At 39.9% G+C, this 48992-nt stretch carries 26 protein-coding genes, 1 tRNA gene and 1 pseudogene; 23 read left to right on the forward strand and 5 right to left on the reverse strand.

Annotated features, from left to right (window positions below; translation table 11 throughout):
• Together ABF638_RS14835 and trmFO are read left to right on the forward strand one after the other, a co-directional pair.
• Positions 1–320, forward strand: a 320-nt coding sequence (locus ABF638_RS14835; RefSeq protein WP_435023452.1) for a tetratricopeptide repeat protein, incomplete at its 5' end; no start/stop codon positions are given.
• A gap of 300 nt (positions 321–620) precedes the next feature.
• On the forward strand, positions 621–1937 hold the full coding sequence (trmFO, locus tag ABF638_RS14840; RefSeq protein WP_181930810.1) for an FADH(2)-oxidizing methylenetetrahydrofolate--tRNA-(uracil(54)-C(5))-methyltransferase TrmFO: 1317 nt from the start codon (positions 621–623) through the stop codon (positions 1935–1937).
• 101 nt (positions 1938–2038) lie between these two features.
• Here trmFO and ABF638_RS14845 read toward each other — a convergent pair whose 3' ends face one another.
• Complete coding sequence (locus tag ABF638_RS14845; RefSeq protein WP_435023453.1) at positions 2039–2326, reverse strand: hypothetical protein; 288 nt, start codon at positions 2324–2326, stop codon at positions 2039–2041.
• A gap of 362 nt (positions 2327–2688) precedes the next feature.
• Here ABF638_RS14845 and ABF638_RS14850 point away from each other — a divergent pair, with 362 nt between their 5' ends.
• From ABF638_RS14850 to ylqF, 5 genes are all read left to right on the forward strand, one after another.
• Positions 2689–3876 carry a murein hydrolase activator EnvC family protein gene (locus ABF638_RS14850; protein ID WP_435023455.1) on the forward strand — a complete coding sequence of 396 codons (1188 nt, stop codon included), beginning with the start codon at positions 2689–2691 and terminating at the stop codon, positions 3874–3876.
• A gap of 44 nt (positions 3877–3920) precedes the next feature.
• Positions 3921–3993, forward strand: a tRNA-Arg gene (locus ABF638_RS14855).
• Between the two features lie 321 nt (positions 3994–4314).
• Positions 4315–4893, forward strand: coding sequence for a Uma2 family endonuclease (locus tag ABF638_RS14860; protein ID WP_435023457.1), 579 nt, complete (start codon positions 4315–4317; stop codon positions 4891–4893).
• Positions 4894–4901: 8 nt separating this feature from the next.
• On the forward strand, positions 4902–5291 hold the full coding sequence (locus ABF638_RS14865; RefSeq protein WP_435023458.1) for a VOC family protein: 390 nt from the start codon (positions 4902–4904) through the stop codon (positions 5289–5291).
• Positions 5292–5398: 107 nt separating this feature from the next.
• Complete coding sequence (gene ylqF, locus ABF638_RS14870) at positions 5399–6283, forward strand: ribosome biogenesis GTPase YlqF (RefSeq protein ID WP_069067830.1); 885 nt, start codon at positions 5399–5401, stop codon at positions 6281–6283.
• A gap of 1 nt (position 6284) precedes the next feature.
• Here the strand turns inward: ylqF and ABF638_RS14875 are convergent, their stop codons facing one another.
• A complete protein-coding gene (locus ABF638_RS14875; RefSeq protein WP_435023460.1) occupies positions 6285–6551 on the reverse strand; it encodes a hypothetical protein in 267 nt (88 codons plus the stop codon).
• 404 nt (positions 6552–6955) lie between these two features.
• Between ABF638_RS14875 and ABF638_RS14880 the strand changes: the two genes are divergently transcribed.
• The 7 genes from ABF638_RS14880 to ABF638_RS14910 all read left to right on the forward strand — a co-directional run bounded on the left by ABF638_RS14880 (position 6956) and on the right by ABF638_RS14910 (position 27354).
• Positions 6956–7213 carry a helix-turn-helix domain-containing protein gene (locus ABF638_RS14880; RefSeq protein WP_435023462.1) on the forward strand — a complete coding sequence of 86 codons (258 nt, stop codon included), beginning with the start codon at positions 6956–6958 and terminating at the stop codon, positions 7211–7213.
• Positions 7214–7393: 180 nt separating this feature from the next.
• On the forward strand, positions 7394–12880 hold the full coding sequence (locus ABF638_RS14885; protein WP_435023464.1) for an ATP-binding sensor histidine kinase: 5487 nt from the start codon (positions 7394–7396) through the stop codon (positions 12878–12880).
• An 18-nt stretch (positions 12881–12898) separates the two neighbouring features.
• Positions 12899–20584: an amino acid adenylation domain-containing protein gene (locus tag ABF638_RS14890; protein ID WP_435023465.1), complete on the forward strand. Its 7686-nt coding sequence runs from the start codon at positions 12899–12901 to the stop codon at positions 20582–20584.
• A 340-nt stretch (positions 20585–20924) separates the two neighbouring features.
• The gene (locus ABF638_RS14895; RefSeq protein WP_435023467.1) at positions 20925–21779 is read left to right on the forward strand and encodes a phytanoyl-CoA dioxygenase family protein; all 855 of its coding nucleotides are present in this window, start codon (positions 20925–20927) and stop codon (positions 21777–21779) included.
• A 371-nt stretch (positions 21780–22150) separates the two neighbouring features.
• The gene (locus ABF638_RS14900) at positions 22151–23791 is read left to right on the forward strand and encodes an adenylate/guanylate cyclase domain-containing protein (protein WP_435023469.1); all 1641 of its coding nucleotides are present in this window, start codon (positions 22151–22153) and stop codon (positions 23789–23791) included.
• Between the two features lie 441 nt (positions 23792–24232).
• Positions 24233–25600 carry an NAD-dependent succinate-semialdehyde dehydrogenase gene (locus ABF638_RS14905; RefSeq protein WP_435023470.1) on the forward strand — a complete coding sequence of 456 codons (1368 nt, stop codon included), beginning with the start codon at positions 24233–24235 and terminating at the stop codon, positions 25598–25600.
• A gap of 110 nt (positions 25601–25710) precedes the next feature.
• Complete coding sequence (locus ABF638_RS14910) at positions 25711–27354, forward strand: acetolactate synthase large subunit (RefSeq protein WP_435023472.1); 1644 nt, start codon at positions 25711–25713, stop codon at positions 27352–27354.
• A 175-nt stretch (positions 27355–27529) separates the two neighbouring features.
• Here the strand turns inward: ABF638_RS14910 and ABF638_RS14915 are convergent, their stop codons facing one another.
• From ABF638_RS14915 to ABF638_RS14925, 3 genes are read right to left on the reverse strand one after another with little or no spacing between them, the layout of a single operon-like run.
• On the reverse strand, positions 27530–30109 hold the full coding sequence (locus tag ABF638_RS14915) for a CHAT domain-containing protein (protein WP_435023473.1): 2580 nt from the start codon (positions 30107–30109) through the stop codon (positions 27530–27532).
• A 51-nt stretch (positions 30110–30160) separates the two neighbouring features.
• Positions 30161–31318, reverse strand: coding sequence for a DUF1822 family protein (locus ABF638_RS14920; protein WP_435023475.1), 1158 nt, complete (start codon positions 31316–31318; stop codon positions 30161–30163).
• A gap of 19 nt (positions 31319–31337) precedes the next feature.
• Positions 31338–32510 (reverse strand): sigma-70 family RNA polymerase sigma factor, encoded by a 1173-nt coding sequence (locus ABF638_RS14925; protein ID WP_435023476.1) that lies wholly within the window; start codon positions 32508–32510, stop codon positions 31338–31340.
• A 223-nt stretch (positions 32511–32733) separates the two neighbouring features.
• On the opposite strand from ABF638_RS14925, the gene ABF638_RS14930 reads away from it, so the two are divergent.
• The 9 genes and pseudogenes from ABF638_RS14930 to ABF638_RS14970 all read left to right on the forward strand — a co-directional run bounded on the left by ABF638_RS14930 (position 32734) and on the right by ABF638_RS14970 (position 48912).
• Positions 32734–33051 carry a Nif11-like leader peptide family RiPP precursor gene (locus tag ABF638_RS14930; RefSeq protein WP_435023478.1) on the forward strand — a complete coding sequence of 106 codons (318 nt, stop codon included), beginning with the start codon at positions 32734–32736 and terminating at the stop codon, positions 33049–33051.
• A gap of 214 nt (positions 33052–33265) precedes the next feature.
• Positions 33266–36580 (forward strand): type 2 lanthipeptide synthetase LanM family protein, encoded by a 3315-nt coding sequence (locus tag ABF638_RS14935; RefSeq protein ID WP_435023480.1) that lies wholly within the window; start codon positions 33266–33268, stop codon positions 36578–36580.
• 120 nt (positions 36581–36700) lie between these two features.
• Positions 36701–38929: a peptidase domain-containing ABC transporter gene (locus ABF638_RS14940; RefSeq protein WP_435023482.1), complete on the forward strand. Its 2229-nt coding sequence runs from the start codon at positions 36701–36703 to the stop codon at positions 38927–38929.
• A gap of 20 nt (positions 38930–38949) precedes the next feature.
• Positions 38950–40458 (forward strand): HlyD family secretion protein, encoded by a 1509-nt coding sequence (locus ABF638_RS14945; protein ID WP_435023484.1) that lies wholly within the window; start codon positions 38950–38952, stop codon positions 40456–40458.
• A 153-nt stretch (positions 40459–40611) separates the two neighbouring features.
• Positions 40612–41322, forward strand: coding sequence for a hypothetical protein (locus tag ABF638_RS14950; protein WP_435023486.1), 711 nt, complete (start codon positions 40612–40614; stop codon positions 41320–41322).
• A 509-nt stretch (positions 41323–41831) separates the two neighbouring features.
• On the forward strand, positions 41832–44519 hold the full coding sequence (locus ABF638_RS14955; RefSeq protein WP_435023487.1) for a filamentous hemagglutinin N-terminal domain-containing protein: 2688 nt from the start codon (positions 41832–41834) through the stop codon (positions 44517–44519).
• Between the two features lie 18 nt (positions 44520–44537).
• A pseudogene (locus ABF638_RS14960) lies at positions 44538–45386 on the forward strand (Rpn family recombination-promoting nuclease/putative transposase).
• 98 nt (positions 45387–45484) lie between these two features.
• Positions 45485–47881, forward strand: coding sequence for a CHASE2 domain-containing protein (locus ABF638_RS14965; protein ID WP_435023489.1), 2397 nt, complete (start codon positions 45485–45487; stop codon positions 47879–47881).
• Positions 47882–48048: 167 nt separating this feature from the next.
• The gene (locus ABF638_RS14970) at positions 48049–48912 is read left to right on the forward strand and encodes a DUF928 domain-containing protein (protein WP_435023490.1); all 864 of its coding nucleotides are present in this window, start codon (positions 48049–48051) and stop codon (positions 48910–48912) included.
• Positions 48913–48992: the final 80 nt, after the last annotated feature.

A 48992-nucleotide genomic window follows, 5' to 3' on the forward strand; every position in this document is an offset into this window, starting at 1 on the left:
GAGATAAGCAAGCAGCAATTGAAGATTACAACCAAGCCATTAAAATTAATCCCAATTATGCACTAGCTTATTACAACCGGGGTGTAGCTCGTTATGAATTAGGAGATAAGCAAGCAGCAATTGAAGATTACAACCAAGCCATCAAAAATGATCCTAACTATGTAAATGCTTACTACAACCTGGGTTTAGCTTACTCTACTTTAGGAGATAAGCAAGCAGCAATTGAATATTTTCGTAAATCTGCCGATTTGTATAAACAACAAGGAAAAGAAAGTGACTACGAATCTGCTTTAAAACACATTACACAGCTTGAGAAATAATCAGATTACCAACTTGTTAAAAAGTCAGCAATATTATTTGCAAAAGAGAAAAATTATAGTAATTAGAGTTAATCAAGATGATCACTGTATAAATTGACCAGTTACGGGAACAAGACGCTATCAAGAATTGTTAGCTAAACTCAAAGAAAAGGGAATTGACACAGATAATTTATAATTGCTGCTGTTGATGGTGCATTATGCTGTGGCTACTGGCTATGTCTAAAACTCCCTACTTGTTGATGCGTCCTAGCGCTGATGCTGGTAGATACTTATGATGATATGGAAATTAAAAATTTAACTATGGAAACACAACCGATACAAGTAATTGGAGGTGGACTAGCTGGGACAGAAGCAGCTTGGCAAATAGCCCAAGCTGGAGTGCCAGTAATTTTGCATGAAATGCGTCCAAAGCGATTTAGTCCTGCTCATCATACAGAACATTTGGCAGAATTAGTCTGTAGCAATTCTTTTGGGGCAATGGCAAGCGATCGCGCGGCGGGATTATTGCACGAAGAATTACGCCAACTCGGTTCGATTGTCATCTCAAAAGCTGATGAACACGCTGTTCCTGCCGGTGGGGCGCTAGCTGTAGACAGAGGACAATTTGGTCAAGATTTAACTGAAACTTTAGCGAGTCATCCTTTAGTTGAATTTCGGCGGGGTGAAGTGTCTGCAATTCCCGAAGGGATTGTGGTTTTGGCAACAGGGCCATTAACCAGTCCCGATTTAGCAGAAGATTTGCAACGCTTTACAGGGATGGAATACCTGAGCTTTTTTGATGCAGCTAGTCCGATTATCGTGGGAGAATCGATTAATCGTGACATTGCTTTTATGGCATCACGTTATGACAAAGGTGAAGCTGCTTATCTCAACTGCCCAATGAATAAAGAGCAGTACTTGCACTTTCGGGAAGAACTCTGTAAAGCGGAACAAACAGAACTCAAGGGTTTTGAACGGGAAACAGCGAAATTTTTTGAAGCTTGTTTACCCATAGAAGAACTAGCACAGCGCGGGGAAGATACCATGCGCTACGGCCCCCTCAAGCCAGTGGGATTGTCAGATACTCGCACAGGGGAACGTCCTTATGCTGTGGTGCAGTTGCGACAAGAAGATAAAGCTGGTCAACTGTGGAACATGGTAGGATTCCAAACTAACCTGCGCTGGGGTGAACAAAAGCGAATATTTCAGTTAATTCCCAGTTTAGAAAAAGCAGAGTTTGTGCGGCTGGGAGTAATGCACCGCAACACTTTTATTAATGCTCCCCAATTAATGCATCCTACCCTGCAATTTAAAGAGCGTCCCACATTGTTAGCTGCGGGGCAATTGATTGGTACTGAAGGTTATACAGCTGCGGCTGCGGGTGGCTGCTTGGCGGGAATTAATGCAGCAAGATTAGCTTTGGGTAAAGAAGCTTTGGTTTTACCACCAACAACAATGATGGGTGCGTTATTGGAATTTATTAGTTCCGCTTCGCCGAAACATTTCCAACCAATGCCGCCTAACTTTGGGATTTTTCCCGATTTAGGAATGAAAATCAAAAGTAAACCAGAGCGTTATGGACGTTACCGCGATCGCTCTTTAGCTGATTTGGCAACCTGGAAAGCTAATCATAATTAATGGGGATTGGAGCAGAGGGGAAAAACTTACTGCAACTTCTTTGCTGCTTTCCTGCTCCCTCATCTCCCTCATCCCCCTCATCTTCCCCTGCTCCCCACTCCCTATTTTTTAATCGTGACTAATCCATGTATCCCTAGCGCCGTAATTACACCTCCCAGTAATCCCCATGTACCATCGGCAAATACGTTGATGCGATGAATGTAAGTGCGATGATAGGCATACTCTAACTGTCTATCATTTACTTTCCCGACCTCTACCAGGTTTTTCACATTATTTTCAGCTTTGATCAGTGCTGCATAATCGAGATTAAACCAATACAACGATACTCCCACTACCGCCAAACCTGGAAAAACTAAAGTAATTAAGAGAATTGCTATACGTGCGTTCATATACCTCACCCAGTGACCAGAATTAATTAAAAATTAAAGATTAAAAATTAAAAATTGAAAGAAATAATAATTTTTAATTAATTCTGGGTACAAGCCCCTACTGATAGCGCAGTGTTAGCGAGTCCGCGTACTCTTACAGAGAAGCAAGCTACGCGCAGCGTCTCGTAGAGAGCGTCTTGCAATTTTTAATTTTACATTTTTAATTTTTAATTGGTTTGATATACCTGCTCAATGCTGACATAGCTGGAATCCTTGTGTTACAACTTGGCAGACCAATTTAATAATGTGTTGGCGTGGGTGAATTAGATTTTGGGAATAATCCTCATAGTGTTTGAAAGTATCGTTTTGATTAGGTTCACACTATGAGAGGGCGATTTCTAGAAAAAAAGCAGATTTATTGCTCTTTATCTATTGCATTTTGCTGCATTCTGTGGATTTGTTTGGCACTAATTCCAGTCTATGCAACATCTACAGGGTCTATTGATACTCTGCGACAACAGCAGCAACAAATGAACCAGCAGCAGCAGAGTGTGGTTAACGAGCGCGATCGCTTAACTAATCTCCAACAAGAGGCCCAAAAACACCTCACTGGTTTAAAGCAAAATCTGCAAACTACAGATAGCTATCTTCAAGAGAGTGAATCACGATTACAACTCGCCACCCAACGCCTCCAGCAATTGGAAACTGATTTAGCTGTGGCGGAACGTTCCTATCAGGAGCGGCAAATAGCAACAGTAGCACGATTGCGTTATCTCCAGCGATCGCCTGCATCTGTCGGATGGGCGGTTTTATTGCAAAGTCAAAATATCAGCGACTTTATTAGCCGTCGTCATCAGTTGAAGTTAGTGTTTCAGGCAGACCAGAAAATTTTGGTAAAACTCAACACCCAAGCAAACCTGATCAATCAACAAAAAACTGACGTAGAACAGCAAAAAAACGAAATTGCTTTAATTCGTGAGCAACTTTTAGCACAAAAATCCGATTATCAAACCCAGGCGCAATCGCAATCAGAATTGATTCAACGCCTCAATAGCGATCGCCTAGCCTTGGAAGCCGCACAAAACCAGCTAGAGAGGGAATCCAAAAATCTGGAAGTCTTGATTCAACAAAAAGTAGCAGAAGCTCAAGCAAAAACCAACAGCCGGACAAGTGTGATCATTCGCGGAACTGGTGTCATGGCATATCCTAGCAATGCTTCTACGAGCAGTCCCTTTGGCTGGCGGATGCACCCTGTTCTCGGCTATCGTCGTTTTCACGCCGGCTTAGACTTTGCCGCTAGCTATGGCAGTACAATTCGGGCAGCCGATTCGGGAACAGTAATTTTTGCTGGGTGGTATGGTGGTTATGGCAGAGCGGTAATTATCGATCACGGCAATGGCATTACAACACTGTACGGACATAGCAGTGAATTATATGTTGCTGACGGACAAGCAGTTGAACGCGGACAAGCGATCGCAGCTGTTGGTTCCACAGGTTTATCGACTGGCCCCCACCTCCACTTTGAAGTCCGTCGCAATGGTACACCTGTAGACCCGACTAATTATCTTTAAGGCTGAAAATATTATCACAAACGTGCTATAATAGTGAGGATTAAGGGCGCGTAGCTCAGTGGATAGAGCAACAGATTCCGGTTCTGTGGGTCGGGGGTTCAAATCCCTCCGCGCTCGTTACCTTTACAAGACTAAGCACAAAATCGAGAGGTCATTTTCTCTCATAGGATAAACCCAGTTTACCCTATGAAACAGAATGCTAACCGATAATCTGGAATACAAAAAATAGTGTGCGTATGTGGTGAGTGATATAACACTACACATCTTCTTTTCTGATTCAGTCTCTCACCCGTATACCTACCCCACACTTTTCTTGAAAAATAAAACAACGGCGCATTTGTTGGGGAGAATTCCTAAAGTAGAGGTAGAAGCTAAATCTTCCCTATTAGCAGCGCATGGGTTTAATGCAACTAGGATTTTTGTGGAGCGCAATGAATTATGACTGCTTTAACCTTACAATTACCTCCTAATCTGCAATTTACTGATGAGGAATTTGCACAGATTGTAGCTGTGAATAAAGAATTACGACTAGAGTTAACTGCTGAAGGGGAATTAATTATCATGTCACCCACTGGAGGAGAAACGGGAAACCGTAATTTTGAACTGTATCTTGATTTAGGAGTTTGGAACAGACAGAATAAGCTCGGAAAAGCTTTTGATTCTTCTACTGGGTTTAAACTGCCAAATGGGGCAACTCGTTCACCTGATGCTTCTTGGGTAAGGATAGAAAGATGGGATGCTCTTACCCTAGAACAAAGAAAGAAATTTCTCCCTTTGTGTCCTGATTTTGCAGTGGAATTAGTTTCTGAAACTGATGATGTGGAAGATACTAAAGCCAAAATGGAGGAATACTTAGCAAATGGCTTACAACTGGGTTGGTTAATTAATCCTAAAGATAAACAAGTAATAATTTATCGCCCCAATCAAGTACCGGAAGTTTTACAATCTCCCACACGTTTATCGGGTGAAGATGTTCTCCCTGGTTTTGTTTTAAATTTACAGCAGATTTTTGCATAGATGACTATATGGGTTTTCAGTACACTAACGCATTGATCGCCATAGCATCGGTTAATTGCGATAATTTAGTCAATTTCTATACTAAATTACTAGAGCAAAAGCCAGTTCCTTTGATTCCGAATGTCTATGCTGAATTTAATTTGGTTAGTATGCGATTAGGTATTTTTAAACCAAAGAACACAAACGAATCTGAATTTGAAACGATGTCTAATGCCAAAAGTAAGATAAGTTTGTGTTTAGAGGTAAGTAACTTAGAAGATGCGATCGCTCACCTAACTGCTTTGGGCTATCCTCCACCAGGAGACATTTCCATTGCTTCCCACGGCAGAGAAATTTATGCCTATGATCCTGATGGCAATCGCCTGATTTTACATCAAGCTGCTAGAGGGAGTCATTAGTCATTTGTCATTGGTCATTTGCAAAGGACAAAGGACAAATAATATAGACGCTTCTGCGGCTTCCCGCAGGGTAGGACAAATAACAAATAACAAAGGACAAAGGACAAATGGCTATAACTCAAAACTATAGATTAAACCTGATTCAATGGTATCCAGGTCACATTGCTAAAGCTGAAAAGAAACTCAAAGAACAGCTCAAGCGCGTAGATGTAGTGTTTGAGGTACGAGACGCCCGGATTCCCTTAGCGACTCACCATCCCCAAATGGCTGAGTGGGTGGAGGGTAAGACACGGGTGTTGATACTGAACCGAGTAGATATGATTACGCCGCAAATGCGATCGCTGTGGATAGATTGGTTTAAACGTCAGGGGGAAGTCCCTTATTTTACCAACGCTCAACATGGTAAAGGTATAGCAGAAGTAGCGCGGGCAGCGCAAGCCGCTGGGGTAGAACTAAATCAAAGAAGAAGCGATCGCGGAATGTTACCCCGTCCAGTGCGGGCTGTAGTGATTGGTTTTCCCAATGTCGGTAAATCAGCTTTGATTAATCGTCTGTTGGGAAAGCGAGTTGTGGAAAGTGCAGCTCGTCCTGGGGTAACTCGCCAACTCCGCTGGGTGCGAATTTCCGAACATTTGGAATTGCTAGATGCTCCTGGTGTTATCCCTGTAAGATTAGAAAATCAAGATGCAGCATTAAAATTAGCTATTTGTGATGATATCGGTGAAGCATCTTACGATAATCAGCTAGTAGCAGCAGCCCTAGTGGATTTACTAAACTATTTGGAAGCTGTAGCCGCAGATTTATTACCAAAAAAACCATTAGAGTCCCGTTACCAACTCGATTCGGCGATATCAGACACCGGAGATATCTATCTGCACGCCTTAGCAGAGCATCGTTACAAAGGTGATATAGAGCGAGCTGCAAGACAACTTCTAACAGATTTTCGCAAGGGTTTGTTGGGTGAAATTAGTTTGGAATTGCCACCCAATTAGGTTAGGCTACAAGCATTTTCAAGCCGTTTTTGAAGTGTTTTACTAAACCTCTCACGCATAGGGTGAGCGTGAGCGAACCTAGCGTTTTTACAACACCCTGAGCAAAAAATAAAAACAGCGAATTCTGCAAATTTACGGGTGTGGTTGCGTTACAAAAAGTGAGGAATACTTTGGCGCACTCGCCCACGCCGCCAAAGTCAGTACGAAAATCAAAATAGTCTTTACTAAAAGAACCCTCATCTGCTGTTGGCTCAAGAGAAGTTAGCAATTATTGGGGTAATATGATGTTTACAACAGGCTGCACCTACACACTCCAAATAACAGCCCAGTCACAATCAAACAGACAATTCTACTTTGTACGTATTTGCGTAAAATTGTTTTGCTTGTACCCAAGACACCTAGAGCTAATATTCCTAATGTAAAAGAAGGTTAAGGAATAGAGTCAACTCGACAAGACTCAATCAATTGGCGTAGTAAAAAGCAGATTACTATTGGCATTTTTTGAGACAGTAACAGTAGAAACTACCTTAATACCTATTGTAGTAATTACATAGACCTTGTAGATTATCTTTCAAAAAAATAGTATATTAGCGGGTTACAACTAACCCTTAGCACCAGTAGCATATAACAAAACCTATATCACTTGCTACATTAAATGGTGTTTTAAGTTACATGATGATTAAAAACCCTTTGGTAATAATCCAACAACCAGAAGTTGGCAAGCTAATTCTTAAACTTCGCACAATCGTTGGTTTGACACAAGAAGAGTTTGCAACATCATTAGGTGTTACTTATTCCACAGTTAATCGTTGGGAAAATGGACATTCCAAGCCATCACGCCTAGCTATGCACAGAATTGAAGAGATGTTAGCAAAGATAGGTACACAGGGAGAAGAGTTATTAGCAATATATTTACCAAAGAAGTTTTAAAGTAAAAAAATACCCTAAATTTATATGGGTATTATAAAAACTTGTTAATTTAAAAGACTTGTATCTAAAAGAAATGACATTTCTGTTTACATATTTAAACTAAATAGAAAAAGTTTTAGTTTCAATATGTAACATACTAGCAAGATCAATAGTTTTCTAAAAATTAGTTGGAGACAAAAAATGATTGTTAATTCAGAATATAAAATTATAGAAAAAATTTCGGATGGTCTAGATACTGTTGTTTATCGGGCACAGGAGCTTACTAATGAAAGAATGGTTATCCTTAAAATACTTAAAAGTGACTACGCTAATCTTGAATGTGTAACAGCTTTCAAACATGAGTATGAAATTGCTAAATCATTAAATTTACCAGGGGTTATTAAAGCTTATAGGCTAGAAAATTATCAAGATAGTATTGCTTTAGTTCTGGAAGATATTGGAGGACAAAACCTCAAACAATTTGTCAACAATAATAAAATTAATATAATAGATTGCTTAAAACTAGCTATTCAACTTACGGATATTATTATAGATTTGCATGAACAACATATTATTCATAAAGATATTAAACCACAGAATATAATTATTAACCCTAAGTCAATGCAGGTGAAAATTAGTGATTTTAGTATTGCCTCACGCTTGTCAAAAGAAAATGCAATGATCGGCAATCCTAATTTGCTTAAAGGAACACTTGCTTATATGTCTCCAGAGCAAACAGGTCGCATGAATCGGTCGATTGATTACCGCACAGACTTTTACTCTTTAGGCGTAACTTTTTATGAGATACTGACTGGCAATTTGCCATTTAATTACACTGATCCCTTAGAAATAATTCACTCTCATATTGCCAAACAGCCGATCCCTCCTCATGAGATAAATCGAAAAATTCCGGAGGCTGTATCTAATATCGTAATGAAACTATTATTTAAAACTGCTGAAGAAAGATATCAAAGTGGCTTAGGGTTAAAAGCAGATTTAGAGATTTGTTTCACGCAGTTGTTAAATAATGGTAAAATCGAAAACTTTATTCCTGGCAAGTTAGATAAATTTAGCCAATTTACAATTCCTCAAAAGCTCTATGGACGTGAGGCAGAAGTAGCATCTCTCATGTCAGCTTTTGAGCGAGTAAGTGTTGGCAGAAGTGAAATGATCTTAGTTTCGGGTTATGCAGGAATTGGTAAATCTTGCTTAGTTAATGAAATTCATAAACCTATTCTCCAACAACAGGGATATTTTATTTCTGGTAAATTTGATCAGCTTAAGCGAAATATTCCTTATACGGCTCTAATTGAATCATTTCAAGAATTGACCCAACAGTTATTAACAGAAAGCTCTGAAAAAATAATTGTTTTGAAACAGCGACTTTTAGAAGCATTTGGTGAAATTGGTCAAGTTATTATTGATGTTATTCCTGAGATTGAAAAAATTGTAGGTCAACAGCCACCTGTGCCACAATTAGGAGCAATTGAATCCCAAAACCGTTTTAATCGAGCATTTCAAAAGTTTATTCAAGTATTTACTCAAAAAGAACGCCCACTTGTTCTATTTTTCGATGATTTACAATGGGCAGATTTAGCGTCTCTAAAATTGATTCAGATGTTGATGCTTGATGATAGCCAATATTTTTTGATGATTGGGGCTTATCGAGATAACGAAGTCATATCAACTCATCATTTGAATCAAACTTTGAATGAAATCCAAAAATCAGGAGCGATTGTAAATAATATTACACTCAAGCCTTTAAATATTAGTGATGTGCATGAATTAATAGTCGATACACTTCATACTGCAACAGAAAAAACAAAAATACTAGCTGAACTTCTTTTTAATCAAACTCAAGGAAATCCTTTTTTCTTAACTCAGTTGTTCCAAACTATGCACCAAGAAAAGCTATTAAATTTTGACTTTAATAGTGGAACATGGCAGTGGGAAATAAATCAAATTCAGACCATTGGGATTACAGATTATGATGCTTTAGAATTAATTGTCAGAAATATTAAAAAATTGCCCCAAGAGACACAACAGGTATTAAAATTAGCTGCTTGTGTTGGCAATCGGTTTAACATAGATATTCTAGCAATTGTAAATGAAAAATCTCAGTCAGAAACCGCCTCTGAATTATGGGAAGCACTTCAAGCCAGCCTAATTCTGCCCTTGAGCGATAACTATAAAGCTCCACTATTTTTTGACAAAGACATATCTATATCTTTAGAATCTCAAGAATTAAAAGTTTCATATAAGTTTTTCCACGACCGCATCCAGCAAGCAGCTTATTCCCTGATTCCAGAATCGCAAAGAAAACAAACTCACCTCAAAATTGGGCAATTAATACTAGAATCTTGTCAAATAGAGGAAATTGAAGAAAATATTTTTAATATTGTTAACCACTTAAATTTTGGTACTGAATTTATTTGCGATCAATCTCAAAAAGACCAGCTAGCTAAATTAAATCTGATAGCTAGCCAAAAAGCAAAAGCATCATCAGCTTATGAAGCTGCTCTTAGCTATTCAACAGGTGGACTAGAATTACTGACACCATCGAGTTGGGAAAACAACTATGACTTGATGCTAACACTTCATCTAGAAAGCGTAGAATTAGAGTACTTAAATACTAATTTTACACGAGCAGCTATCCTAACTGAAATTATTCTAGAAAAAGCTAATAATCTGCTCGATCAAGTCAAGGCTTATCAATTACAAATCCAGTTTTATATGGCTCAAAATCAGATGCTTAAAGCCATTGATACTGGACTAGAAGCGATCGCAAAGTTGGGTATTTCTCTCTCAGCAACGCCAAATAAGCAAAGCACTATAGCTAACTTACCTCAGCTTCAAGATTTAGAAAATTTTCCAGTTGTCAAAGATCCTTACATACTTGCGGCTTTAAAAATCCTTGTTACTGTTGGTGGTGCTGCTTTTATTACTGACCCAACAGGGAAAACTTTTCCTCAGATCATCTTGACTGTCGTTAATCTCTGTATTGAACACGGTCATTCGCCTTTGGCTGCCGCTGGATATTCTTGTTATGGCATGGTGTTGTGTAGCCATATAGAAAATATTGATGTTGGATATCGCTCTGGTCAAATAGCTTGGCAGATATTAGAACAGTTTCAAGCCAAGGAACTTAAAAGTAAAGTATACGCACCATTTTATGGTTTTACTTTTCATTGGAAAGAGCATGTTAGCAAAAGTATTGCTCCTTTACAGGAAGGAATTCAGAACGCGTTAGAAATTGGAGATTTAGAATACGCTGGTTATTGCTCTATCCACTATTGCGGTCATATATTTTTTAGAGGAGAACAACTCGAATCAGTAGTTCAGCAGCAAGCATCATATATTGGTTTGCTACAAAAGTTTAAACTAGATTTCCCAATAAACTACATTAAAGTCTGGCATCAATTGACATTAAACTTACAGGGGATGTCACAAGATAAATGTCATTTGGTTGGCGATAGTTTTAATGAAGTAGCAATGTTGCCATATCTCCAAGCTACTAATAATGTTACTTCTTTATTTGCTGCTTATGTTGCCAAAATGATTCTTCTTTACTTGTTTAAAGATTATACTAAGGCACTTGATAATGCCAAATTAGCTTCAGAATATATAAGTAGTGTGATGGGGATGATCACAATTAGCATCCATAACTTTTATTATTCTTTAGCCATGATTAAGTTATATTCCAATGTTGAAGCTAACACTCAACAAGAATATATGGCTGCTATCAATGCCAATCAGGAAAAAATGCAGATATGGGCTGGTCACGCTCCTGCTAACTATCAGCATAAATATGATTTAGTAGAGGCAGAAAAAGCGCGAGTTTTAGGACAACCCTTTATAGCTATGGAGTATTATGAGCTAGCTATTCAAGGGGCCAAAGAACAGGGATATCTTCAAGAAGAAGCACTAGCCAGCGAGTTAGCAGCAGAATTTTACTTTTCCCGTGGTAGAGAGCAACAGGCGATCTTCTATCTGAGAGAATCTTATCATGCTTATATCCGTTGGGGAGCGATCGCAAAAGTCAATGATTTAGAGTCAAAATACCCCGATTATTGCCCATTGAGGATAAATCAAGAGTCATCTAGTTTGAAGGCTAGCTTGCGAACCACTTCAAGTAAGATCAATAATTTGGCATCTTTTGATTTATCTACAGTTTTTAAAGCTTCGCAAGCTATTTCTAGCGAAATCATGCTAGATGAATTGCTAGCTAAGTTAATGAAAATTGTTATGGAAAATGCTGGTGCACAAACTAGCTGTTTCCTTTTAGAGAAAAATGGTCAAATGATAATTGAAGCATTTGTAGGAGTTAACAACAATGAGATGTTTTTGGAAACTTCTATGTCTTTAGACAATAGTCTATATGTACCAATATCTATACTCAACTATGTGATGAGAACTAAAGAAAGTGTCGTTATTGGTGATGCTAGCTCTGAAGGAAAATTTACCGGTGATCCTTATATTATTCAGAATAAATGTAAGTCAGTTTTATGCACGCCGATAATTCATCAAAGTAAGCTTATCGGAATTTTGTATCTGCAAAATAACTTAACAACGAATGCATTTACTACTGAACGTTTAGAAGTTTTGAAAATTCTGGCCTCTCAAGCAGCTATTTCTATTGAGAATGCCAAGTTGTATACTAATCTATCTAAACTAAATGATAATCTGCAACAAGCTAACCAAGAATTAGAGAATCATAGCAAAAACCTAGAACTAAAAGTTGAAGAACGAACACAGGAATTAAATGAGAAAAATGTGTGTCTGGAAGAACAAGCACAACAATTAGAACTTACACTAAAACAGCTACAAACGACACAGTTACAGATGATTCAAAAAGAGAAAATGTCTGGATTAGGTCAATTAGTTGCTGGTATAGCTCATGAGATTAATAACCCAATTAATTTTATTTATGGCAATATTTCTCATGCTAGTGAATACATTAAAGATATATTGCATCTAATTAACACTTATCAAAAAATATCACCCAATCTGACTCCTGAAATGCTGGCAGAACAAGAGGATATCGATTTGCCATTTCTGCTTGAAGACTTACCCAAATTGCTGTCTTCAATGAAGATTGGAGCCGATCGGATTCGCCAGATAGTTCTGAGCTTACGTAACTTCTCCCGTTTAGATGAAGCAGAAATGAAGCCAGTAAATATTCATGAAGGTATTGATAGTACCTTACTAATCTTGCAACATCGACTCAAAAATGAGTCAGTCAATTGTAATATTCAAATTATCAAAAATTATGGCTCTTTACCATTAGTAGATTGTTATCCAAGTCAGCTTAACCAAGTATTTCTAAATTTATTAGCTAATGCTATTGATGCCTTGGAAGAGTATAACTCTCACCGTTCATTGGAGAATGATGAACTTAATCCAGGTTATATCAAAATAACTACTGAGTTATTAGAGCCAAATCTGATAGCTATTCGCATTGCTGATAATGCTTCCGGTATGAGTTCAGATATACTTTCTCAGATTTTCAATCCTTTCTTTACTACTAAACCTATTGGCAAAGGTACTGGTTTAGGATTATCTATTAGCTACACAATTATTGTAGAAAAGCATGGTGGCAAAATCAGTTGTCACTCATTCCCAGGAAAAGGAACTGAGTTCATAATTGAACTTTCAGTCAATCGGAAAAGTTCTAAATTAGTCAAGTAAAAAAATCCTGAAACAATTATGATTATTAACAATTATCAATCTCCAAGTGTTGTTAATATTTCAATTGATGAAATATTCATGGCTTTAGTAAAAGGAACTATACTAGATGAGCCTTTTGAATCTAACAGGATTGGAAAAATATCACGATTGACAACGACACAAAGAGATTTATATCTGGATAATATGCTCCATCCAGACAGCATTGTTTTTACTTTAGGAATTACCGTAAATTTACCACATAATCTAGACAGACTTATTTGGGAACAAGCAATAAAAATAGTATGCCAAAAAGATGATGCTACTAAAACTAGGTTTGTTTTTTATAAAGGAGAACCTTTTCAGTTTGTAGATCATAATACTGATGTTAATTTTGAATTTATCGATTTAGCAGTTAGTCATATTTCTTTCACTAGTTTGCAAGAAGTTATCGAAGACAAGATTAAAATAAAGTTAGAATTGCAAAAATGTGAGCTATTTAAAAATGTTCTAGTCAAAGATAAGCAGGGTAACTATACAGCTATTTTAGGTGCGCCTCATATCCTTTTTGATGGCTATTCTGGGAAAGTTTTCTTTGAAAGGGTTGCAAAAGTCTACCAAGATTTAAAAATAGACAATAACCCTCAAATTTTTGAGGATTATTCTTTTCATGATTTTATTGACGATGATGTAGCTCGATTTGATACTCCAGAGATTCAGCAGTATTGGCTAGAAACGTTACGTAAGGTTATCCCTGTTACGCCTTATATCAAAACTGAAACAGAAAACAAGGCTAAATCAAGGAAAGTCCAAATTACTGGGAATGAACTAGCACAAATTAGAAAATATTGCCAATTAAATAAATGTAGTGTTACTACATTTTTTAGGGCTATTTATGGCATTTATTTAAGTAAATATTTACAAGCGCCAGCAGATTTTGTATTTTACGATATTTTTGGGAAAAGAGATGAAAAATTGCTTAATACTTTAGGTTGCATTTACCAAGTAGTGCCTATTATTATACCTCAAGTAAATATTGACAATAAATCAAGTCTAATCGATTATCTTTTATACGTAAAAAACTATCGTAAAAATATAGATAATTTACAAAATATTTCAGTTCTTTTGCAAAGAACCTATTTAAAAGATGAACACTTAAAATTCTTCTATAATTTTTATAATTTCAGTATTTTGAATATTCCTTTTACTGAAGAATCTTCCAAATTAACTGTTCACAATTCTTTTGCCGACAATGAAGTTCATCTTGTCATTAATGACTTCAGTAATAGTTTAGATATAGAAATATTTTATAATCAAAAATATTTTACAGATATAAATTCTTTGGAGAGATTGCTTTTTATAGCAAATCAAGTTAGTCAAGGATGTGAATATTTTCATCAACTGAATATATTGCTAGAAACTGAGCAGAAAGAATTAGTAGAAACTTGGAATAATACTAGTAAAGATTATGCATTAGATAAATGCGTTCATCAACTGTTTGAAGCGCAGGTGGAGCGATCGCCAGATGCTATAGCAGTAGTATTAAAAGAGACACAGAAGCATGAACAGTCTTCACTCACTTACCGAGAGTTAAATCAGCACGCGAACCAGTTAGCACACTACCTACGTTCGCTAGGTGTCAAACCAGATATGCCGATAGGAATCTGTGTAGAGAGAACCCTGGAAATGGCGATCGCAGTTTTGGCAGTTCTCAAAAGTGGCGGTGCTTATGTACCAATGGATTCAGCGTATCCCAAGGAACGCCTAGCCTTTATCCTTGAAGATACTCAAGTATCAATACTACTCACTCAACAACAACTATTAACAGAGCTTCCCAAAACCAAAGCGCAGATTATCTGTTTAGATATCGACTGGGACAAGATAGAGCAATACAGTCAGGAAAATCCCTCTAGTGAAGTAACACCAGAGAATTTAGCTTATATCATCTACACTTCTGGTTCCACAGGCACACCGAAAGGCATCTGTTTAGCTCACCGTCCTTTAGTGAATTTACTACAATGGCATCTAAACTCACTATTAACAGGTGTACGTACCCTGCAATTTGCCTCTTTGAGCTTTGATGCCAGCTTTCATGAGATGTTTGCTACTTGGTCTTCAGGAGGAACTTTGTTTCTCATCTCAGAAAACTTGCGTCGGGACACCACAGCTTTAGCTCGCTTTATTCAGAGTCAAGAGATTGAAAAAGTTATCCTGCCTGTTGTCGTATTACAGCAAATGGCAGAAATGGCTGTATCTCAATTGGAATTATTTACTAGCTTAAAAGAAGTTACTACTACAGGTGAGCAACTGCAAATCACTCCAGCCATTGTCAAATTATTCAAATCGCTACCACACTGCTCATTTCATAATCACTACGGGCCATCAGAAACCCATGTAGTAACAGCTTTGACATTAGATCAAAATCCTGATTCCTGGCCAACTTATCCGTCTATCGGTCGTCCCATAGCTAACACCCAAATCTACATCCTCAATGCAGAGTTAAAGCCAGTTCCTATCGGTGTTTCGGGAGAGCTTTATATTGGTGGCGATAGTTTAGCCAGGGGTTATCTCAATCGACCTGATCTGACTAGTGAACGCTTTATTCTCAATCCTGATGCGAAATCGCACCGCTTATATAAAACAGGTGACTTAGCTTGCTACTTACCAGATGGGAATATTGAATACCTGGGTCGGATAGACCAGCAAGTGAAGATTCGCGGCTTCCGCATTGAGTTGGGGGAAATTGAAGCAATGCTGTTGCAGCATCCTGATGTGCGTGAAGCCGTAGTCATAGCGCGTGAGGATGTGCCTGGAAATAAATATTTAGTCGGTTATGTTGTCTGTAGCTTGATTCCAGAGCAAGTACGCACAGTCAGTAGTAATCTGCGTAAATTTCTCAAACAGAAGTTACCAGATTATATGATGCCCTCCAGTTTTGTGATTTTAGATGCATTACCACTAACATCTAATGGGAAAGTAGATCGTCGTTCCTTACCAGCACCAGATCGCACTGGACGGAATCTGGAGCAAGATTTTGTCTCACCTCGTACCATCATTGAGGAAGTACTAGCAAAAATTTGGGTGGAAGTTTTGCGATTGGAGCAGATTAGTGTCTACGATAACTTTTTTGAGATTGGGGGACACTCACTGCTAGCAACTCAGGTAATCTCTCGAATACGAGATACCTATCAATTAGATTTACCATTGCGGGGTTTATTTGATGCACCTACTATTGCCAGCTTGGCGGAAAGTATCGAGACACAACTTAAGCAAAATCTGGAATGGCACACTCAAGCGATTGTACCTGTAACGCGCAACCAAAACTTACCTCTTTCCTTTGCCCAGCAGCGATTATGGTTTCTTGAGCAGTTCCTACCCGGCAATCCTTTATACAACTTACCGCAGACTTTTCACCTTGTTGGTCAAGTAAATTTAAGTGCCTTAGAACAGAGTGTCAACGAAATTATTCGCCGCCATGAAGTTTTACGCACCACTTTTACTTTCTTAGATGGGCAGCCAGTACAAATTATTGCTCCTACCCTAACTGTATCTCTGCATTTAATAGATTTGAGATTGCTGTCTGACTCGCAAAAAGACACAGAAATCCAGCGATTAACAATTGAGGAGTGCCAACAACCCTTTAACCTCAATGACGGGCCGCTAGTACGAACCACCCTTTTACAGTTAGGTGCAGAAGAATATATACTGCTTTTGAATATTCACCATATTGTTTTTGATGGTTGGTCTGTCGGTACATTTTTCCGAGAACTGAGACTGCTATATCAAGCCTTCGTTAATGGTCAACCTTCTCCCCTAGCTGAACTTCCGATTCAGTATGCAGACTTTGCTCTTTGGCAACGGCAATGGTTGCAAGGAAAAGTATTATCAGAGCAACTAGACTATTGGAAGCAGCAGTTAGCAGATTTACCCATTTTACAGTTACCAAGCGATCGCCCCAGACCAGCAATCCAAACTTATCGCGGGACGCGTCAACCTTTAGCCCTTTCCAAATCTCTCGGCGAGACACTAACTCGCTTCAGTCAGCAGGAGGGAGTTACTTTATTTATGACGCTCCTAGCAGCGTTCCAAACATTGCTATTCCGTTATACGAGTAGCGCAGATATCCCAGTAGGTTCGGTAATTGCCAACCGTCACTATCAGGAAATTGAGAATTTAATTGGATTTTTTGTTAACACCTTAATACTACGCAGTGATTTTTCTGACTCTCCAACTTTTCGCCAGTTGCTCAAGCAAGTGCGAGAAGTGACCTTAGAAGCTTATGCTCATCAAGACCTACCCTTTGAAAAACTGGTAGAGGAACTAGAACCACAACGAGATTTGAGCCGTCATCCCCTGTTCCAAATCGGCTTTGCTCTGCAAAATGTACCCATACCAGCGATAGAACTTTCTGGTATGACCATTAACCATCGCTTAGAACACAATGGCACAGCCAAGTTCGATCTGTTCTTAGAATTATTTGAAACACCAGATGGGATTAGTGGTTGGTTTGAGTACAGTACCGATTTATTTGATGCTGCTACCATCTCTCGCATCGGGGAAAATTTTCAGACTTTAGTTGCAGGTATCGTTGCTAATCCCGATCAGAAAGTTGCAGATTTACCCCTTTTAACAATTACTGAGCGCCAACAATTATTAGTGGAATGGAATCAAACTCAAGCAGATTACCCTGAGCAAAGTTGCATTCACCAACTATTTGAAGCGCAAGTAGAGCGTGAGCCTGATTCTGTAGCAGCAATTTTTGCAGAACAGCAAATAACTTATCACGAATTGAATGCCAGAGCCAATCAATTAGCCCGTCATTTACAAACTTTAGGTGTCGGGCCGGATGTATTAGTAGGGATTTGTGTGGAGCGATCGCTAGAGATGATCGTAGCTCTATTAGCGATTCTCAAAGTCGGTGGAGCTTATGTGCCTCTAGATACCGCCTATCCACAGCAGCGTTTATCCTTAATGCTGACAGACTCTCAAGTAACAGTGCTATTAACCCAACAAAGTTTATTGGAGCAGCTTCCCGAACATCAAGCTAGTATTGTCTGTCTAGATAGAGACTGGGGAGATATTGCTACTCAAGCCCAAGATAACCTGGATATTAATATCCATCCTGACAATTTAGCTTATGTTATCTACACTTCCGGTTCTACTGGCAAACCAAAAGGTGTAGCGATGCCGCACCGTCCCTTAGTCAACTTAATTGCTTGGCAGTCGGAAACTTCCACAGTTGGCTTTGGCAGCAAAACACTGCAATATACGCCGATTAGCTTTGATGTTTCCTTCCAAGAAATTTTTGCCACCTTAACTACAGGCGGGACATTGGTATTAATTTCGGAATCAATGCGGCGTGAACCCACACAACTGCTGCAATTTCTGAACCGAGAAGGGATTGAGCGCTTGTTCCTACCGTATGTCGCTTTGCAACAAATAGCTGAAATGGCAAGGATAGAAGGCATAGTACCCTGTAGTTTACGCGAAGTGATTACGGCTGGAGAACAGTTACGCATTACAGATGCGATCGCACATTTATTTCGCCAATTACCTAACTGTACTCTCCACAACCACTATGGCCCTTCTGAAACTCATGTCGTGACTGCCTTTACCCTCACAAATTCACCTACAGATTGGTCGATTTTGCCCCCCATTGGACGACCGATTGCTAACAGTCAAATGTATCTATTGGATTCTCAATTACAACCTGTTCCTATAGGTGTGCCTGGAGAACTTTATATTGGTGGTATTGGTATAGCACGTGGCTATCTCAACCGCTTGGATCTTACAGATGCTCGGTTCATTCCCAACCCCTTTGAGAATTCAAAATGCGATCGCCTTTATAAAACAGGTGACTTAGCACGTTATCTACCAGATGGCAATATCGAATATCTCAGTCGTATCGATCATCAAGTAAAAATTCGCGGCTTCCGAATCGAACTAGGAGAGATTGAAGCTTTACTAGCACAACATCCCTCTGTCAAGACAAGTGTTGTTATAGATCGGGAAGATGTACCTGGACAAAAGCGTTTGGTCGCTTACGTAGTACCAAATCAACAATATGAGAATGACAGCCAATTTACATTAGAACTCCGCCACTTTCTCAAACAAAAGCTACCAGAATATATGTTACCTACAGCTTTTGTATGCTTAGAGAAGTTACCACTAACACCCAGTGGGAAGTTAGATCGTCGAACATTACCTACTCCCGATCAATCCAGACCCATTCTAGAAGTAGCATTAATTACACCTCGTACTCCTACTGAGGAAAAAATGGTCGGTATCTGGACTAAGATACTTGGCATTGATAATCTGGGTATTCAAGATAACTTCTTTGAACTTGGCGGTAATTCCCTATTAGCAGCGCAGTTAATGATATATGTGCGAGATACTTTTCAAGTACAGATGCCTGTAAGATGTATTTTTGAGCAGCAGACTATAGAAGGACTGTGCCAGATAGTTGAGAAATTAGATCACGAAGGAAATGCTGCTCTCAATAATGTTATTAGTTTCAAAGCTGAAGCCGTACTTGATTCAAACATCTATCCCCAAGGAGTGCTTGCTAAAGATATCAGTCAGCCAAAGCATATTTTCTTAACAGGTGCTACCGGCTTTCTCGGTGCTTTCTTACTACATGAATTGTTGCAGCAAACAGAGGCGAAAATATATTGCCTTGTACGTGCTGATAATGAAAGTGAAGGTTTGAGAAGGTTGCAGAAAAACCTAGAAAAATATTTAATATGGGACGCAAACCAAAGCTCAAGAATTATTGCAATACCAGGAAATTTAGATCAGCATCATCTAGGACTTTCTTCAGAGCAATTTGAGAGGCTAGCAGAGCGGATTGATGTTATTTATCACAGTGGTGCTGAAGTCGGCTTTGCTAAACCATATTCTCTAATGAAGGCGGCAAATGTTCTTGGCACTCAAGAAGTTCTGAGATTGGCATGTCATGGTCAACTTAAGCCACTACACTACATCTCAACAATTGCTATTTTTAGCACAATTGCTTGTTTTAATAAATTTAACGTCCTTTATGAGGACGATGATATTGATCGTAGTGAAACTTATCTTTATCAAGATATTGGTTATATACAAAGTAAATGGGTAGCTGAAAAACTTGTTTGGATTGCGAAATCTAGAGGTATCCCCATAACAGTTATTAGATCGGGATTTTTAATGGGTCATCCGCATACTGGTGTAACTAATACAGATGACTACATATCTAGATTGATCAAAGGTTGTATTCAATTAGGGAGTTTTCCCGATTTAGTGAATCAAAAACAAGATTTAATTACTGTTGATTATGCCAGTAAAGCTATTGTTCAAATATCTACAATGAAAGAATCTTTAGGAAAGGCATTTCATATAGTTCCTTTGGCATCGCAAAATATAGATTTAACTAGATTATTTGAACTGATATCAACTTGTGGATACCATCTGAAAAAAGTGTCTTATGAAGAATGGACAACTGATTTAATTAATCAAGCTCGATACTCTCAAGAAAATTCGTTATTTCCTCTCATCCCCATGTTAACTGAAAAAGTCCATGAAGGGGTGACTGCATGGCAACTATATCAAAACACTCCTGATTTAGACTGTCGCAATACCCTTGAGGCAATTGCTGATACTTCCATCTCCAATCCATCAATGGATACTGAATTAATCAGTAAATATTTAGCTTATTTCCAAAATAGCGGATTTTTAAATACAGAATTTGTATAGTAGACAATTTTTTTGAGGAATTTAGCTATTTAGAAATAATATTTGATTTTTTAAATACATGTAGGGTGTGTTAGCGAAGCATAACGCACCCTACTGGACTGCCTGGCAAATATTGCAATTGCAATATTTGAGCCTTGCCATGCTAATACGTATATTTTAAAAATCAAATTAAAGCTTTATAAGTATTATTAAGTAATGCTTAAAACATTTCTGAATATTTTTAAGCGTTTTGAGTAATTTAACCCATCAAAAATGATTCAAACCATTTAAGTGTTCCTCGCAATGTCCCTAAATTTCAAAAGAGTTAAATTTTAATTGTTCATAAATTCAAGAGTTTAGTATGTACTTAACAGAAGAACAATTATCAATCTACAAAAGCCAAGGATTTATTTTGTTATCAGAATACTTTTCTCGGACTGAAGTCGAAATGATGAAAGCAGAATTATCTGCTTTATCTACAGAAAACTCACCAAATAAGATTCTTGAGAAAGATGGTAAAACTATACGTTCACTTCACGGTTCACATAGTAACAATGATGTTTTCAATTGCCTAACGCGACATCCATTCATTGTTGAGCCTGCTATGCAAATAGTTGGCAATCAAGTATATATATATCAATTCAAAGTAAATCTTAAAGCAGCATTTACTGGTGATATTTGGAAATGGCATCAAGACTATATCTATTGGCGTAAGGAGGATGGAATGCCAAGACCACAAGTAGTCAATGCTATGTGTCTCTTAGATGATATGAACGAGTTTAATGGGCCGCTATTTGTTATCCCTGGTTCCCACAAAGAAGAGATGATTGATATTACGGCTGATAATCCTAGAGTGAAAAATACAAATACTAATAGTTCTGGTGATAACCCTGCATGGGTATCAAGTTTTAGTGCTAATTTGAAGTATTCTCTGAGCCAGGAATTAGTTGTTGATTTAGTATCAAAGTATGGAATTACGTTGATAAAAGCTGTAGCTGGCTCCGTATTATTTTTTGATAGCAATATTGTACATGCTTCATCTAATAATATATCTCCATTTGGGCGTTCTACTGTGATTATTACTTATAATAGTATTGAAAATATTCCCTTACCAGTTCAAAATCCCCGACCAGATTTTCTTGTGAGTAAAGATTATCGACCAGTCACTCCTCTCGCGCCTAATGCGTTATCGCAGTTTTCTCGCATCAAGCTTTAAAATAGATAGGGCAAAATTATACAGCCTTTCTGCTCAGATCACAATCAATCTTAGATGATAGCTGGGTTTTGGCTTAAGTTGATACCAATGATAGATGTGCTCCCTTTCTGAAGGTTTTATCAAGAAAGGCAGGAGAACTTACCGCGCTGGTCTGGCTGACAAAATTGAAAATTTGGTGGCTCCTCTTCACCAAGGGATCAAACACTCTGAACTGAACCTCCAGCAAAATTGCCTCATTCAATGTAATATCTGTCACATACAGTTGTCGGAATGCAGTTAACAGTGTCATAAAGAAAAGGTGAAGGTTAACCTGTAGGGTATAACTTACCTCACAGCTTTGCACCTCTAGCCTCAATGGATCTATCACACTCATGACTGAACTCACGCTACGCCTACAAGAGGGAGATACCGAGACAACGATCGCAGTTGAACAAGATATATTTACAATTGGTCGTTTGCCCGAATGTAACTTGTACTTACCTTTTGCTGGAGTATCCCGCAACCATGCTCGCCTGGTGAAAACGGCTGACGGTGTGTGGACTATTGAGGATCTGGGCAGCAAAAACGGGACGCAAGTCAATAAATATCTTGTTAACTTTCCCCAAGAGTTACATCACGGCGATATCATTTGGCTGGGCAATGTTAGCCTGGTAGTGCTGCTCACAAGCCCTGTTTTTCAACCGACGCCTGAATATCTCGGAACTTCGGAAAATAATGAGCAAAGAACAATTCTTCACAATGTTGAACAATTACAACAGCAATGGATCGCCGCTGATAGCAAAGATGGCAACATCAACAATAAAGACAAAACTATTGCCCGTCTCAAAGACTTAGTGGACATAGCGAAAAATCTCTGTGCGGCGGCGTCTATAGAAGAAATTTTTTCTCAGGTGCAGCAAGTAGTTTTTCGTTACCTTGATAGTATTGATCGCTTGGCATTATTAATTGATGTCAATGGTTGCGGCCAGTTGGAATTAGTGAATGCTGCCACTAGAAACGCTTCCCAACAAAAAAATCTCGCCTCTGATGGTAGTTGGATTAGTCGAAGTATCTGTCAAAAGGTATTTGAAGAAAAAGTCGTCATTCAAACCGCCGATACTCATCAAGATGAACGGTTTGCTAGTGAACAGAGTATTTTGGTCAAAGGCATTCGCAGCGCGATGGCAGTGCCTTTATGGGATGAAAATAAAGTTGTGGGCGTACTGTATGCCGACGCCAATCTTTCTTCTTACCATTGGGCAAATGAAGGTGAAGAAGAACTGAGCTTTTTTTCAGCTTTAGCAAACCTTGTAGCTTCGAGCGTGCAGCGTTGGCTACTGGTAGAGAAACTCAAAACTGAAGAGATGATTCGTCACCGACTAGAACGCTATCATTCTCCCGCAGTTGTACAACAGTTAATCTCTGTAGGCGGATTACCGGGTGGTCGTTTAGCTCCCGCCGAGAGCGAAATCAGTATTTTGTTTGCGGATTTAGTTGGCTTTACGGCAATTTCTGAACGGTTAACACCAACTGCGATCGCTAAATTATTAAATAATTTATTTGAAGAAATGCTCAAAGAAGTTTTTACTTGCGGCGGCACTTTAGATAAGTATATTGGCGATTGTATCATGGCATTTTTTGGCGCTCCCGAACCACAACTAGATCACGCCGATCGCGCTGTTACTGCTGCCAAGGGAATGCTCACTCGTCTCGAACATCTTAATGCCAATGGTTTTTGGCACGAACCCCTGCAATTACGTATTGCAATTAATAGCGGTAAGGCTGTTGTGGGAGATGTCGGTAGTTCCCAAAGGGTAGACTATACGGCATTAGGCGCGACAATTAATCTTGCGGCTCGTATGGAAGCAGTTTGTCCCCCTAGTGAATGCGTGATTAGTGAAGCCACCCATAAAATGCTTTCACAACCCTCAGACTTCCAGGAAATGGGAGATTATCGTTTCAAGGGTATTGATCGATTAGTAAAGGTTTATCAGACAAATTTGCAGCCAGTACCAACAATGATTGGTCATTAGTTATTTGTCATTTGTCATTTGCAGGACTTATGCAAACAATAGCTGAAACCCTGATTTTTAGGTAGGGGCAATTCATGAATTGCCCCTACAGCGTGTAGTTTTGTGTAAGTCCTAATTTGTACTAAGCGACTTGCCTTGAGCGAAGTCGAAAGGAGCCGTAAAGCCTGCGGCATAGCTACGCTTAGGGCGCAGTTCTCGTAGAGAAGTATTGGGCATGAGTATTTGAAAAACACCTAACAAAGGACTAATAACTAATGACAAATTTATCAACATAAATACATAGTCAAGTTGTATATTTTATTTCCAAAATAATTGCGAAATTGTAATATTCAGCAACTAATTCTTGGTTAAAAGACTAAAATTTGGGTGTAGCTTCCAGAATTGATCTGTGTAACACTAGGAAGCCAACAGTCAAGCTATTTTTTAACGGGAGGTTAGGTAATGGCGATCGCCACCATTAATCCCGCCACTGGGGAGACGCTCAAAACCTTTGAGGCGCTCAATGATGCAGAAATTGCCGCTAAACTCGATTTGGCTAATCAGGCTTTTGAACAGTATCGTCAGACTAGTTTCTCTCAACGATCGCACTGGCTGCAAAAGGCTGCTGATATTTTAGAGCAAGACAAAGCAGAATTTGCTAAGTTAATGACTCTGGAAATGGGTAAGCCTTTTAAAGCTGCGATCGCAGAAGTCGAAAAATGTGCCGTCGTCTGTCGCTACTATGCCGAACACGCCGCTGGTTTTTTGGCTGATGTCAGTGTAAAAACTGATGCCAGCGAGAGTTTTGTACGTTATCAACCAATGGGTGCAATCCTCGCGGTGATGCCGTGGAATTTCCCCTTTTGGCAAGTGTTCCGCTTTGCCGCACCGGCACTAATGGCAGGAAATGTCGGCTTACTCAAACACGCTTCCAATGTGCCACAGTGCGCCTTGGCAATTGAAGATATTATCCGACGAGCAGGTTTTCCTGAAGGCGCGTTTCAAACTCTGTTAATCGGCGCTGCTAAAGTTGCCGATTTAATGGCTGATGAACGGGTAAAAGCTGCCACCTTGACAGGAAGCGAACCAGCAGGCATATCCCTCGCCGTCGCCGCCGGCAAACAAATCAAAAAAACAGTTTTGGAATTGGGAGGAAGTGACCCGTTTATTGTGTTAGAAAGTGCTGACTTAGAGACAGCAGTTGTCACAGCAACTACAGCGCGGATGTTGAATAACGGGCAATCATGTATTGCAGCAAAACGTTTTATTGTCGCAGAAGCGATCGCAGACAAATTTGAAAAATTGCTTTTAGAAAAATTTGAGACGCTGAAAGTAGGCGATCCCATGCAACCAGATACCGATTTAGGCCCACTGGCTACACCTGGCATTCTCCAGGATTTAAACCAACAAGTGCAAAGTGCCATCAGCAGCGGTGGTAAAGTCCTCACCGGTGGACATCCTTTATCAGATCGTCCAGGGAACTTTTATCCGCCAACGATTATCATAGATATCCCGTCTGACACACCAATTGCAAAAGAAGAATTTTTTGGCCCAGTAGCCTTGTTATTCCGGGTTCCAGATATCGATGCTGCCATTAAACTCGCTAATGACTCACCCTTTGGCTTAGGTGCAAGTGCTTGGACAACCAATAACCAAGAGAGCGATCGCTTGGTTGAGGAAATTGAAGCAGGTGCCGTATTTATCAACGGTATGGTCAAATCCGATCCCCGATTGCCCTTTGGTGGTATTAAGCGTTCTGGATATGGCAGAGAATTGAGTATCCAAGGTATACATGAGTTTGTAAATGTCAAAACCGTGTGGGTGAAGTGATTAGTCATTAGTCATTAGTCATTGGTCATTAGCCAAAAAAATGACAGATGACTAATGACAAAGGACAAATGACAAAGGACAAATGACTAAATAAATAGTTTGGAAATAAAATGAATACAGCAGAATTATTGGTGCAGTGCCTAGAAAATGAAGGAGTGCAATATATTTTTGGACTCCCTGGCGAAGAAAACCTGCACGTTTTGGAAGCGCTAAAACATTCTTCCATTAAATTTATTACGACTCGTCATGAACAGGGTGCAGCATTCATGGCCGATGTCTACGGACGCTTAACCGGAAAAGCCGGAGTGTGTCTTTCTACTCTTGGACCTGGGGCAACCAACTTGATGACTGGGGTAGCAGATGCTAACCTCGATGGTGCGCCTTTAGTGGCGATTACCGGTCAAGTGGGAACAGATAGAATGCATATTGAATCCCATCAATATTTAGATTTGGTGGCAATGTTTGCACCTGTTACCAAGTGGAATAAGCAGATTGTGCGACCGAGTATTACACCAGAAGTAGTGCGGAAAGCATTTAAGCGATCGCAATCGGAAAAACCTGGTGCAGTTCACATCGATTTGCCAGAAAATATTGCTGCTATGCCCGTCGAAGGCAAACCTTTGCGTAAGGATAATAGCGAAAAAACCTATGCATCTTTTGCTAGCATTCGGGCAGCCGCCGCCGCAATTTCCCAAGCAGTTAACCCGTTAATCTTAGTAGGAAATGGGGCAATCCGCGCTCATGCAAGTGATGCAGTCACACAATTTGCCACCTTGCTGAATATACCTGTTGCCAATACCTTCATGGGTAAAGGGATTATTCCCTACACACATCAATTAGCTTTGTGGTCGGTAGGATTACAGCAAAGAGACTTCATTACCTGTGGCTTTGATAACACAGATTTAGTAATTGCGATCGGCTATGATTTGATTGAGTTTTCCCCAAAAAAATGGAATCGTAGTGGTGAAATTCCCATTGTGCATATTGGGGTAAGTCCGGCGGAAATTGATAGTAGTTATATTCCCAATGCTGAAGTTGTGGGAGATATTTCAGATTCCCTCTATGAAATTTTAAAATTAGCAGACAGACAAGGTAAACCTGATCCCTTTGCCATCAGTTTAAGGTCAGATATTCGGGCTGATTACGAACAATACGCCCATGATGATGGATTTCCAATTAAGCCGCAAAAGTTAATTTATGACTTACGGCAAGTGATGGGCCCAGATGATATTGTCATCTCTGATGTTGGCGCACATAAAATGTGGATGGCTCGTCATTATCATTGCCATAGTCCTAATACTTGCATAATTTCCAACGGCTTCGCGGCTATGGGTATTGCCATTCCTGGGGCTTTAGCAGCAAAACTTGTTCATCCCAACCGGAAAGTCGTTGCTGTTACAGGCGATGGCGGGTTTATGATGAATTCTCAGGAATTAGAAACAGCTTTGCGTGTCGGTACGCCCTTTGTCACCATCATTTTTAATGATGGTGGCTATGGGTTAATTGAGTGGAAGCAAGAAAATCAATTTGGCAAAGGAAACTCAGCTTTTGTGCATTTTAGCAATCCTGATTTTGTCAAATTTGCCGAAAGCATGGGTTTAAAAGGCTACCGAGTTGAATCGGCTTTAGATTTGATTCCCACTCTGAAAGAAGCCCTCGCTCAAGATGTACCTGCGGTGATAGATTGTCCCGTAGACTATCGTGAAAATCACCGCTTTAGCCAAAAAGCCGGCGAGTTGAGTTGTACAGTCTAAAAAGCTAGTGGTCTGTGCCATTAGTTCTGAAGGTTTATAAAGTTTGTAGTAAGGACTTTAGTCCTGAATTTTTAAGCACTTAAGTGCTTACTACAAACCCTGAATCGAGCAGGTTCCAGAAATTACTCAATTTCTCTCCTGCTCTCCTCTAGAAAACACGCTGATACCTTTATCTTTAAAACCAATTACCCACTAATACATAGGCAGCCCAGTAACCAGGGCGACTATAATTAGGATACTTAGTTAATAATTTTACTTGAGCGCGACGCAAGGCTTCTGCTTTAGTCACTTTACTATTGACTAATTCATTGTAAAATTCACCAATTAAGATAGCAGTAGATTGATCATTGATATGCCACAGTGAAGCGACTGTACTACGTGCGCCTGCTTTGATAGCTGCGCCTGCCAAACCTAATGTAGCACGGTTGTCACCGGTGGCAGTCTGACAAGCACTCAAAACTAATAATTCTAAAATTTGGCTACTAGTGTCACTCTGACTGCGGAGTAAGTTATCGAACTGTAAAACATTGATAGAACCATCATTGGCTAAAATGAAAGTATCTTCCGGGCGAGAACTAAATTGTCCGTGAGTTGCCAAATGTAAGACATTAAAAGGAATAGTATTTACATTTTTTTCTAGAGTGCTGGTGGTAAAATCTTTATCTAGTAATTTTGTGGTAGATGCTCCGGTTTGAGAAATGAGGTCGAACTCTAACTTGACTCCTGGTAAGGGTGAGAATTTTGGGAACTCCGCCGGGGGTTGCACTAAACCAGCAGCAAGTACTGTCAATGGTGTTTGAGCTAGAGGTCTGGGTGCTAATAGCTGAAGCCCTAAACTAAGAGCAACAGCATATTTTTCTACTAAATATTTCTCTCCGTCGTAAAGAGCAGCTAAGGGTATATTTTTTAAGGCTCCATCTAGCACGAATACCAAAGTATTAACTTTACTTGTGGCTAAATCAGATTCAATAGGTTTAATTAACCAGTTATAGACTTCTTGGGAAAGGGTTTGTACTTCTTCCGTTCTATCGGGTTCTAAAATATATTCCCGCATTTCTGCCAAGGTACGCTCAACTTCAACCTGAGATTTGTTAATTGTGTAGTGACGCAGTGGTTGCTGAGGAATTTTAACAATTACTTGCAGTTGTTCTGGCAGAATAATTGGATAGAGTATGGCAGTGTTGGGATTTTCTTTGTCTACTACTTGATCTAAAAGTACCTTTTGTCCTTCTAAACAAGCTTCTCGAAAAAAGTTATCTAATTCTGCTAACTGTAACGCCTCTATGCGTGTTCTAGCTTTATCTAATGTTTTAATGTCGGGTTTTTCTCCAGAATTTTGCAGCAGCAAAACCACCGACTCACGATAAACTGGCTCTACATTATCTCGGAAATTAAACTGTATATCCTGATTAACTGCTACTAAGTCAGTACGCAGTGACTCTAATGTTTCTACAGTTGCATCATAAGCTGCGATCGCTCCGGTAAAATTACCTTGGGCTTTTAATAATCTACCAATTTGCCATTGCCACAAATAAGTAATTTCCGGTGCGTTGCTGGTTTGCGCCAATATCAAAGCCTGTTGTGTGAGGTTAATAGCCTCAGCAAATTGTTGGGTTTTTTCATACAAATTACCCAAATTCCCTAAAGCATAGGCTTCGGCCCGGATATCATCCAAACTCCGGGCTTGTTGTACAGCTGTAGCCAGGAGTTGAGCAATTTGGGATTTGGGAGTATTTAAAATAGACAAACTGTGAGCAAAGTTAATCCGGGCGTAAATCGATGGGCGTGAGGGTGGAAGTTGTGCAAGTAGAGATTGAATTTCTGGAATTAAGGTTTGTGTTGCTGTGAATTGTTTTTCCTCAATTAGTAAATTGAGATGATTGAGTTTTGCTTGAATTTTTGTGAGCGGTGAAGTTGATGTATCAAATGTTTGTTGATAAAATGCGATCGCTTGGGGAATTTTTTGTTGATTCCGAGCATGATTACCTAAACTAAGCAGACTTGAAGCAATATTTTCTGGTAACTTTAAATTTTGATAAATTACTAAACTTTGTTCTAAAGCCAGCCGAGATTTTTCTAATTCCCCTACATTTTCTAATGTATCACCAAGGGAAAGTAAAACTGCTGCCTTTGCCAAAGAATCACCTTGAGATCCTAAGGTTTGATTTACCTCTTCTAGTCTTTTAATAGCTTGCTGATTAAACCCTCGATTTCTTAATGCTTGAGCTTGATAAATTAGTGCCAAGGCAATACCGTTTTTATCTCCCAGCTTGGTGTAAATATCTTCAGTTTTTTCCCAAGTAGTCAGAGCTACTTCTGGCTTACCTGTCAAGAGTTGTAAGCGTCCTTGAATATCTAAAGTTTGAGCTAAAACCGCTAAATTTTTATTAGTTCTACCCTGTGGTTGAAAGCCTTGTAAATCTAAACTATTGGTAATAGCAATTTGAGCTTGTTGCCAATCACCAAGTTGTTGATAAGCCAGAGATAGATTACTCAAAGCTACAGATTGTTTTAAAGTATCTCCCTGCTGTTGATATGCTTGGACTGCTTGTTGTAAAACTTGCACCGCCTCAGCAAATCTACCAGTTTCATATAATGTTTGGCTTTCGACAATTTGTGATTGTGAATCTTGATTAATTATCTTCGTTTGCGAAATGTTTGCGATCGCTGGACTTAGCACAACACATAAGAGTACAGTTAACACAAGCAGTAAACAAAAATTAATAATCTTCTTCACTTTTTTCTGTGTCTCCATGCCTCCGTCGTTAATTAAACCACGGAGTCACACAGAACAAGCCCCTTGCAACTAAAAACGTAAAATTTCGCGCTCATATTCTGCTGGTAAAGGTGTGACTTCCCAAACTAACCCTTCACCGGGTTCTAACATCACCTCCACATACAATTCTTCCACAGGCGTTGCTGCTATATCTTCATTATTAGGAAATGGTTGTAAGTCTTCCGTCAGCAGTCTAAGTTGAAACCCTACAGGAATCATATCTTCTGGGTTTGTATTGCGTAATTCAAAACGCCAAATTTGTTCTTCTGGGTTACTTCTAGGGAAAACTCGTAATTCATAAGTATTACCAGCTACTAATATTTGTCGAGATAAACCGAGAATAGACCCTTGGTTTTCTAGACTCCTCATCCCTGAAGGTAAGGCTGTAAATTGTCGTCGTTCCCAGCCGAGTTGTTGAGCAAAATTTGATACACCTGCTTGCAGCCATTCCCCGATTGATGCTGGTTGGACAATTCCTTGGCGCAATTCATACAAGCGTTGTCGCCAACCGCCATGAGCGATTAATCCTCCCCAAAGAGAAAAAGGGATTTCTAAGCGGGGGAATTTGATATCTGCATTACTTAATCTTTGGAGTAAATTGGCTGCTTGGGTTTGGGGTAAAGGTGGTAGAGGAGGAATCGACGCACGTCTGATTTCTTCCGGATACAATTGGCGAGTTACCCAAAGTACATTCAAGTCTGCAATTAAATGATCAGATTCTAAACTGTAAGTGCGATCGCTCTCATCATAAACCCCTAAAGTTTTTAATTGTTGATGAGTTGTATAGCCCAAAATTCTAATCCACTCCTCATCAGGATTTACCTGCACTGCTAAGTAATAATCCGCCACCCATTCTGGAATATCCACCCATTCTTGAGGTACACGCAACTCATCCACATCCATCGCTAAGGTAGGAAGTAAAACCAAACGAGAGTTATCAAAACTCATAGCTGTACCATTGACTACTTCCCAAAAACTCGGTAAGGCTGCTGTGTTGGGATGCACTCTAACATTCGGTGTAATTTCCTCTTGCAACCAAGCTAAAAATGTACTCAAACAGATTTGATTGAGCCAAGCACGCTGATAACCACCAGAGGTAGAGTAGTTATATTCTATATTTGGCAATGTCTGAATCATTTCTAGCACCAAATCATTATCAACAGCGAAAGCAAGGGAAGCATCAAACATAATCTCAAGAGGTTCTACTTTAAAGGTGGGGATGGGGGTGGGTATAGTAATTGTTAAGCCATTCTTCTAGACTTTTACTAATAGCATCCAGTACGACGGGTGTAGGGGAGATATGCAAACTATCGATACTCCACTGCGATAGGGTAGTGAGTAATGAGCGTTTGATGCTGGTAAGGCGGCGAGAGACTGTATATTGCTTCATTTCTAGCTGTTCAGCTATTTGTTGTTGAGTTAGCTTTTGCTGATAATAAGCTTGGATTAATTTTTGAGCCTGAATATCTAATGCTGCTAAAGCAGCTATCAAAACTTGGTTTAATTGGTCTTGTTGTGTTTGTCTAGTTGTGGATTCTTCTTCAGCGATGATTTCGGTAAGTAAGGATGCTGGTAAATCTGCGGGTAATATATCCAACAAATTACCTGATTCTTGTCCATTAATAGGAGCATCTACAGACACAAACTTGGGATAAAGAAAGTCTCGTACCGCTTTAGCGCAGGTACTCAGCCATTTTTCTAAAGTTTCTGGAGTCAGTTGGCTCAAAGTTTGTCTATTGTAAAGCTGAGTAATAGCTTGCCATGTAATAGTATTCGGTTTTCCCAACTGACGAATAGTTTGGCTGTTACTGGTGTAGAGTTCCTTAAAACATTCCCAAGCTAAAACGTAATTATTGATAATTTGACTATTAAGACCAGCATTTTCTAAGGAATTTACCAACCGCTTCCGGCTAATTTTATGCAGTAACGCCCAATCTGTACATATATCTGCTTCCTTTCTTAGACGTAATGAATCTTTGAGGAAACGTTCAAAAGCATATTCTGCATAGGTTTTTAAATTTGTACTGTATTCCGGATTAAAATTTTTGAGAATTTTATAAATGCAGGGAATTGCAATCTGAAAACAATCAGCAATAGAAAATTGACTGATAAAGTTTACGGCTATTTTTCTAGCAACCCAGTAGCATACCTCTTGTAAATAAGCGGAAATATGTCCCACGGCTAGAGGGCTGGATTCTATTTGCCAGATTTTGTACCAATAAAGCACCCAAAAATTATCAGATTTTTGTTGCGGATATTGTTCTAAGCATCTTTTGATACTTCGCTGTAGTTTGCTATCTGTTGCCCAAGCGCTGAACCTATCTGCATCAAGCTGTACAAAGGTTGAGAAGATTTCAATAATGCCCTGTCGGGGTTGCATAAAAATTTTTTGAGTATAGAAAATTTAGAGTTTAGGAATTTCTACTTAATTGTAATACGCAGCACTCCGGGTATTTTCCAGATTTTGCAAAAAAAATTTCCTGCTAGATGCATAAACACAAAAAGCCATCGTAGAAACATGCAGGAAGACAAAAGCACAGGTAAATACCTGAAGCCAAAAGTCTATTCCTAAAAACATCATAAAAAAAGTAGGAGAAAAATAGATGTCTAAACAACAAGTCGTGGAATTTTTCCAAGCTGCTGCCAAGGATGAAATATTAACAGAAAAGGTCAAGTTTGCTACTAGTCCATCAAGCATGATAGTGATCGCTATTGAGTACGGCTATGAGTTCACCGAAGACGAACTACTGCAATTTGAACTAGAACGTCGGCAAACTCAAGGTGTCCTCGAAGAGTTATCTGATCAGCAAATGGAAGCAGTTGCTGGTGGGGGAATATTTGGTATTTGCTTCCAGACACATTGGACTCATGTAGGTACATTAGACCCAGGCCGGTGTTGTACTTGGAAGAAGGGTGGCTAACAGGATTGATGTTCAGGTAGGTCTTCCAGGGCTTAAACATTTGAAATATCAATGATATATAGCCCTAATTACCTGCTACCAAACATAAAGTTAAGGCCAGTCTGCATACTATCTTCACTGGTGATACTTGCTGACTGGTTTTTCTTCATCCTAAAAACTCCCAATTATACAAACAAATTCTTCTAAACTCTTTCTCTGGATTTAGGTTAATAAAATGACAATAAATCAGCCCGAGCTAAACAAAATTATTACCCAAGCTCGTTCTTTATCTGAATGTCTCAGCAATAGATTGTACAACTTTGAGACAGATGAAAAACATGAACAAAAAGCCAGTGTACACCTAAATCGCTGGTGTCAAGTCGTTGCCCAAGGAAACTGGGACAAGTTTCACAAACGCCTCCAGTGGGATGGATTGGATATCAATACATTAAGTTCAGTTTTAGAAACACAGCATAATATTGCAAACAATTCATCTTTACCCGCCTGGGCGCAAACATTAACAGAAATTATTAAAATCGCCTCAGAATTTACTTTTGACCATAAATCTAAAATTTCTATTGATCTGCGCGAGCCACTGCTGTTTGAAGATATTCTATTACCTGCTCTTTCTGTAGCGCGGCAAAAATTATTAACTTGTCTGGGATCTGCGGTCTTATCTTCAGATTATTTACCTTTAGAACTGCTTTGCGAAGAAGCTTACCTGAGTCTAGAGCGCAACTTGCTCCAAAACCTGGTGAACCTTTGCTCCAAAACCCTGGAATTGGAATTTTCTCGTTTTCGTCCCTTTGGACATAGCTTTGTCAACTTACTCGAAAAACAGACAAATGGTTCTCCTAGTAAGATCCATTACAATGCCTTTGTGCAAAATCTTTTGCAAGATGGACTGATGACTTTTTTCCAGAAATATCCAGTCCTGGGCAAATTAGTGGCCACTGCGATTGATTTCTGGGTGGAAGCGACAGTGGAATTTTTGCAACGCTTACAAGCAGATTTATCTGAAATTCAGCAATTATTCCCATGTGAGCCGATTAATCAAGAAAAATCAGCTCTTACCCAATTAGGAAAAGTTAGAGAAATCAAACCTGCTTTATCCGATCCTCATCATCGAGGACGAACTGCGATCGCCATCACCTTTGAGTCTGGATTAAAACTCGTCTACAAACCCAAAGATTTAGGTTTAGAAGTTGCCTATAACCAGTTTTTAGAATGGTGCAATCAGCGCGAGATGCCTTTATCTTTAAAAGTCCTAAAAGTGTTCAATCGTCAGGGTTATGGCTGGGTTGAATATGTGGAACACTTACCTTGTGAAGATGAGGCAGCAGCACAACGCTTTTATCAGCGTGCAGGGATGCTGCTGTGCCTGCTGTACGTCCTACAAGGGACTGATTGCCATAACGAAAATCTCATTGCCAGTGGCGAACATCTGGTGCTGATAGATATGGAAACTCTATTACACCACGAAGCCAAAATCATGGAAATCTCTCCAGAAGCCAAGGAAGCACAAACTGCAAATATTCCACAACTTTGGGATTTAGTTCTTCGTACAGGACTTTTACCTCGCTGGGACTTTAGTCAAGACAATCGTATTGCCTATGATATTAGTGGTTTGGGGAATATCGATCCTCAGCAAACACCTAAGCGTGCGTCCTATTGGAAGTCTATAAACACAGATGACATGCACCTGGGGTATAAGACAGTCACGATGCCAATCCAGAAAAATGTCCCGATTTTAAATGGAGTGGCGTTGTCTCCTAATGACTACCTTGAGGAGTTGGTTACAGGATTTCAGCAAATGTATCTCTTTCTGGGAGAGCAACGTCAAGCATTACTAGCAACTGATAGCCCCTTAACAAAGCTACAAGCGCAACGAATACGGTTTGTTTTTCGTGCCACTCAAGTATACGGGGTAATTTTGCAAAAGACTCTTGCTCCAGAATTCCTTCAAAGTGGCATTAACCGGAGTATTGAACTGGATATCCTCAGTCGAGCGTTTCTCATAGCTCAGGATAAGCCAAATGCTTGGTCAATTTTGCATTCAGAATTGAGGGCAATGGAACAGTTAGATGTTCCTTATTTTGCAGCTAGTTCTGATAGCGATGCCTTAACTGTTGGACTAGAGCAACCCATTGAAAAATACTTTCAAGCACCCAGCTACGATCAAGTTGTCTCTCGATTGCAAAAACTAGATCAGGTAGATTTAGCACAGCAAATAGCCATTATTCAGGGAGCTTTTTATGCGAGAGTGGCGCAGACACCGGGAACTGAACCAGCCAATACAGTCAAAGAGGCACAGATTTCACAAATTAATGCTTTAACATCTGAAAAGTTGCTCCAACACTCTCAAGAGATCGCCCAAGAAATTCAAGCACGAGGGATTACTGGCACAGATGGTAGCATTCACTGGATTGGTTTAGCCTATCTCTCTGATGCTGATCGCTTTCAGCTTCAACCCTTGGATGCCAGTCTCTTCAATGGTAATTGTGGTATTGCGATATTTTTGTCAGCTTTGGATTATGTCAGGGGTAATAATCAGTTCCGCAATTTAACCTTGGGTGCTTTACAGCCTATAAGGAAATTCTTGCAGATAACAGATGCACAGTTAGCTCAAAGATTTGCTAGCTCTCTCGGTATTGGTGGAGCTACAGGATTAGGTTCAATTATCTATTCTTTAGTGAGAATTAGTCAATTTCTCAAAGAACCATCCTTATTAGAAGATGCTCGACGAGCAGCGCAGATGATCTCACCCGAACTCATCGCCGCCGATACCAAGTTTGATATCCTCGCTGGATCTGCGGGAGCGATTCTGGGACTGTTGGCACTTTATCGCCAAACAGCAGATTCGGCAGTATTAGAGAAAGCAATAGCCTGTGGTCAACATTTGCTAGAGCATCAGATCAGTGTTGGAGGTTCACCCAAAGCCTGGATAAATTTTGCAGAGCAGCCGTTAACGGGTTTCTCTCACGGTGCGGCTGGCATTTCCTACGCCTTATTACAACTGTATGCAGTCACAGATGACTGGGCTTATTTAAAGGCGGCTCAAGAGGGAATTATTTATGAAAGCCGCGTCTTCTCTCAAAAATCTGCCAATTGGCCTGATTTTCGCAATCCAGGATCTGTATGTATGGTGACTTGGTGTCACGGCGCACCTGGAATTGGCTTGGCAAGATTGGGCGGTTTGTCAATCTTAGAGACAGAAGAGATTCATCAGGATATAGAAATAGCGTTGCAAACAACGCAGAAATATGGCTTACAGAATGTTGACCATCTTTGCTGCGGTAATTTTGGTCGCATGGAAGTGTTGTTGGTAGGCGCACAAAAACTAGGGCGGGAAAGTTTACGCACCCTTGCTCAACAACAAGCTGCTTCGGTAGTTGCAAGGGCAGAACAAATGGGTGCTTATCAACTATTTCCTAATTTGCCTAACCATGTTTTTAGTCCCAGTTTCTTTCAAGGCAACTCTGGAATTGGCTATGAATTGCTGCGATTAGCTTATCCAAATGTACTGCCTTCAGTGCTGCTTTGGGAGTAAGCATAAATAAACAAACCGTCAACAGTGAAATCCTGTCAAATATGGATAACTCACAATCAATTTTCATCATCGCCCTGTTTGACCATTTGCATTTGTTTCCAATTACTTTCGATGAAGTTCATGAACTACCAGTTTATTAAACAACATAGTGAAGAAGATTGTGGTGCGGCAAGTCTGGCTACGATCGCTAAACATTATGGCAAAACCTTTAGCATTAGTCGCTGTCGGGAAGCTGTAGGCACTGGGCAGCAAGGAAGCACCCTCTTAGGATTGAAACAAGGAGCAGAAGCCCTTGGTTTCAACGCAAGGGCAGTGAAAGTAACTCTAGAAACTTTCAACGAAAAAGACATTCCTTTACCAGCTATCATTCACTGGAAAGGTTATCATTGGGTAGTTTTGTACGGCAAGCAGGGCAATAAATACGTCGTTGCTGATCCTGGTGCAGGTATCCGTTATCTAGAAAAAAAGTTGCTTCTAGAAGGATGGACAAACGGGGTCATGCTGCTGCTAGAACCAGATTCAGTCCGCTTTTTTAGTCAAGAAGATGAACAAGAGAAAATTGGTGGTTTTGGAGGCTTTCTACGGCGTGTTTGGCCTTATCGTGCCATTCTTGCTCAAACTTTATTACTCAACTCGGTTTTAGGTTTGCTTTCCCTCGCCTCTCCCTTCTTATTACAAATTCTCACCGATGACGTGCTAGTTCGTGGAGATACCCAACTTCTGACTAGCGTTGCCATTGCCGTCATCGTCATGCATCTAGTTAGCAGTAGCCTGAAGTTAGCGCAATCAAATCTTGTCGCTCACTTTGCACAACGTCTGCAACTAGGACTAATTTTTGAATTCGGACGACAAATTCTTCGCTTACCTTTAAGTTACTATGAATCCCGTCGTAGTGGCGAAATTGTCAGTCGCCTAGAAGATATTCAACAAATTAACCAGTTAATTTCTCAAGCCGTTGTCAGTCTGCCCAGCCAACTGTTTATTGCCTTAGTTTCCTTAAGCTTGATGCTGTTTTACAGCATAAAACTCACAGTATTAGCTGGTGCGATCGCTCTTTTAATGACTCTCTCAACAGTAATTTTCTTACCCACCCTCCAGCAAAAAATTCGCAGCGTTTTGGTCTTATCAGCCGAAAATCAAGGTGTTTTGGTAGAAACTTTCAAAGGTGCTATTACCCTGAAAACTACTGCCGCCGCTCCGCAATTCTGGGAAGAATTTCAGAGTCGATTTAGTCGCCTTGCTAACCTTAGCTTCCGTACTATTCAAATTGGTATTGTCAACGGCATTTTCTCAAACTTAGTATCCAGCATCGGTAGCATCGCTTTACTCTGGTTTGGTAGTACTCTAGTGATTAGTCAGGAATTATCTATTGGGATGCTTCTGGCATTCAATAGCATGAATGGTAACTTTACTAGCTTTATTGAAACCACTATCAGCTTTGTTGATGAATTCACTCGTACCAAAACTGCTACCCAACGCCTCACCGAAGTCATTGACGCTACCCCAGAAACTCTAGATAATAGCCAAAAGCCTTGGGCAAAAATTCAAAGCAACGCAGATATCACTTGTACCAACCTCAACTTTCATCATGCAGGCAGAGTTGAACTGTTGCAAGATTTCTCTCTAACTATTCCTGGTGGCCAAGTAATTGCCCTAATCGGTAAATCTGGCTGCGGTAAAAGCACTCTGGCTAAATTGATTGCAGGTTTATATCAACTCCAGTCTGGCAATATTCGCTTTGGCATTTACAACCTAGAAGACCTTTCTCTAGATTGCTTCCGCCAACAAGTGGTTCTAGTTCCTCAAGACGCGCACTTTTGGAGTCGGTCGATTATGGAAAATTTCCGTTTAGGTTCACCTGACATTACCTTTGAGCAGGTTGTGCAAGCTTGCCAGATTGCTGGGGCTGATGAGTTTATCAGCAACCTCCCCGACAAATATCAAACTGTCTTAGGAGAATTTGGTGCGAATCTCTCTGGTGGACAACGGCAGAGATTAGCTATTGCCAGAGCCATAGTTAATAACCCGCCAGTGCTGATTTTAGATGAATCTACTGGCGCACTCGACCCAGTTAGTGAAGCCGAAGTGTTAAACCAGTTGCTAACTCACCGCCAAGGTCAAACCACTATTTTAATCAGCCACCGCCCCAGAGTCATCCAGCAAGCTGATTGGATTGTCATGCTGGAAAAAGGACAACTTAAAATTCAAGGTTCTCCAGAGGTTCTGTGTCATCAAGCTGGTGAGCATTTAGATTTTCTCGACGGGGTTGATTTATCGAGAGTCAATGGTTTCGGCAAAAATCTTGCCAACTTTCATCTGAATGGAAGTTCCCCAACTAGCATTCGCTAATCTCTACCCAGAAAACTGTCATGCTTAACCATATTAACGCCGACTCTCTGCCCCTAGTTGAAAGCAATGAATTTCTCCCACCGATTGGTAATTGGGCGAGATTAGGCGGTCTGGTACTCGTCGGTGCTGTTGGCGGAGCGATCGCACTATCTTCTATGATCGAATATAAAGTAACAGTTAAAGGGCAGGCAAGTATCCGACCCACAGGAGAATTGCGGCTCGTGCAAGCAGCTACAGAAGGTCAGGTAACAAACATATTTTTTAAAGAAAATCAGGTAGTGAAAAAGGGAGATGTGCTAGCCACTATCGATGATTCCCGCCTGCAAACTCAAAAAAGCCAACTGCAAAGCAACATCCAGCAGACACAACTACAACTGTTGCAAATTGATGCCCAAATTCAAGCTTTGAACCGTCAAATTCAAGCGGAAACTGAGCGCAAAAATCGTGCGGTTATTTCGGCTCAAGCTGCATTCAATCGCTCCCAACGCAATTATCGAGATCAGCAAATTATTACCAAAGCAGAAGTAGAAGAAGCCGAGGCGAACTTAAAAAGAGCGCAAAATGAATGGTTTCAAGCACAGGTAGAACTGCGTTCATCGCGTGCAAATCTCCAGTCAAACGAGGCGGCGATGAGTGCCGCTCAAGCTAAACGCGATCGCTATCAAAAGGTAGTTCAAGCGGGAGCTTTATCTTTGAATCAATTAGAAGAAGTGCAGTTAGATGTCGTCCAACAAAAACAAGCGGTTGAGGTGCGACGGGCTAATGTTGAAGCGCAACAGCAAATTATTGCCCAGCAAGAACAAGCTGTAGTAGCAGTGCGGGCAAAATTGCAACGCGCTCAAGCTGCTCTCAATCCTAGTAATGCTGAAGTTGCGATCGCTAAAGAGACTATTGCCCAAGAAAGTGCTAGCGGTCAAGCCACTCTCGCCACCCTCAACCGAGAATGGGAAGCTTTGTTCCAGCAGAGGATTCAAATGAAAAATCAGATCCAGCGTGACACCAGGGAACTACAACAAGTAGAAAGCAACCTTAGCCAAACTAAGATTACAGTCACCGAAGACGGGATTCTCTCTCAACTAAACCTCCGAAACCCCGGTCAATCGGTGCGTCTGGGTGAGGAAATTGCTCAAATTGTCCCTAGCAATGCTCCCTTAGTCATCAAAGCCGCCGTCTCCCCTGATGATGTTAGTAAGTTGGCAAAAGGTCAAAAAGTACAGATGCGGGTTTCTGCCTGTCCCTATCCTGACTACGGAACTCTTAAGGGTGTTGTCAGCCAAATTTCTGAAGATACTATCAAATCTCAAGGGAATCAGCTTGTGTCCACAGTAGGTAATGCTTCTAATTCCATGCAGAGTAGTAGCACTTCTTTCTATGAGGTAACAATACTCCCAGAAAGCTTGTTCTTAGGTAAGAGCAACCATCAGTGTACTATTCAACCGGGAATGCAGGGAAGAGTTGATATTATTTCGCGATCAGAAACAGTCCTGAAATTCCTGCTCAGAAAAGCTCGGTTAATTGCAGACTGGTAACAAAGTTAATTTACACACCTTAATTTGAAGCAAATATGTTTTTTTCATGAAGTAATAAATTGAATCTAGTATAAATACGGCTAATTATGCTTAGATAATCAGTAAAATAAAAAAATAAATGTGAAATTACTAAGTAATTAAGGAGGAGATTTCATGGAACTGAACAAAAGTTTGAAAGCTATTATTGCCGCCAGCATTTTAACAATAGCATTTAACATCTTTTCAGAGTCTGCTCAGGCAGGATTTGGTCAAGCATCGAGTCCTGCCATCAATGAAGAACCAGAAGATTTATTTTCCTTTACAATAGATACTTCTATAGAGGATATTGACCCAGATTTAAATATCGGCATATTTCCGAATGCGATAATAAACGGGTTATATCAAGTTGGTGAAAATTCAGCTTTTCCTCGCGACATATTTTTTACCACAGGATTACTTAAAAGCTCTGTCATCGAAGACCCAGAGGAATTAAGAATCCTGAATAACCAACCAAGTAATTTTAGTACATTTGGAGGAGAATTTGTGAATCAAGCCGTTAAATATGAGGCTAGATTAGAAGATGCCAGTGGTGAAAATTTTATTAACTTTGAGTTTTACTCTCCTTTCACTGATCCCAATTCTTTATCTGTTTTCAACCTCGAAAATTTAGCTAATTTTCTTAATTCTGATGGAATTGTGATCTTTCCCAGAAATCTTAGTGGGTTGAATTCTGAGTTAGCCAATGACAGCAATGGATTTAACTTCATCCCTGCATCTGATTCGGTCACACAGGTTCCCGAACCCAGCTTTGCAACAGGCTTACTAAGTGTCGGAGTTCTAAGTGCTTTCTTTGGACTAAAGCGGCAAAAACATCAACTTAATTAATATTGTTTGTATAGCGTTTCCTAAGCAACTGAGATCCACCTACTGAATGTTTTTCTTAGGAGTTTGCCAAAATGATTAGCTTTGAAAACTTACCTCATTAGGTCGGAACCGCTATAACTATCTCATTTAATTAAGCAATAAAAATAAAGTGTTTGATTTTTATTTAAAGACGTGTGGCTATACGTCTTTATGTTTATAAATATGAAACAATTTATTCCATAAAAGACTTGATATCAAGTTCCCATGAATACTTGTAACAAAATATATTTTTGTAGGTTGGGTTGAACAAAGTGAAACCCAACAAATTCGTGAATATATTGGGTTATGCCTGCGGCAAACTACGTGTTAGCGGAGTCATACTCGTCATAACTTGATGCTTTAGCAATACATTCCTCTACCCAACCTACTTTAATTATAAGTGATTAAACGAACATGATATAATCAGTATTAATAGTTAAAAAATCAAATTATTTCATTCTGTTTCTTTTTCAAAATCACTAAAAAACTGTATGAAGAATTACAAATCTGGATTATGGAGTTTTGGCAATAGTATCATAATTTTGCTGTTACTTTCTAACCGAATACTAGCAGACATTGTTCCAGATACAACCCTTCCAGTTAACTCTGAAGTAGTATCCCAAGGTAATACTAGAGTCATAGAAGGAGGCACAGTTATGGGGCAGAATCTTTTTCATAGCTTCAAGGATTTTTCTTTTTCTCTGCTGACACCAGATAAGACTGGAGACACAGTACTGTTTAATAACAATGCAGAAGTCAGAAACATCATTACACGAGTGACAGGTGGGTTACCCTCAAATATAGATGGGATTATTAAAGCCAACGGTGCTGCTAATTTATTTATTATTAATCCTACAGGTATTACTTTTGGACAAAATGCTAGTCTGGACATTGGTGGTTCCTTTATTGCTACTACAGCAAATAGCTTGAAGTTTCTTGATCACACAGAATTTAGTGCTGTTGATTCTGGGGTAACACCATTATTAACAATAAGTGTGCCAATTGGTCTTCAATTTGGTGCTATTCCAGGAGATATTGTTAACCAAGCACAAGCAAATTTTGATGAAGATCGTTACACCCTTGGTTTGCCTATTGGATTAAAAGTTCCTAATGGCAAAACATTAGCCTTAGTAGGTGGTGATATTTTTTTTCCTGGAGGTAGCTTAACAGCTATTGACGGCAGAATAGAGTTAGGTAGCGTTGGGGCTAACAGTTTTGTTAGCTTTAAAGAAATAGCACAAGGTTACAGTTTAGAATATTTATCTTCTCAAAGCTTTGGTGATATTCAGTTTTCGCAAGGAGCAATTATCAATACCAGTGGTGATGGTGGTGGTGCTATTCAAGTACAAGGCAAAAATATTAATATTGCAGATAATTCACTGATTATTTCCTTTACTTTCGGTTCAGAAACAGGCAAAAATCTCATTGTCAATGCAACTAAATCTTTAGCATTAAGTGGCGGTTCCAATATAGCAACATTTACTGAAAGTCAGGGAAAAGCTGGTGATATTGTGATCAAAGCGACTGAATCTATACAAATGGTAGGCACAGCAGATGATAATTTTCCCACTTTTATCGGTTCTCAAGTATGTGTTATATCCTCAGACTGTAACAGTGTGAGAGGCAAAAGTGGTGATTTATTCATAGAAACTAAGAGTTTATTTATCGAAGATGGGGCAAGAATAGACAGTTCAACTTTTGGGATTGGTCAAGCAGGTAATATTTTTGTTAAAGCCACAGATACGATAGATATTAGTGAAAATAGAGATGGAATTCGGAGCGGAATTTTTGCTCAAGTAGGAACTGACCGTCTAGAAAACCCAGGAGATGCTGGTACTTTAACTATTGAGACAAAAATACTTACTGTTAGAGACGGAGCGCAAATTGTTACAGCAGCGCGAAAAGCTGGTAATGGTGGTGATTTAAATATCACTGCAACTGATTCAATTCTTCTCAGCGGATATTCTCCTTCTGCAACAGCTGCTACTTTAGATAATAAACGCAGTGGAATTTTTGTTTCTGCTCAACCTGGGGCAATGGGCAATGTAGGCAGTTTAAGCGTCACAACTGAAACATTAATTGTTGAACAGGGGGCAAGAATTTCAGCCAATAACTTTGGTTCTGGTCAAGAAAATACATCGGCTATTAATGTTGGACGATTAATCATTCGTGATGGTGGAGAAGTTAAATCAGGTTCTTTCGCTGAAGGTAATGCTGGAACTTTGACTGTCAATGCGACCGAATCTGTAGATGTGATGGGAACAGGAACCATTGGCGGCGAGACTATTCCCAGTACCTTATTCTCTCAAGCCCAAGGCAGTGGTAAAGCCGGAAATTTAGTTATCAATACACCTATTTTTAATGTCCGTGATGGAGGAGAAGTTACTGTTAGTGCCATAGGGACTGGTGAAGCAGGTAACTTAACAGCTAGGGCTAACACCATTCGGCTCAACCAAGGTAAACTCACAGCAGAAACCAATGCAGGTGCAGGTGCAAATATCAGACTGGAAGATTTAAAACTGTTGGTGTTGCAAAATCAAAGTCTCATTTCTGCTCAAGCTTTTAATAATGCCAACGGTGGTAACATCGACATTGATGCACCGGATGGTTTTATCGTCGCCACCGCCAATCAAAATAATGATATTGTAGCTAATGCTTTTCAAGGGAAAGGTGGCAATATTAACATCAATGCCCGTAGTATTTTTAATTTGGAACAACGCTTATCAACTCCGCCTAATAATACCAACGACATTGATGCTAGTTCTCAGTTTGGCTTAACAGGTACAGTCACAGTTAATACACCTGATGTAGACCCTAGTCGCGGTTTGGTACAATTACCTGACAATTTAACGGATGCGTCACAACAAATTGTCTCTAGTTGTAACCCCGGTAGTTCCGCTAGACGTAGTTCCTTCACCGTAACAGGACGGGGAGGAATTGCCCGCAGTCCAATAGAACCATTTCAAGGTGAAGTATCTACAGCACGATGGATAACATTAGATGCAATAAATACTGATCAAAATAGTAATGTGATTAATGAAAGTCTGCCATCTCCCCCACCTAAAATAGTCGAGGCGCAAGGCTGGATTATCGATAAAAACGGTAATGTATCTCTAGTAGCTGAAGTCCCAAATATTAACCCTCGTGGTTTGTCTGTCTCTAGTGGTAGTTGTTTCTAAGTAAAATGGGAATTTTTCATGCGGCGAGACTCGATTTTTTACAAACTATTTCAACAATATCCCACTCTTTTATTTGAATTATTGACAAATCCGCCAACAAATGCAGATGCCTATCGATTTGATTCAGTAGCAGTCAAAGAACCCAAATTTGAAATTGACGGTGTATTTCTTCCACCGGAAAATGCAGGTGCAGGAGTTGTGTATTTCTGCGAAGTTCAATTTCAAAAAGATGAAAGGCTATATGAACGGGTATTGGCAGAGTCCTCACTCTATTTTTATCGCAACCGTGACAGATTTAGCGATTGGCAAGCAGTGATAATTTACCCGTCTCGTAGTATCGAGCAAAGTGATATTAATCCCCATCGCTCATTCCTGAATGGCGGACAATTACATCGAGTTTATTTGGATGAATTGGGCGATATTCGTACCTTACCTGTTTGGGTAGCACTGATGGTATTAACTACAGTACAGGAAGAAGAAGCACCAGAAGCAGCAAGGTATTTGTTAACTAGAACTGGTCAGGAAGTATCATCCCCAACTAGTCGCGCCATAATATAGATAATCACCACAATCATGGTGTACAAGTTTGAAGAATTAAGTAGAACAGAGGTGGAAACAATGCTGGGGATAACTCTCAAGGAAACGCGAGTTTACCGAGAAATTAAGGAAGAAGGGCGCGAAGAAGGACGTGAAGAAGCAACAGTCAATTTAATTGTGCGACTGCTAACGAAGCGATTTGGAGAAATTTCCCCAGAAATGCGCTCTGTAATTTCTGGTTTATCTTTGCCTATTCTTGAAGATTTGAGTGAAGCACTGTTAGATTTTACCAGTGTGGCTGATTTGCAGTCGTGGTTAGAAGCTTGTTGACGGCTCATTCACTGCATAGACCCTGATAACAGTCGTATATAGGTAGCGTAACATCTTGTACTAAAGTAAATTACGTCGCCATATCTGGAGTACTGACATTGGGGAAGTTAGTAGTTTTAAAGTTAGGCACAGGCAGTTTTGAGGCAGGATTTCCTGTAACACTGCAAATTGGTGATGAAAATGTCCGACCAATTGTAGAAATTAGTGGCGAACTACCACCAGACCCAGAAATTGTCCTTTGCTACCATCAATGGCAGTCTATTTACTGTAAACTCAAATTTACTGGTCGCCCTATTGGTATTCCTAAGCAATCAACACAAACTCCTTCTTTGGAAGATTGCGAAAAAGCGGCGGATACTTTGAGATTTCACTTAAATAGCTGGCTATCATCCACTACTTTTCGGACTATCCGCGAAAAATGGCTGGAAAAACTTCTACCGGAAGACCATATCCGCGTACTCCTCCAAACTAATGACTTGAGATTGCAAAAACTTCCTTGGCATTTGTGGGATTTATTAGAACGTTATCCCAAAGCCGAAATCGCTTTGAGTGCGCCTAGTTATGAACAAGTTAGCCGCAACTCACCCCCTCAATCGCAGGTAAAAGTTTTAGCAATTTTGGGTAATAGTCAAGGAATTGATATCCAAACAGACAGTCAGCTTTTGAAAGAATTACCTCATGCCAATACTACCTTTCTAGTTGAGCCATCAGGTAAAGACCTCACTGACCAGCTATGGGAACAAGACTGGCAAATTTTGTTTTTCGCCGGACATAGTGCTACTGATGGAAGCGGTAATGAAGGGAAAATTTATATTAATCAAACAGAAAGCTTGACAATTAGTCAATTAAAGTATGGCTTGCGAAAAGCAGTAGAACGAGGTTTACATTTGGCAATTTTTAACTCCTGTGATGGTTTGGGTTTGGCGCGGGAGTTTGCAGATTTGCATATACCCGAAATCATTGTCATGCGAGAACCTGTTCCTGATAGGGTGGCGCAAGAATTCCTGAAGTATTTTTTAGAAGCTTTTGCTTGTGGTAAATCTTTATATATCGCAGTCAGAGAAGCGCGGGAACGGTTGCAAGGACTAGAAACTCAATTTCCCTGTGCTACTTGGTTGCCTGTAATTTATCAAAATCCGGCAACCATACCTCTGCTGTGGCGAGAATTGCACGTCAACCAGAATAGTCAGCAGATAACATCCATACCCAAAACCCCAATTAGGGGAGGTATCAACCTACGACAAGCTTTGTCTGCGGTTATGCTTGCTTGCATAGTTATCACACCATTGTTAATGGGATTACGGTATTTTGGTTTACTGCAATCATGGGAGTTAATGGCGTTTGACCATCTGCTGCGTCTGCGTCCCCAGGAAAAACCAGATTCTCGCATACTGGTAATTACAGTTACTGAAGAAGATGTACAATCCCAATCTCCCAATCGACGAGGGTCTTTATCAGATGAGGCTCTAGATAAGTTATTGGCAAAATTAGAGGCATATCAACCACGGGTGATTGGTTTGGATATATACCGAGATTATGCTGTACAGCCAGCTTATCCAAAGTTGGCAGCAAGAATGAGAAATAGCGATCGCTTTGTGGCAGTATGTCAAGTTAGTAACCCCCAAACTAGCAAACCAGGCATCAAACCACCACCAGAAATTTCTCCCGACGCTCTCGGCTTTAGTGATATCGTCATCGATGCTGATAATGTGGTGCGGCGGCATCTGTTGGCGTTAACTCCCCCTCCCTCATCTCCCTGTACTGCACCTTATGCCTTAAATGTGCAGTTGACATTACGTTATTTATATGCAGAAGGAATTCAGTTACAATTTAGCCCTGATGGTGCGTGGCAATTAGGTAAGCTGACCTTAAAACCAATTGAGGCTCATACCGGAGGCTACCAAGGTATTGACGCATTGGGACACCAAATTTTACTCAATTATCGCTCTTTTGTGAACTTAGAAGCGATCGCACCTCGTATTACCCTACAAGAAGCATTGGCTGGTAAACTCAAAGCCGATGCAGTCAAAGACCGGATAGTTTTAATTGGTACAACAGCCGAAAGTTTTCGTGATTATTCATTCACTCCCTACGCTTCCTCTCAAGGCAAACCACAGGAAATAGCAGGAGTTTTTTTACAAGCACAGATGGTAAGTCAGTTATTGAGTGCGGCTTTAGATGGGCGGCCTCTTTTATCGACTTGGGATGTATGGGGTGAAGTGATTTGGCTTTGGGGTTGGGCGATTACGGGAGGTTTGCTTGCAGCTTATCTGCGACAACTCGCTTATTTAGCCTTGGCAATGGGGGTGGCATTCCTGAGTTTATACAGTTCTTGCCTGATATTATTAATACTATACAGTTATTGGCTTCCCTTTGTACCTGCGGCGATCGCTTTAGGAGGTAGTGCTGTTATCTTCTTAGCTGTTATAAAACAGGAGTCAGAATACAGAATTCAGAATTCAGAATACTCTACCCATAAAGAGATAGAGTTTTAAGGTGAGAATATTTTAATTTTTTTCGCCCACTAAACACTCGCTTTTAACCAATATTCGTCACCTACTCGTACAGAATTTATACCTGTTTTCTGATTCCTGAGTTCTGAATTCTTCTTATAAAATCTATCAAACAATCATAAAAATATCTTTTTGCTTAACAACGAATTATGAAAAACCCTCAATTAACCATAGCCTTGGTGATAGCATTCACTAGTAATATATCCTACCCTATACAACTCCAGGCATTACCAGTTAATAATCATCTGTCCTCAGTCAAATTTATCCCACCACCGCCACCACCAGACCGAAGTGCAGCCGGTTCTAGAGGTGGGGCTGCAAGCCGTGGATGTGACGTAGCTAATCAAACGGTAACAGCCTTAGTACCGACCTATCAACAAACTCTTAAACAAGGTAAGGAAGCGGATGTTTCCATCACTCAAGTTTGGGGTTTAACAAGCGCGGAACATCCTTCTTTCTTATTTTTTGTTCCCTATAATACATCATCTATAGCCAACATAGAGTTTGTTTTGCAAGAGGAAACTAATAACAAAAGCCAAACTTTATATCGAACTTATTTGACACCACCAAAATCACCAGGAATTATTAGCGTTCATTTTCCCCCAAATCAAGGCTCATTGCAGGTAGGAAAAATGTATCACTGGTTTTTTAAAGTACGGGTTCAATGCGACCAAAAACAACCTACTAAACTGGATTATGCAGATGGTTGGGTGCAAAGAGTTAACCAAAATTCAACATTAACAGAACAGCTCAAACAAGCAACCCCCCAACAAAAGGCGACGCTTTATACCGCAAATGGTGTTTGGTATGATGCTATCGTGAGTTTGGCAGAATTACGCTATAAAAATCCCCAAAATGAGACTTTACTAGCAAACTGGACAACTTTGCTTCATTCAGTTGGCTTAGAAGCAATAGCTAATCAACCACTGATTAATTGTTGCGAACCCATTTTGAATAATAAGAATTTCAGTAAATCGCAAAGTTTTCTTCCCACTGTGTCATCATCAAAGTAAGCAATAGTTTCATCAATCCAACGAAGTGAAAATGCGCGATGTCCAGATCCCCGACTTCTCGAAGAAGTCGGGGATCTAAT

This window comes from Nostoc sp. CALU 1950 (assembly GCF_051172895.1).
Taxonomy (GTDB): domain Bacteria; phylum Cyanobacteriota; class Cyanobacteriia; order Cyanobacteriales; family Nostocaceae; genus Nostoc; species Nostoc edaphicum_A.

What these genes read in the sequence shown, in the direction of transcription:
- trmFO (WP_181930810.1), top strand. Translation starts at nt 621, where the DNA reads ATGGAAACACAACCGATACAAGTAATTGGAGGTGGACTAGCTGGGACA.
- ABF638_RS14845 (WP_435023453.1), bottom strand. Translation starts at nt 2,326, where the DNA reads ATGAACGCACGTATAGCAATTCTCTTAATTACTTTAGTTTTTCCAGGT.
- ABF638_RS14850 (WP_435023455.1), top strand. Translation starts at nt 2,689, where the DNA reads ATGAGAGGGCGATTTCTAGAAAAAAAGCAGATTTATTGCTCTTTATCT.
- ABF638_RS14860 (WP_435023457.1), top strand. Translation starts at nt 4,315, where the DNA reads ATGACTGCTTTAACCTTACAATTACCTCCTAATCTGCAATTTACTGAT.
- ABF638_RS14865 (WP_435023458.1), top strand. Translation starts at nt 4,902, where the DNA reads ATGGGTTTTCAGTACACTAACGCATTGATCGCCATAGCATCGGTTAAT.
- ylqF (WP_069067830.1), top strand. Translation starts at nt 5,399, where the DNA reads ATGGCTATAACTCAAAACTATAGATTAAACCTGATTCAATGGTATCCA.
- ABF638_RS14880 (WP_435023462.1), top strand. Translation starts at nt 6,956, where the DNA reads ATGATGATTAAAAACCCTTTGGTAATAATCCAACAACCAGAAGTTGGC.
- ABF638_RS14885 (WP_435023464.1), top strand. Translation starts at nt 7,394, where the DNA reads ATGATTGTTAATTCAGAATATAAAATTATAGAAAAAATTTCGGATGGT.
- ABF638_RS14890 (WP_435023465.1), top strand. Translation starts at nt 12,899, where the DNA reads ATGATTATTAACAATTATCAATCTCCAAGTGTTGTTAATATTTCAATT.
- ABF638_RS14895 (WP_435023467.1), top strand. Translation starts at nt 20,925, where the DNA reads ATGTACTTAACAGAAGAACAATTATCAATCTACAAAAGCCAAGGATTT.
- ABF638_RS14900 (WP_435023469.1), top strand. Translation starts at nt 22,151, where the DNA reads ATGACTGAACTCACGCTACGCCTACAAGAGGGAGATACCGAGACAACG.
- ABF638_RS14905 (WP_435023470.1), top strand. Translation starts at nt 24,233, where the DNA reads ATGGCGATCGCCACCATTAATCCCGCCACTGGGGAGACGCTCAAAACC.
- ABF638_RS14910 (WP_435023472.1), top strand. Translation starts at nt 25,711, where the DNA reads ATGAATACAGCAGAATTATTGGTGCAGTGCCTAGAAAATGAAGGAGTG.
- ABF638_RS14915 (WP_435023473.1), bottom strand. Translation starts at nt 30,109, where the DNA reads ATGGAGACACAGAAAAAAGTGAAGAAGATTATTAATTTTTGTTTACTG.
- ABF638_RS14920 (WP_435023475.1), bottom strand. Translation starts at nt 31,318, where the DNA reads ATGTTTGATGCTTCCCTTGCTTTCGCTGTTGATAATGATTTGGTGCTA.
- ABF638_RS14925 (WP_435023476.1), bottom strand. Translation starts at nt 32,510, where the DNA reads ATGCAACCCCGACAGGGCATTATTGAAATCTTCTCAACCTTTGTACAG.
- ABF638_RS14930 (WP_435023478.1), top strand. Translation starts at nt 32,734, where the DNA reads ATGTCTAAACAACAAGTCGTGGAATTTTTCCAAGCTGCTGCCAAGGAT.
- ABF638_RS14935 (WP_435023480.1), top strand. Translation starts at nt 33,266, where the DNA reads ATGACAATAAATCAGCCCGAGCTAAACAAAATTATTACCCAAGCTCGT.
- ABF638_RS14940 (WP_435023482.1), top strand. Translation starts at nt 36,701, where the DNA reads ATGAACTACCAGTTTATTAAACAACATAGTGAAGAAGATTGTGGTGCG.
- ABF638_RS14945 (WP_435023484.1), top strand. Translation starts at nt 38,950, where the DNA reads ATGCTTAACCATATTAACGCCGACTCTCTGCCCCTAGTTGAAAGCAAT.
- ABF638_RS14950 (WP_435023486.1), top strand. Translation starts at nt 40,612, where the DNA reads ATGGAACTGAACAAAAGTTTGAAAGCTATTATTGCCGCCAGCATTTTA.
- ABF638_RS14955 (WP_435023487.1), top strand. Translation starts at nt 41,832, where the DNA reads ATGAAGAATTACAAATCTGGATTATGGAGTTTTGGCAATAGTATCATA.
- ABF638_RS14970 (WP_435023490.1), top strand. Translation starts at nt 48,049, where the DNA reads ATGAAAAACCCTCAATTAACCATAGCCTTGGTGATAGCATTCACTAGT.